Consider the following 47,796-nt stretch of genomic DNA (forward strand, 5'->3'; position numbering starts at 1 on the left):
GCTTTTCGAAACACATGTGGCTTCTCAGCTATTGGATTCTTCTCTGTGGTTGGTTAGTCTTCCGGTTTCTAACCAGCCCCCCCTATTCACACTTCACACCGATACGAGGAATGTATTTCCATGACTTCCGTTTTTCTTACCCGCCGCGCGATGTTGAGCGGCGGCGCACTTGTGGGCCTTGGCGCCCTGCTTGCGGCGTGTGGCCAGCAGGCAAATAACGAGGGGGCAGCCACCGCCTCTGCCGCGCCGAGCGAGACCGCTTCGGCGTCTGCAGTGGCATCTGAGTCTGCATCTGCTTCGGTCTCAACCACCCCGAAGCCTGTTGTGACTCGTGGATATTCTGGCGGCTCGAAAGCACCCGACGGCGAGTACCGCAAAGCTGATGCATACGGTATAGCTCAGAACGTCCCTCTCCCCAAGGCTAAGCCGCAACAGTACCCTGAAACCTTTGCTGGTCTTCGTGAGATGATGACCGATTGGGTCAGAGCCCGTAACTACGGTATTCAGACCGGTGACATGCAGTATGTATGGCCCTCTATGCTGGATACCTACGAGAAGGATATTAAGTTCCTCAAGGATATCGAAGGCCTTTATCAGCGCGGAGGCTGAGGTGGTGCGCTCCCCGGGCCGGGTCTGTATTCCTACTTTCTAGTTTACCAAATAAGACTATAATAAGGAGTGTTTATTCTCGGAGGTTTTTATGTCATTTCTATCAAAAAATTGGGCAGGACTGTCAGTCTGTCTGATCATTTCTATCATCTCTTGGGTTTTAGGAGGATTTCTGCCTGTTGTGGGAGCACCTGTTTTCGCCATTTTTATCGGAATGATTCTCCATCCCTTTCTCACTTCCTATACACAACTGGATGCCGGTTTGACTTATAGCTCCAAAAAATTGCTTCAGTATGCTGTTATTTTGCTTGGGTTTGGACTCAGTATCTCACAAGTTTTCGCAGTTGGAAAATCTTCCCTTCCTGTCATCATTTCGACCATTTCTATCGCTTTAATTATTGCTTTCTTTTTCCAACGCTTTTTTAATCTGGATACAAAGCTTGCTACCTTGGTCGGTGTAGGTTCTTCTATCTGTGGCGGTTCTGCCATTGCAGCGACTGCTCCTGTTATTCACGCCAAGGAAAAAGAAGTGGCCCAAGCCATTTCTGTTATCTTTTTCTTCAATGTCTTGGCAGCTCTTATCTTTCCAACTCTAGGTTCTTGGCTCCATCTTTCCAACGAAGGTTTTGCTCTCTTTGCGGGGACTGCGGTCAACGATACTTCCTCTGTGACAGCTACTGCTAGTGCCTGGGATAGTCTTTACAATGCAAACACTCTTGAGCCTGCAACTATTGTCAAGCTGACACGTACTCTAGCTATTATCCCTATCGTTCTCTTCCTCTCCTATTGGCAAAGCCGTCAACAAGGCAACAACCAAGGAGTGAAGCTTAAAAAAATCTTCCCCGTTTTCATTCTCTACTTTATCCTAGCTTCTCTGCTAACTACTCTTCTCACATCTTTCGGTGTCAGCAATAGCTTCTTTTCACCTCTCAAACAACTCTCCATATTCCTCATCATCATGGCTATGAGTGCTATTGGTCTCAAAACCAACCTCATTGCTATGATCAAATCCAGTGGAAAATCCATTTTTCTTGGAGCCCTTTGCTGGATTGCTATCATCTTGACTAGTCTTGGCATGCAATTACTCATCGGTATTTACTAAGAAAAAAGGGAGCCTAAAGGCCACCTCAGAACGTAGACAAATCAGATGGATTTTGGACTGTCGTTGGCTCGCTTTCTCAAGAGCAGCTGAAGGAAAAAGGGCTACTGAAATAACCCCATAACCATTGAGAAGCCACATGTGTTTCGAGAAGCCACCATTATTGTGGCTTCTCGAAACACATGTGGCTTCTCGGCGCATGGGTATCAGCGCATAGGTATCCGCGCATGGTGACTTCCGTAAAATGGTGTCTATGGCTAAGAAAACTAAAGGTAAGAAGAGCGGCGCAGCAACCGCCGCCGTAGCACTGCTGACCGAGACGAACACCCCCTTCCAGATGCGCGAATACGAGCACGTTGAGGGCGTCACCTCCTTCGGGGAAGAAGCCGCGAAGAACCTCGGTGCTTCCGAGGAGCAGGTGTTCAAGACCCTGCTGATTGTGCACGAGAAGGATTTCGCCGTCGCAATCGTGCCGGTCTCTGGCAAGCTGAACATTAAGGCTGCCGCCGCTGCCCTCGGCTGGAAGAACGCCTCCATGTGCGACCCGAAGGTCGCCGAACGCCGCACCGGCTACGTGGTGGGCGGTATTTCTCCGCTGGGTCAGAAGACCCCCTCCCCCACCCTCCTGGACGAAAGCGCCCAGCTCTTCGATACCATCATGGTGTCCGGAGGCAAGCGTGGACTGGACGTCGAGCTCGCCCCCGACGACCTGCTGAAGCTCACCAACGGAAAGTACGCTGACATCCGCGCTTAGTCCGCGCTCAGCGGGAATAATCCGCCCGGCCGCGGCGTTACATATGCCGTAGGAGCCTGGGCATGAGAGCAAACTGAAGGAGTCATGATGGGCAATTCGCTACCCGGCGTGGGTGCTATCGCCAAGAACTGGCGTGAAGTGCTCAAGCCTGAAGAGTACGCTGTTCTGCGTGAGGGCGGCACCGAGCGCGCGTTCACGGGCGAGTACTGGAACACCCACACGGAGGGTGTGTATTCTTGCCGTGCCTGCGGTACGGAGCTGTTCCGTTCCAATCAGAAGTTCGATTCGCATTGTGGTTGGCCGTCGTTTTTCGCGCCGCTGGCTGAGGACCGTGTGCGTTACCTGGAGGACACGACGTTCGGTATGCGCCGTGTGGAGGTGCGTTGCGCCGCCTGCGATTCGCACCTGGGTCACGTGTTTGAGGGTGAGGGCTACCCGACTCCCACGGATTTGCGGTATTGCATTAATTCGGTGTGTCTGACGCTGGCCCCGGCTGGTGAAGCCGCGCCTGATAAAGCACAGCCTGGTGATACTCCGGTTGACGAGGCGGAATCCGCCGAATAAACCCCGGCGATACCCCCCCCCCAGCAGGCACGCAGGTGAACCCCTTATTGTGAGTCTCTCTAAATTCGAGGCTTTAAGCTCGGGCGGGTAGAATGGCGTAGTGCCTTCGCGGGCACGTCACCCCGCCCGGGCTCATGTTTGCTCGGGCGTACGCCTACCCGGGCATCTGGCGCATCGTATGGGCGCGTCGAACCAGACAGAGGAAAAGGATTGAGTGCATGAGTACCGCAGCTGAACAGAATGCCGCAGGCACCCCTCAGCTGACCCTTAACGGTATCGAAGTTCCGGACGTTGTTCCTCTGGAGACCCCTTCCGCACCGATTCCGACTCTCATCACCACTGAGAGCGGTCTGCGTCGTGCCGCTGAGCAGTTGGCGGCGGCGTCCGGCCCGGTGGCTGTTGATACGGAGCGTGCCCAGGGCATCCGCTACGGTTCGCGTGCTTTTTTGGTGCAGCTTAAGCGTGAAGATCAGCTGTACCTGATTGACCCTGAGGCGTTTAAGGATTTGCGCATTATTAACGATGCTCTGGCGGATGCTGAGTGGGTTATTCACGCCGCAATTCAGGACTTCCCGAGCCTGGATATGCTCGGTATGCGCCCGAACCGTCTGTTTGATACGGAGCTTGGTGCGCGTCTTGCCGGTCTGGAGCGCGTGAACCTGGGTGCGACCGTTGAGGAGCTTCTCGGCTATAAGCTGGCGAAGAAGCACTCGAAGGAAGACTGGTCGCGCCGCCCCCTGCCGGAATCCTGGTTGAACTATGCTCTGCTGGACGTTGACGTGCTCATTGATTTGCGTGATGCGTTGGAGGATTTGCTCCGCCAGCAGGGTAAGCTGCAGTACGCTCTGGAGGAGTTTGAGTACCTGTGCAAGACCCCGGTGAAGGATCCGACGGATCAGCCGGAGCGTTGGCGTAAGACGAAGGGCCGCACGATGTTGCGTTCGGTCAAGCAGCTGACGGCGTTGCGTAACCTGTGGCTTGAGCGTGACTCGCTGGCGCGTAAGAAGGACGTAGACGCGAAGCGCCTGCTGCCCGATTCTGCGATTGTGGAGGCGGCACGCACCATGCCGCGTAACGTTCCCGCTATTATGGCGATCCCTGGTTTTCAGACGCGTGGTTTGCGTCGTGAGGGACCGCGTTGGGTGCGTGCTATTGCTGCGGCGGCACGCGGTGAGAACGCTGTACCGTTCACTTTGCCGTCGACTGCCCCGCCGCCGTTGAAGGCGTGGGAGTCTAAGCGCCCCGAGAACTTGGCGTTGTTCACCGAGGTTCGTCAGGCAATTGATGAGCTCTCTGAGGAGCTGACCATTCCGGCGCAGAACCTGATCACGACCGATTATGTTCGCCGCCTCTGCTGGGAGCCGCCGGCTCGTTTTGACGAGCAGACCCTGCGGGATGCACTCGCCGAGTACGGTGCGCGTTCGTGGCAGACGGGTCTGGTTGCCCCCGTGATTGCGCCGATTTTTGCCCGCCACTTGGGGTAGATTTCTCTAACGCTGAATAGATGTGTGTGCCGGTTGGGTGTGTTGCTGATGCGACCACCCGACCGGCATTTTTGTGCCTCGGGAGTGTGCCTCAGGATTTTGTCTCGGGAGCAAACGTGAACCAAGCTTAGCCTGCTCTCATTCGATTTTTATCCCAAACCGGCATAGGGTGGAGAGAGTACACGAAAGGAACCACCATGCCCGCGCCCAACGGATGCTGCCGCTCTCAGAAGGCATGCGCCTCCCCCGCTGCATCTGCCGCAGTTGAATCTAATGCCGTCGACACCGCAGTCGATACCGCAGCAACTGAATCTTCTGCGCGCGTCTTTTCCCGCCGCGCAACCCTCATCACCGGTGCCGTCGCATCCGGTGCGTTGCTCGCCTCCTGCGCTGAAGGTGACTCCAACGTTACCGCACCCGAAGGCACCGTTGAGGTGGGTTCCGCCTCGGCAGTGGGTGTGGGCAAGGCGGCACGCCTGACCCACGGCTCCACGACCGTTATCGTCTCCCAGCCGTCCGCGGGTGAGTACAAGGCGTTCAGCACCGTGTGCACCCACCAGGGCTGCCAGGTGCAGGTGCAGGATTCCAACCGCATCGTGTGTCCCTGCCACGGCTCCGAGTACGCCGTAGCTGACGGCTCGGTAGTGCACGGCCCTGCGGAGGCGCCTCTGACCAGCTACCCAGTGCAGGTGAAGGGCGGCAAGATTTTCGTCAGCGGCACTACTAACAATTCCTAAAACCACTACTTCTCATGCTCATAAGCTCAGGCGCTGGCCGATAGCGCCCCGTACAGTGGATACAGCATAGTGCATACGGCAAAGCCCCGCCCATCACAATCGATGGGCGGGGCGTTAATGTCTATACTGTGTCCGTCGCTAAGCGCCTGCTATTGCGGCGCGCTACTAAGAGAAGCTCAGGCGGCACTCAGGTACGACCGTTAGCGGGTGTGGCGCGGCTTCTGACCCTCTTCACGAGCGAACGGAACCTTATCGCCAGCCAGTTGCGCACGCAAATCCGCGATAATGGTTTCGGCGGTCAGGCCGACCTCCTCCAGAATCTGCTCGCGAGAAGCATGCGGAATGAACTCCGCCGGAAGACCCAGCTCGCTCAGCGCGGTATCCACGCCAGCCGCACGCATTTCCTGGCGGATGCGCGAACCCACACCACCGGAACGCACGCCGTCCTCAATGGTCACCACAATGCGGTGATCACGAGCCAGCTCAACGACCGAAGACGGCACCGGCATCACCCAGCGCGGGTCAACCACGGTGGACTGGATGCCCTCGGCGGCAAGCACCTTGGAGGCTTCCAGAGCCACGCGAGCCATAGCGCCCACGGCAACGAACAGCACGTCACGCTGACCGGTTTCCGGGTGGGGTTCACCGGTGCGTGCCAGCACGTCCACGCCGTCGCTGCGGCGCTCCAGGGCGGGAATGTCCTCGCCCACGGAGCCCTTCGGGTAGCGAATCACGGTCGGTGCATCGTTAATAGCTACAGCCTCACGCAGCTCTTCGCGTAGGGTCGCGCCATCACGCGGAGCCGCCAGGTGCAGGCCCGGAATGAACTGCAGCATCGCCAAATCCCACATGCCGTGGTGGCTTGCACCGTCCGGGCCGGTAATGCCGGAGCGGTCCAGCACAACGGTCACGCCCGCCTTGTGCAGGGCAACGTCCATGAGCAACTGGTCAAAGCCGCGGTTCAGGAAGGTTGCGTAGAGGGCAACCACCGGGTGCATGCCGCCGTACGCCAGGCCGGCGCTCATCGCCACGGCGTGCTGCTCAGCGATACCTACGTCAATAACGCGCTCGGGGTGGCGCTTCTGAAATTCGCGCAGACCCACGGGAATGAGCATCGCGCCGGTAATACCGACGACGTTCTCCTGCTCATCCGCAATATCTGCAATTTCGCTGCCAAAGACACCGGTCCACGACTCGGAGGTGCTGGTCGAAACATCCTCACCGGTCAGCGGGTCAATCTGGCCCACCGCGTGGAACTGGTCGTCCTCATTCGCGCGGGCGGGCGCGTAGCCGTGGCCCTTCTCGGTAATGGCGTGCACAATCACCGGGCCGGCATAGTTCTTCGCCGCGGTCAGTGCGTTCTCCACAGCCTGCTGGTCGTGGCCGTCAATCGGGCCCACGTACTTCATGCCCAGGTCTTCAAAAATGCCCTTGGGTACGACGACGTCCTTAATGCCCGCCTTCATGCCGTGCAGGCCGCGGTACACCATCTGACCGACGGGGCCGCCACGCTGCAGACCGATGCGCACCGCATCCAGTGTGTGGTCGTAGCGGTGATCGAGGCGCACGCGATCCACCTGCTGCTGCACACCGTGCTTCAGCTCAGACAGCTGGTTCGCAAAACCGCCAATGGTCGGCGCGTAGGAGCGGCCGTTATCGTTGACCACAATCACGACCTTGCGGGTGCGGTCGGCAGCAATATTGTTCACAGCCTCCCACGCCATGCCGCCGGTCAGCGCGCCGTCACCAATGAGAACCACGGTGTAGCGGTCATCTTCACCGTTGAGCTTGTGCGCGCGAGAAATACCGTCAGCCCACGAAATCGAGCTAGAGGCGTGCGAAGAAGCAATAATGTCGTGCTCAGACTCGCCACGATCCGGGTAGCCGGACAGGCCGCCCTTCTGACGCAGCGTCTTAAACGCGTGACGACCAGTCACCAGCTTATGCACATAGGACTGGTGGCCGGTGTCGAAAAGAATGTTGTCCTTGGGAGATTCGAAGACACGGTGAATGCCGAGGGTCAGCTCCACAACGCCCAGGTTCGGACCCAGGTGACCGCCGGTCGCCGACACATTCGTCACGATGAACTGGCGAATTTCCTTAGAGAGCTCCTCCAGCTGCTCGTAGCTGAGGTTCTGCAGGTCCGCCGGGGACTGAATACCCGGGAGCAACTTGGCAGTGGCACCATTACCAATGCTGTAGTCGGCGGTGGGTGCGCCACCGGCGGCGCTATTCGGGGTCTCCTCCTGCGGCAATGCGTTTTCAGCGGACATACACCCACACTCCTCAAGGTCGGGGCACGGCTCATTCCGTGCGTTGGTTCTTCAATGATTCTACCGTTTAAGGTGCCAAAAAGCAGATTTATGCGCCCGCAGAGCAAGACGCACCGGGTTGAGCGAAAACGGCCTGAAATAACCCCTAGTGGGCAGGCTGGTGAACAGCCCAACCCGCCCAACACTGCGATTATTTGCTTCTTTGTTACAGCTACTAGCTGCGCGCTACTTGGTGCGGCGGCGGCGCGGACGAGGCTTCGCCGGGGCACGCTCAAACAGCGCCACCGACTCCACGTGATGCGTATTCGGGTACATATCGAACGCCCGAAGCTGCACCATGTCCCAACCCAGCTCACGCAAAATACCGGTGTCACGACCCAGGGATGCCGGATCGCACGCCACGTACAGAATACGCTTGGGGTCCAGCGCATCCAGGCGTTCCAGGGTGGTTCGGTTCGCGCCCTCACGGGACGGGTCAAGGACCACCGCATCAATAGCGGGGATTTCACCAAACTCAAGGGCGGTCTTCAGATCCACCAGGTGGCGCGCCACGTCACCGCGAATCACCTCAATACGGGTGTCCGCCGAGTTCTCGGTGCGGGAGCAACCATCCGGCGCGAAGTTCGAACGGGCATCCTTATGGGTCACCGGGGAACCCTCAATGCTGACCACGGTACCCGTAGCACCCACTGCATCCGCGAGCGCGGCGGTGAATAGGCCCGCGCCAGCGTACAGGTCGAGGGCGCATTCGCCTTCCTGCGGGCGGAGCATGGTGAGCATGGTACCGACCATGGTGGAGGGGGCGGCGCGGTGAATCTGCCAGAAGCCGCCGGCGGACACCTGGTAGCTGAAGCGGCGGGAGCCGAAGGTGACTTCTTCGGTGACGGAACGCAGGCCCGCGCCGAGCAGCTGGTCGCCTTCGGGTACGCGGCGGTAGGGGCTGTGGGAGGAGCCGGGGCGGCGGCGCTTGGGCTTGCCGTTGGAGGTGGACTGCGGGGTGAAGAACAGTGAAATCTTGCGCTTGGCGAGCAGTCCCCAGGCGTCGGATGCCTGCTGTTCGATGTCTTTGGCGACCTCTTCGATGGAGAAGCGGGGGTCGACGATGAACTGCAGCAGGACCCTGCCGCGGGAGGAGACGGTCGCCTCGACTTCGCGCACGCCGCGCAGGTTCAGCTGTTCAAGCTGCAGGTTGCGCAGTTCGGGGGCAGCGAGGGGAAAGTCGATGACAGGTACGGGTTGGGAGGCGCGGTACGGGTGCATGCCGACGCGCCAGGTGACGGCGGGGTTCTTCTTGCCGCTGTTCTGCTCGCCGTTCTTCTCTTCGCTATCGTGCGCGCGGACCTTGGTCACGGTGTAGCGCACGCGGGTACGCCAGGACAGGCCCTCGTTGTTATCGCGCAGGGGCAGCTCTTCAACCATGAGGTTGGTCAGCAGGGGCGATTCGAGGGGCAGACCGCCCAGTCGGTTGATTTGGGTGCGGACGATATCAGTCTTGTAGCGTCGCTGCTCATCCAGGTTGATGTGGCCGTACTCCATGCCGCCGAGCAGTTCGGGTACGCCGGTGGCGGCGGCGCGTTCCTCTTCGGTGGCGAGCGCATCCGCCTGGATCCAGGGGTGGGGGCGGCGTGCCAGGGAGGGTACGGGTACGGAGATAACGTCCGCGAAGTAGAAGCGGCGCTTGGGGCCAATCGCGGTGATGCGCACTTCAGCCTGTTCGCCGACGATGCCGTGACGCACAAAGATGACGCCCTGTTCGGTGCGCGCTACGAAGGCGCCGCCGTGCGCGGGAGCCTCACAGGTGACGGTGAGGGTCTGCCCGACGCTGTATCCGTCTACGTTGTTGGAGGCGGCAGGCGTGGTAGCAGTGTGGGTCACAGCATTGTCTCCTAAAGAATCACTTAATGTGAACTATTTTACACCGGTTTGTACCTTCACTCCGATTCCGACGCCCCACAGGGGGCACCAAATAGGTTGCAAAAGGCAAAGTCCAGGCGCTATGTGGGGGTGCTCAAGCACATCACAGGCCAATGACCGGGCTGGGCAATTAATGTGGGCGCAGGGCAATTATGCTGAGCGCCGGGCAAACGTTACGGCTAGCGCTTCTTCTCGCGCGCTACAGCATCCGCCTCGTGCAGGCGACCGCGGTACACCGCGTGGCGGTTACTCTGGATTAGCTCGCGGCCACCACCGGCAGAACGGGTCACGTTCGGGGCGACTGCCGCCGTAGAACCGTCAGCCTCCGCGGTCGAATCGTTGGCAGTTTCTTTACCCTGCAGGCGCTGATCAAAAATCTCATCATACACCTCATCCTCGTGCATCGCCCAGGGCACGGTTGCCGTCATAACGCCTGGCTCATGCAGAAGCGCCTGCTTGAGGCGGCGCACCGTGCGGCGGTGCAGAAGACGCTGCCACCAGTGCTCCACCACGAATTCCGGCAGGTAGACCACCAAAATATCGCGCGGTGACTTCTTGCGGCGGCGGCGAATATACGAGACGACAGCATCCACCGTGTCACGGTACGGCGAGTCAATGACCGACAGCGGCACCGGAATACCCAGGGCGTACCAGCGCTTCTTCACGACCTCCAGGGCGGCCCGGTCGTTGTTGACCGTCAGCGCCTCAATCGTGGAGGGGCGACCGGCGCGCGCATAGGAGAGGGCACGAACCGCCGGGCGGAGCACACGCTCCACGTATACGATGGCGTGCACACGCGAAGGCAGGGCCGCCACATCCGCAACGGATTCGGCGTTCAGGGGGACGTCCAGGGCGGCATCCACCGCATCGTAGTGGCGGCGAGTCACAACCATACCTCCAACCATCAGGGCAATCATTCCAAGGGAGAGCCACGCACCGGCGGCGAACTTCGTCACCACGACGATGACCAGCACCGCGGCGGTTACGACCACGCCCACCGCAGAGACAGCGATATCACGTAGCAGGGCGCGACGCGGCATCTGTGCGAGAGTAATACGCAGCAGGCGCATGCGGTAGCGCACCACCGCCAGCTGCACCAGCACCATGGACAGGCACATGCCCACGATGTACAGCTGAATCAGCGAGTACACGTCCGAGCCGAAAACGGTGGTGAGGAAAATTGAGAATGCCGACAGCGCCAGCACACCGTTCGCATACAGGCCGCGTGATTCCATGCTGCGGAAGAACACCGGCAGGTACTGGTAATCAGCCAGCGACGAGGCAATCACCGGGAAGCCGGTAAACGCAGTCAGCGAGGCAATAATCAGCACGCCCACCGTGGCAAACACCAGCAGCTGCGCGAAGAACGGAACACCCTGATAAATCGCCAAAGCCACCTGGTACAGCGCCGGCTTCTGGTGGAAGTACTCCCCCGGCGCGTGCCCGTCAATGAACAAGAAACGGGTCGTATCGTGCACCATGTGCACGCGGGTTGCCGCCGCAAAACCGAGCAGGCTCACCAGCAGGACCGAGGTAATCAGGCCCATCATCATCATGGTGACCGCCGCGTTATATTTCTTCGGACGGCGGAAATACTTCACCGAATTAGAGATCGTAGAAACACCCGAGAACGCCACCACACCGGCGGAGAACGAACGCGCCAGAAGCAGCACCAGCGCCAAGCCTTCCAGGGCATGATCGTGGTATTCGGGGGCAATCACGTAGGTCGCCGACTCAGCCAGCGGCAGGGTACCCGTCGCGGCACGAATCCAACCCACAATGAGGGTCGCTCCCAACAGTGCCAAGAAAACATACAGCGGCCAGTACGCAATCTTGCCCAGCAACTGCACGCCACGTAGCGCAAACAGCGTCAGCGCGACAATGAGTAGCACAGCAATGTGCGTGCGCCAATCCTGAATCTGCGGATACAACGCCACCAAAAACGAGGACGCCGAAGACATCGACACCGCCACTGTGAGCATATAGTCCATCAGCGACGAAGCGCCCATCACAATCGACGGCAGCGCACCCAGTTTGCGGTGCACCAGCTGAATATCGCCCTCAGAAGCAATCTGATTAATGTTGTACCGGTACGTGCCAATCACCAGCAGACCCACCATCGCCACCCCCAAACCAATCCAGGGCGAAAAAGCGAGCGCAGAGGCACCCGCGGCGGCAAGGGTCAAAATCATCTGGTCGGCGGCGTAGGCGACCGAAGAGATGCCGTCGGCACCGAAAAGAGGCAGGGCGTAGCGCTTCGGCAGATTGACAGCCGAAAGATTTCGCGTGCTGACCGGCCTGCCGGTCAGGGCGATGCGCATCTTATCCCAACGATTCCTCACGCTGTTAAGGCTATAGGTCGCGGCTTCAAAGCTCAATTTTATTCAGCCGAATAGTGGGCATGGCGAGCGGAATATCACGGAGCATCGGCGCGGAGGCTCACCCGCCCATTACACTGGTAGAGGTAGGCGGTAACGCCTTATCGACACAAAACATCAACACATTCGGAGGGTTGTATGCCTCACTTCGTCATTATGGGTGCCGGGCGCGTGGGCGTCATGTTGGCGCGCACTCTGGAAGCTTCGGGGCATACGGTCGCCGTCATTGACCAGGACGAACGTGCTTTCCAGCCGCTGCGTAAGGGCTTTGAGGGCCGTCTGGTGACCGGTGTTGGCTTCGATGAGGACACCCTCAAGCGTGCCGGTATCACCGAGGCGTACGCTTTTGCCGCCGTCTCTTCGGGCGATAACTCGAATATTATTGCCGCCCGTGTGGCACGCGAAATGTTCAAGGTGAAGAACGTTGTGGCGCGTGTGTACGACCCGAACCGCGCCGAGTTCTTCCAGCGCATGGGCATTCCCACGGTCGCTTCGGTGCGCTGGTCCACCGACCAGGTGCTACGCCGTCTGCTGCCCGAGCAGGCGCTCAAGGGTGATTTCCGTGAACCCTCGGGCCGCCTCATGCTCACCGAAATTCCACTCGACGACGGTTGGGCAGGCCACGCGCTGACCAGTATCGAAAGTGCCGCCGGGGTGCGCATCGCCTACATCACCCGATTCGGTGAGGGCATGCTCCCCCGCCCCGATAGCGCCTATCAGCAGGGCGATAGCGTGCACGTCATGATGCGCACCGACGACGTTGCGGACGTAACCCGCATCCTCTCCCGCCCGCCGCGCATTGAAGACGAAGAAACAGAAGCTGAGGGGGACTACGCCCCCGCCTCGGGCCACAGAAAGCGCCCTAAGCGTCCCCACGCACCGAAGAAACCCGCCGAATCCGGCGTGACGATCACCCCCAAGCAGGAGCACAACGAAACCCCCGTTGTCGAGCACGAATTCCATCTCGGTGACACTCCCCCGGATCTGCCTGATCCTCTCGAACTCATCGGCCGCCATCGTGACTCCTCGAAAGGTGAGAAGTAAGTGAAGGTCCTCATTGTTGGTGCCGGTTCCGTGGGCGCCTCTATCGCTAAAGAGCTCATGATGAACGGCCACGACGTGACCATCATCGATTCCAAACCGGAAGTTAAGAAGCGCGCCGATCTGCCCGGTGTGCGCTGGCATATTGGTGACGCCTGCGAACTGTCCGTACTGCGCCAGGTGCACCCGAACAAGGCGGATGTGGTCGTTGCCGCAACCGGTGACGATAAGGCAAACCTGATGGTCTCCCTGCTGGTTCGCAGTGAGTTTGGTGTGCCGCGTACCGTGGCGCGCGTGAACAACCCGCGTAACGAATGGCTCTTCGACGACTCCTGGGGTGTGGATGTTGCGGTGTCCACCCCGCGCCTAATGACCGCCCTCGTCGAGGAAGCCGTGGAAGTCGGCGACGTGGTGCGCCTGCTGACCCTGCAGGCTGGCGGCGCGACCCTCGCCGAGTACACCGTGCCGGATGACCACCCCGTCATCGGTTACCGTGTGGATCACGTGCAGTGGCCCGTCGATACGGTGCTCACCGCAATCCTGCGTGACGGCGCGCCAATCCCGCCCAGTGCCGATGTGGCGATTGAGGGCGGCGACGAGCTGTTCTTCATCACGACCATTGCCGGTGAGGACCAGATCCGCGCGCTGTTCGCGTAAGCGTTTATACGTAAGTTTTTGGGTAGGCGAAAGCCCCGGTTACGGGTACCGGGGCTTTCGCGTACTTCTATGAAGTTCTTCTACGTATGAAGTTGTGGGGTTAGCGGCTTTCTGAACCGTCAGCTTCGGTAGCGACAGATACGTCAGATTCTTCAGCATCTTCAGATTCCTCGCTCACCAGCGCCTCCTCCGGTGCCGACACACGCCACGCCAGCCACACGCCCAAAGCGTACAGCGGCAGACCCATCACCAAACGGGTAGCGCCCAGCGCCTCCACATTATTCGCAAAATACAGGGGCACCTGCACGGCAAGGCGCAGCATCATCAGCACGGTAATAATCCAGGTGGCCAGCATGTACTGGCGCAGACGCACCGGGTTCTGACGCCAGCTCAACGCCTCGCCACGAATGACCGCGAAAATCAGACCCATCAGCGGCCATCGCACCAGCATCGACAGCAGATACGCCAGAATGTACACGCCGTTCGTCCAGAAACCGACCACAAAGTAGTCACTCGCGTTACCGGTACGGTACGCCGCAAACGCACAGATTGCCACGCCCACCAGACCGGTCAGCGCGCTCACCAGCTTAGAGCCCTGCACCAGACGAATCAGCGTGAACACGCCCGCCGCAGCCAGCGCCGCAATCAGGGACAGGTTCAGTTCCTTCGTCACGGTGAACAGCACCAGGAACGCCACCGCGGGCAGGGAGGATTCCACCAGGCCGCGCCAGCCGCCGATAGCGTGCAGAATATCCACATCGCCGTTGGCGGTGCGGCGCATATTCGCGCCCATGGAGGCGCTCAGGCTCTGCGCAAACTGGTTCCCCTCCCGCGCAGGGTCAGTTGCGGGGTTAGCGTTCGGGTCGGGCTGGGTCGAAGACTGCTCAGCGCTCATATTTTCCCTTCTCAGCAAAGAATTGCGGCACAATCTCATAGCGCGGGTTGTAAATCACCGGCTGATGCGCCCTCACCGACACCACGCCGGAACAGCGCAACAGCGCACCGGCAAGCACGCCGGGCACCATCCGCTGCCCCTGCCACTTCAGCAGAATCCGGTCCCCCGGGTTGAACGGCGCATACGGTGGGAAAGACACCTCGTGAGGCTCCTGCACCGCCACAGTCGCCAAAGATGCCGTGTTCAAATGGTGCTGCTTCTCGGGGTCCTCGGATTCCTCCTCGAAGTCCTCACCGGGCGGCTCCACAATCGGCATACCAATCAGCGCCAGCGGGCTCGACCACTGCAGGGGCTTCGACTTAGCCACCACCAGCTCGGCACGGTACATCGGCTTATCCTGCAGCGCAGGCAGCCATACCTGCTCCACGCGTCCGGCAAGGCGTACGCGAAAGCGCTCGGGGTACCCGGGAGCAAGAATCTGCTCCTCTGGAACCGCGAGCGCACTCGGGTAGTTCGAAAACTCAGGCATTAGCCAATCTCGGTAATCTCAGGGCCGCGGCGAGGCATCGGGCGCAGCTTGCTGTGCTCGTTCTCGGTTTCTTCCTCCACGGCGGGCTCTTCCTCAGCCACAACCAGGTCGGCAGGCAGAGTCATGGGCAGCAGCTCGCGCGGCGGGCGCGGGTCGTCGCCACGGTCCACCACGACGGTGCGGAAGACTTCCTCCACGGAGGCGGCAGCCTTATCGTCACCGAGCACAGCCGCGCCGGAGATGACGCCGCGCAGGAACCAGCGGGGGCCGTCCACACCCACGAAGCGGGCGATGCGCTCGCCGGGCTGACCGTCCGGGGTGAAGGCGGGCAGGCGGGTCAGCATTTCGGCACCGAATACGCCGGCGTAGATTTCGACGTTGCCGCCCTGGGAGGCGACGGACTCGGTCAGGTCGTGACGGATGTCGTCCCAGATGCCGGTGGTGCGCGGTGCGGCGAATGCCTGCACCTGCAGGGTTGCGCCGTCGCGGGTGATGGTTGCGGCGATGACGGCGCCGGTTGCGTCGTCGGTTTCGAGGCGCAGGTTCATGCCGTCGAGCAGCTTGATACGCAGTGCACCCAGGTCGACGTAGTCTTCGAGGTCTTCGGCGGTGACTTCTTCAATGTCGTGCGGGCCGTTGACGCGGTCGTACTTGATAACCTCGGGAGAGTTCTCCTCTTCCTTCAGCTCCTCAACCTCGACGTTGGTCTCCTCATTCTCTTCGGCGACAGCCTTGTCGATGGCGGCCTTTTCAGCCTCCTCGGCGTGCTTCTTCTTACCAAATCCGAACATGGTATTCCTACTTTCACCGCACGCAGGGTGCGGGGGTTTCTTCTCTTCTCTCGTGCGACAATCGCGGTGAGAGCAGACTAGTGGATTCCGCTGGAGCCGAAGCCGCTGGAGCCGCGTTCGGTCTGTTCCAGTTCATCCACCACGGTAAAGGTTGCGTGCTCGTACTTCTGAATGACCAGCTGAGCGATGCGGTCGCCGCGCTGCACGTGGAAGGACTTGGTCTTGTCAGTGTTGAGCAGGGTGACCATCAGCTCGCCGCGGTAGCCGGAATCAACGGTGCCGGGTGCGTTAACAATGGTGATACCGTTCTTGGTTGCCAGGCCGGAGCGCGGGTGCACCAGACCAACGTAACCTTCAGGCAGGGCAATTGCCACGCCGGTGGGGACGAGGGCGCGTTCGCCCGGTTCCAGCTCGAAGTCGATGCGGGAGCGCAGGTCAGCGCCGGCGTCGCCGGGCTTTGCGTAAGCGGGTGCGGGCAGCTCGGGGTCGAGCAGCTTAATGTGGACGTTTACGGGGTTCATCATGGTCATTACTCTAACCTTTCGCGGGGGTCTGTGCCATCACCTCGCGCTGTGTTGAGACTCTACTGCGGGGTGTTTTCGTTGCACGTTCGCGTTCAGCGCGTGCGGCGGTGTGCCGTGTTGGGTGCGACGCGGCGCTGTTCTTGCGTGCGAGGCTTTCACATACTCAACGGGGCGGGTGCACTCGGCACTCGCCCCGTCATGAGGTGTATGTCGGGTGGGTGTTAGCCCTTCCCTAAAGTTTTAGCCCTCGCACTCGATGCAGTAGGACAGGCCGCCCTCTTCGCGTGCAATCTGCGAGCGGTGGCGCACCAGGAAGCAGGATGCGCAGGTGAATTCGTCGTCCTGAGCGGGCAGAACAACAACGTTCAGCTCCTCGTTGGAGAGGTCAGCACCGGGCAGCTCGAAGCTTTCTGCTGCGCTGTTTTCGTCTTCGTCCACCGCACCGGACTGCATCTCGGAACGGCGGGCGTTCAGCTCCTCGTAGGACTCTTCGTTCTGCTCTTCGTCCTGCTTGCGAGGTGCATCGTAATCAGTTGCCAAACTTTCACGCTCCGTTAGTTCTGTGGCTGTGTGTTGGACTAGGCCACGCTGGTTTAATGAGTGCTCTAGGTGCCGCTGGTGTGTAATTAACCCCGACGGCATGCCAGGTATTGTTCACCATTGGCACCCTATTTGTCTAATCCTGGGTAGGCTTTGGACTGTTTAGGCGTCACATTCTAGCTTTTTCGGTGCGAAAAGTACATCTTTTTTTGGTGAAAATCCCGCCTCCGCTACTGATTTACCGCGCTTTCACGGTACCCTGGTAGGTAGTTTGCGTTCCGTGCAACACATTCACGAACGCGTCCGGTTCACCTATGGAGGTTCTCATGCTTGAACTGCGTCTGATTGGCGTTCACGATGACGGCGAAAATCTGGTGCTTGAGTCTGCTGACGGCACCCGCTTCTTGCTGCCGATTGACGCGAACCTGCGCACGAGCATCACCAAGGCTCGCCGTATTCAGCCCGCCCGCGGTCTGGGCGCTAAGGGCACCTACGGTCCGCGCGATATTCAGACCCGTTTCCGTCAGGGTGCCTCCGTTGAGGAAATCGCTGAAGAGTCCGGTTGGGAGCCGGAGCGTGTGCGCCGCTACGAATGGCCGATTGTTGCTGAGCGTGCCCACATTATTCGTGCCGCTCAGAGCGTGAAGATTGGTCGCCGCAGCTCCGCTTCGGGTACCGCACAGATTCCCGTGACCCTGAGCGCCCGCATTGAGGAAGTCTCCGAGCGTTACGGTTTTGAGGACGCAACCCAGGACTGGACCACCCGCCAGCAGGAGAACGGCCAGTGGCGCGTTGAGGTTGATATTGCGCTGAAGGATTCGGTGCGTCAGAACCTGCCCACGCAGGTCGTCTTCCCCGCACGTTGGGTGTACAACCCGGCAAACCAGGGCCTGTACGCTTCGAATGAGGCGGCGTACTTCCTGATGGGCAATAGTGAGGACGCTGTTGCCGCCGCCGCGAAGAAGGCTCCCGTGGAGGTTCCGCCCGCCCGCCCGCCGAAGGCGCCCGAGCCCGCACCGGCACCCCTTACTTCCTCTGAGAGCGCTGATGAGCGTAAGCTCAAGGAGCTTCTGGAGCGCGCCCGCTCGGTGCGCCCGGCGCAGGTTGAGGAGCCCGAGGTGTTCGTGCACCGCGAGTCCGCTGAGCCTGTAGCACCGGCTGAGCCCGCTGCACCCGCTGTCCAGGTAGCGCCTGCGGCACCTGCTGCACCGGCAGCGCCCGAGCCCACCGCAGAAACCACCGTAGAAACCACCGACCCGCTGGCTGTGGATTCGGAAGCACCCGTTGATTCCGTTCCGGTCGAGTCTTTCGCCCTGCCGGCCCCCATCGAGGACGCACCCGCAGATGTAGCTCAGGCACCCGCTGTTGAGGCACCGGCTGAGCCCGCCTCCGCGGCCGAGAAGCCCAAGTCTTCCTCGAAGAAGCAGCGCGTGAGCGTTCCCGCCTGGGACGACATCATCTTCGGCGGCCGCAAGTAAGCGACCGCCCTCGCGCCGCCCGATAAAGGCTTCTAGGCAAAGGCACCAAGACAGCAGAAAGCCGCCGGTTATTCGTGTGAATAACCGGCGGCTTTTTCTATCTTCTCAGCCTGTATCCGCTGAGCGGGGCTCTTCCGAGTCTTAGAAGGTCTTGAGCATGCGCAACGGCACCAGACGCTCAGCGTCCGTCAGCGAACCGTGCTGACCAACCATGTGCAGGGCACGTTCCTGATAGTGGCGCATATCGTACAGCGCCCAATCATCGCGAGCGCACACCATCAGGTCGCCAATGCGGCCGCGCGCCGCATCCGTGATGACCGGACCAAAGTAACCGGCACGCATCAGCTCACGAGAGTCAATCACCCAGGCGCGCTCGCCCCAGTACTGCGCCCAACGCTGAGCGGTGGCGGTGCGTGCCGCCTCCGAGGTGTCTTCGAGGTACAGGTGCACGGCGCGCGGTTCACCGGCGGTCATGGCGATGTTGCGGGTCAGCTCCTCCACGCCAGAGTAGTCGATGCGCTGGTGCTCGGGCACGTTCACCATACCGTGATCGGCGGTCACGAAGACTGCCGCCCACGCCGGGGCGCGCTCCGCCAGACGCTTCAGCGCCGAGTTCAGTTCCTCCAGCTGCTGTAGCCATTCATCGCTGCCCACGCCGTAGCGGTGGCCCGCCGCGTCAATCTCGCCCCAGTACAGGTACACGGTGGTCGGGGTGCGGCTGGAGAGCGCCTCCAGGGCGTAGGTGACGCGGGCGTTATAGCCGACGGCATCCACGAAGTCGCCGCCACGCAGCGCCGCCTCCGTCAGACCGGTACCGCGGTACTTACCCAGCGAAATGGTGAGCACGCGGCGGTTCGTATGGTGGCGTTCCAGCACGGTCGGAAGCGGCTGCCAGGCGTGCGGGTCCACCGACTGATCCCAGCCGGACAGGTGATTCATGACCGAGCCCGCTCCCCCATTACCTGCCGGGTTACGCACCTCGTAGCCGGCAATGCCGTGCGCGCCGGGTGCCGTACCGGTACCCAGCGAGGTCAGGGAGGCGGCGGTCGTGGTGGGGAACGCGGCGTCCAGCGGGCCCAGGTTCAGGGTCTTACGCAGGGCGGGCGCGTAGCCACCGTAGCTGTTGAGCAGCTGCTCGCCCAGGCCGTCCACCATGATCACGCAGGCGTGGCGGAACGATGCCGGATCAACGTCCTGCTCCTCGAGGCGGCTGGCAAGGTTCAGCGGGTCGGCAACAGCGTGGAACGCCGGGTCGGAATCCAGAGTGTGCGCGGGGCGCGCCAGGCTTCGCTGAGCCACCAGAGAGGAGGCGGACTCCAGCACATCGGCGATGCTATTGCTGCCGTAGGCGGGCGCGGGAGGCAACGGCGCGCCCAGAACATCGTGCAGGGTGGTCTGTACCGTCATAAGGTCCTCTCAGGGGTGTGGCGGGTGTGTGAAAGTACGGGGCACCGCGCGGTCTGTTACTGTGCGAGCGCTACCGCCGGTGCTTATCGGTGATGCTTATCGGCGGGTTGCGTACATGCGGGCACGGTGCAGAGCACGCGCAAAATGCTGCGCACGCTGAACCGACTCCGGGCCGTCAGCGGTCGCAGAAACACGCACCGCAATATCCTCACGGCGCGCATCGCCGGTGAAGCCGTGGTCAGCATTGCACTGCGGATCCTGGCAGCCGGCAGGAGCCAGCTCCATGTGCAGCGAACCGGTCCACGCAATTTGGAAGGAAATCTCAGTCGGGGCGGTGCTACCGGCGTTGTACGCCTGCGGCTGGCTGAAACCGTAGCTGATGGTGACCGCGTTCAGGGCGCTCAGGTGCACCGCCTCCACGCTCACATGCGCCACGGTGCCCTGCGCGTCACCTTCAAGGTGCTGGTCGTCCAGGTGCGCAAAGATGACGTGCTCACCGCAGAGCACCATCACGGTGATGTGACGGTGAAAATCATCGCGTGAGAAGTGGGTTTCATGCTGTACGAAATGCGCGTCCGGGTTCATGCCCGCTAGCGCGTCATCCACCACTTCCAGCACGAGGTCGGGGTAGAAACCGGCATGCTTAATGTCTGCGACCAGTTGCTCGCGTTCGGGGGTGGTGGCGTACATCGTACCTCTTTCGTGCGGTGCCCTCATGAGGCGACGTCGGTCGGCGCACACGATGAAGGCGGTTAGGTATTACTCCCCTCTACCTTAGAGGGTTCCAGCCGGGCTGTGCTACTTGACCACGCTAATACAGGCTCATATGACGGTGTGCGCTCCCCCGGTGCGCTTCGGTTACTGCCCCGCAACCGTCTTGGCGCACCCCACAGATGACGCCGACCAACCAGCCCGTCTCATCCGCTACCACCCGCTAAAATAGGAGGAGCAAAAACACACGGACACGAGGAGATATATGGCTCGCCGATCCAAATCCGCCGTCAGCGACTACCCGGTGGATGTGGTAGAGAATATCGTCGACATCGACGTATCCGCCGAGATGGAAACCAGCTTCCTGGAATACTCCTACTCGGTGATTTATTCGCGCGCCCTCCCCGACGCCCGCGACGGCCTCAAGCCCGTGCAGCGCCGCATCCTCTACATGATGCAGCAGATGGGTCTGCGTCCCGACAAGGGCCACGTCAAGAGCGCCCGCGTGACCGGTGAGGTCATGGGTAAGCTCCACCCGCACGGCGACGCCGCCATCTACGACGCGATGGTGCGCCTCGCCCAGTCCTTCGCGCTGCGCCTGCCCCTCGTTGACGGTCACGGTAACTTCGGCTCCCTCGACGACGGCCCGGCAGCCGCCCGATACACCGAAGCACGCATGGCACCCGCCGCGCAGGCACTCACCGCGGACCTCGAAGAAGACGTGGTTGACTTCGTGCCGAACTACGACAACCAGTTCATGCAGCCCTCCGTGCTGCCCGCAGCGTTCCCGAACCTGCTCGTCAACGGCACCACCGGCATCGCGGTCGGCATGGCAACCAACATGGCGCCGCACAACCTGCGCGAGGTCATCGCCGGTACCCGCCACCTTATCGCCCACCCCGAGGCGACCCTCAAAGACATCATGAAGTTCATCCCCGGCCCCGACCTGCCCACCGGCGGCACCATCGTGGGTCTGGGAGGCATCCGTGACGCCTACGAAACCGGCCGCGGCACCTTCAAAACCCGCGCGAAGGTCTCCATCGAGCAGGTCAGCCCCCGCAAGCAGGGCATTGTCGTCACCGAACTGCCGTACATGGTCGGCCCCGAAAAGGTCATCGAAAAGATCAAGGACGGCGTCAACTCCAAGAAGCTCACCGGCATCTCCGACGTGGTCGACCTGACCGACCGCACCAACGGTCTGCGCCTCGTCATCGAAATTAAGAACGGTTTCAACCCGGAGGCGGTGCTCGCCGCCCTCTACAAGCACACTCCGCTTGAGGATTCCTTCGGTATCAACAATGTGGCGCTCGTGGACGGTCAGCCGCAGACCCTCGGCCTGCTCGACCTGATGCGCGTGTACATTGACCACCGCCTGAACGTGGTCCGCCGCCGCACCGAATTCCGCCTGGGCAAGCGCACCGACCGCCTGCACCTGGTGGAGGGCCTGCTCGTGGCGATCCTCGACATTGACGAGGTCATCCAAATCATTCGTGAGTCTGATGAGACCGCTCAGGCACGCGAAAAGCTGAAGGTCGTCTTCGACCTGACCGACACCCAGGCGAACCATATTCTGGAGTTGCGCCTGCGCCAGCTCACCAAGTACTCCCGCCTGGAACTCGAAGCAGAACGCGACACCCTGCAGCAGGAAATCGCGGATCTGCAGCGTATCCTTGGCTCCGATGCGGCGCTGCGCGAACTGGTCTCCGAGGAGCTCGCCGAGGTCGCCGAACGCTACGGCACCGACCGCCGCACCCAGCTCAAAACCAAGGACGACATGCAGGTCGCCATTGAGGCAGTCACCGCGCAGTCCAAGGCGAAGAAGAGCCTGGGCCTCGCCCTCGAAATCGCTGACGATCCCTGCTGGGTGCTGCTTTCGGCATCCGGCATGATGGGACGCACCCCCGGCAAGCCCATCCGCGAGGCGCTCGTGGATCCCGGCAAACGTTTCAAGCACGACGTGTTCACCTCGATTGTGCCGACCACCGCGCGCGGCGAGATTGGTGCCGTGACCTCCGCAGGACGCATGGTGCGCCTGTCCGTCATGGACATTGCGGTGCTGGACGAGAACGGAGGTACCCCCTCCATGGCATCGGCGGTGAAGGCTGCCGAGCTGGTTCAGCTCGCCAAGGGTGAGAAGCTGGTCGCCCTCGTACCGCTAAACACGGTGCTGGCGCTGGCAACCGCGGGCGGCGTGATCAAGCGCCTCAACCCGGATTATCCGCTGAACCAGACCGAGTGGGACATCATGAAGCTCAAGGACGGCGACGAAATCGTAGCCGCCGCCCCCTGCCCCACCGACGATGCGGTGCTCACCTTCGTCACCCGCGACGCGAAGCTGCTGACCTTCGACGCGGCGAAGGTCCGCCCGCAGGGACGCACCGGAGGCGGTATCGCGGGCATCAAGCTTACCGACGGCGACCGCCTCATCGCCCTGGGTGTGACCGCGCCCGGCGACGCGGCGGAGGTCGTGACCGTCACCAACGGTAAGGACGGCCTGGCGAGCGCCAAGGTCACCGCCCTGAGCGAGTACCCGCAGAAGGGCCGCGCGACCGGCGGTGTGCGTGCGCACCGATTCCTCACCGGTGAGAGCCAGCTGGCTCTGGCGTGGGTGGGCGCGGGCCCGGCGAAGGCGGCGTCCTCCGGCGGTGTGGCTCGTTCCCTGCCGACTGAGCACGGTGCCCGTGATGGTTCCGGTGTGATGCTCACTCAGAGCATCGGCATTGTGGGCCCGAACTATGCGGCTGTTTCTGCTGCGATGGCGGTTAGCCCGGAGGGTGAAAAGCTCTTCTAAGCGCGCCGTTCACGGCCTTTTGACCTTAGGTTGTTAACGAAGCCGGGGGCGAAGACACGTTGTGTGTGTCTTCACCCCCGGCTTTTATGTGGGACAGTGTCATAGAGCAATTTGTGCGGTAGCAGTGCTGCTGGAGGGGCTGATTGTGAGCTGTCGTCGGATGCTAAGTGTTGAGGATCGCGCGGCGATTATGGTGGGGTTGGAGGCTGGCTTGTCTCAGGTGCGTATCGCCCACTCGATTGGGCGTAGCCCCTCGGTGGTGTGCCGTGAAATCGCCCGCCACCAGTAAAGAGAATTCTTTTTCTAAATTTAAAATATATTCTTTCATGTAACCCGACTCCGAAACAAAATTCCAAGTTTCAAGATAATTTTCGATAGGTATTAATAAAGAATTGAATTCAATATAATATAGGCAAACAATCTTGACATTTTTTCAAATTGATATTTTAACCTTTATATTATTCAGTCATCTTGTTCAAGTACCAACTAGGGATGATTTGCTTCAAATCATCATACCATTCTAAAACTTCCTTAGCTTGATTTTGCATTACTGCTATTTCTTCAATTCCATAAGGTAGAGCCCAGGGTAGAGCTCCAACTATGTTATTTAGAATGTAAATGGCAAGAAGTTTCCAAAATAAATCTGGAACCTTGCCATCAAAATACCCATCTACCATACCGGATGCAAAAGAGGGAGAGACTTGAGCGGACCACACAATACGATTGAACTCCTCCCAAGGGTCCCCAAGATCAAATCGATCAAAGTCAATGACATAAATTTTACAATCTTCACCAATCATGAAATTCCCGATATGATAATCTCCATGCTGGAAAACCTGAGGTCTATCTTTTAGCCATTCTCGATTTGCATTTAAAAAATCAAGAAAAATCTGACCATTTTCATATTGAATGGGACATTTTTTATATTTTGAGATTTTGTCATCAATTTTTCGATTATAAAAACTTTCCCAATCTTCACAAACTTCTATTACAGGGAGTGAATGAATTTTTCGAAGCATACTTCCTGCTTCTACTCCGTAAGTGTATTGTTGTTCTTTCGAATAAGTTAAAATGGTTTCTCTTGCATCTTTTCCGTCTATCCATTCATGCATAGAATGCACCTCGTCACCGCAGAGTTCAATGCTAATTGGTTTACACATCGGAACTCCAAGAGAAGCTACTTTCTCCATCATATAAAATTCAAATTTCTTAGAATCCAACTTTTCCTTCTCAGAAACACGCAGGAAAAATTTTTGTTGATTCTTGTCAATAACACAATATTTTTTATCATCTGACCAGCCTTTATTTATGGCTACTTTACTAATAATCTCCATCAAGCCCTCTCCTATTCATTTCACAACAATTCTTGCAGTTTTCACTAGTAACATATCCAGTTCGTCTACTCCACGGGTTGCACGTATTGTGCCTCGTAGCCTCGTTCCTCGAAGTATACAACCTCCGGCACGGCACCCAGCTGGCCCGACAGGTCGACGACCCCCTCACGATCAACGTTTCCGGCGAACGGCGTCCATCCAGTCGAAGGCTGCGAGGTTCTCACCGGCATCACGCACGGCACCCTCGTCGCCCTCGAGCGTCACGACGTGCCGACGGCGCGGGCAATCGGCACGGAGAATAGGCCAGCGCCCGAGTACAACTCCATGGCGCTCTTGGAGGCGGAGTACATGCTGTTAATCACAGCGATCCGCGCAGAGATATGAACGCACAGAAAGACCCCGGTACATCATGTACCGGGGCCTTTCTTCATGTGCAATCCGCACGTCGTGCATACCGTCAGGGGCGTTTAGAGGCGAACCACCTCATCGCAGCGGGCAATATCCTCAGGGCGGTGCGACACCAGAACCGTAGCCACAGAGCTGGAGCGAGTCGCCGCATCCAAGTCAGCCATCAGCGCACGGGCAGACTCAGCGTCCAGGTGCGCGGTCGGCTCGTCCAGCAGCAGCACCGGCGAGTTCACCAGCAGAGCACGAGCCACCGCCAGACGCTGACGCTGACCGCCCGACAGGAACGAACCGCCAGCACCCACCGGGGTGCGCAGGCCCTGAGGCAGAGCGTCAAACCACTCGCCCAGACCCACACGGCGCAGAACCTCAATCAGCTCTTCCTCGCTCGGGCGATCCGAACGGTCACGAGCCAGCATCAGGTTACCCTCAAGGGTCGACTCGAAAATGTGAGCCGCCTGCGGGCACCACGCCGCGTAACCGCGCAGCCGCTCACCCTCCAGGACCTCACCGGAAGCCAGCACACGGCCGGACTCCAGCGGCAAGAAGCCCAGAACGGTCGCAAGCACCGTAGACTTACCGGAACCGGAGGGGCCAGTCACCGCAGTCCAGGAGCCCGCACGGGCGTTCATGTTCAGGTCGGTGAAGACCGGGTGATCCATGCCGGGCCAGCGGGCGGCAGCGTCCTGCAGGCTCAGTGCGGGTTCGGTGACCTTCACGCCGAGTTCCTGCGGGGTACCGCAGCTGACCAGGGTGGGTTCGCCGGGCTTCGGCGGGCGCACAGCCTTAGAGTCCGCCTTAGCGTCAGATTCGGGGCGGTCAAAGCGGTGAGCACGCTGACGGTCAGCCTCCAGTAGCTCCTCCATCTCGGCCTCCGCGCGGGCACGCAGACGCTCAACACGACGCGGCAGAACGTGGGTGTCCACCTCAGCCTCGGTCGGCACGGAACGCTTCAGGGTCGAGGTGGCAACAATACCCTCCAGGGATACGTCACGCACGCTCGGGGCAATCGTCGCGAGCAGGCGGCTGAACGCGGGCCAGGAGCGGACCGCCTCAACATGGCCCAGGGAGCTTTCCAGCATGCCGGTGCACAGCAGCACCACAATCGCCGCTTCGGGGGCACGCACGGTGCCGTCAACAGCCAGCGGGTACGCAATGACTGCGCTCGCCAGAGCCGCACCGAACCAGCTCAGAGTCACGAGGGTGCGACCCACACCCTGAGCGGTCGAGCCCTTCTGCAGGGCGGACAGGTTCTCGGCGTCCAGGGCGCCGTTAGCCTTCTCAGCGGTGGTTGCCACGCCGTTAGCGCGCAGATCCTCAGCAGCCGAGAGCATGCCGGTACCCAGGCGCAGCATCTGCGCGGTGGAGCGGCGAGCCAGCGCCTCCGCACGAGCATCGGCGCGGAGCACAATCCACGGAGCCACAAAAGTGCTGATCAGCACGGCAAGCAGAACCGGAATCAGAGCCTGCGGCAGAATGCACGCGGTCGTAATCAGCGCCGCGATCATGACCAGCAGGTGCGCAGCCGGCGGAATAATAACGCGCGGCACGCCGTCACGCAGCTCATCAATACCGCCCACGAGGCGTTCGAGCAGCGCGTCACCACGTAGCAGGGCACGAACGCTGCTCACGCTCTGCCACGCGCCAACCCAGGCGCGCAGACGCAGAATATTTGCGGCGGCAAGAACCTTCGAGTGGGTCATCAGACGCTCAGCGTAGCGGGCGCAGGCACGACCCAGGCCGAAGAAACGCACGCCCACGATGGCGACCATCAGGTACATCATTGCCGGGCCCTCGGCGGCGCGAACAATCAGCCAGCCGGACAGCGCGGTCAGTGCCGCAGCCATCAGAGAAGTAATCGCAGCCATAATCACCGGGCCGGTTGCGGCGCGAACACCAATACCTGTCAGTTCCTTCAGGGTGCGCAGGCTTGCGAACAGGCCGGCAGGCTCGGCTTCCTTGACCTCGGCAGCTGCGGAGGCGCCCGCCGGGGCGGTGCTTTCAGCCTCGTACTCTGCCTTGTCCTTGAGCAGGTGCGCGGGGGCTTGCGCGGGAACCGCAACGCGGGCGGTGTTCGCCTCGGCGGTCCAGGTGTAGCCCTGGGCGGTCTGCGCGGCACGAACGAGGGTGTCGCAGCCAGCGGCGAGCTCCTGCTCGTGGGTCACAATCAGCACGGTTGCGCCAAGTTCCGCCAGGCGGTGCAGGGCGCGGGTCACCAGGTATGCCGAGTAGGCGTCCAGGTGCGCGGTCGGCTCATCCACCAGGACGGTCAGCACGGTCTGCTCACCGCCGGCACGATAGATAGCCTCGGCACGAGCCAGGGTACGTGCCACGGCAAGGCGGCGCGCCTGACCTGCGCTGAGGGCACCGGGTTCAAGGGCGGTCAGCTTCTCCATGCCCAGCTGAGCCAGCGGGCCAACCAGCAGCGCGGACTCGGCATCGGTGACGGACAGCTTCTTGGAGTCCATCGCTTCACCGAGCAGAGCGGCTGCACGCTCACGCTCAGCCTCAGTAGCGCTCAGCGCGTACAGCGCCATTTCGGTCTGCACGGTCGGCGCGGTGAAAACCGGCGACTGCGGAATAACCAGAGTGGTTCCCAGACCGGTCACACTACCGCTCAGGTGCACGGGTTCCTCCGAGCCGGTGGGCACCAGACCCTCACGCACGGCACCGGAGAACACGTTCAGCAGGGTGGACTTACCGCAGCCGGACTCACCCATCACGCCGATAACCGCGCCGCGCTCATCGTTGCCGGTGGCAACGCGACGGTCCAGGTTCAACGACAGGTTAGTCAGCACGGCAGGACGCGCCGGGTAGCTCACCGACAGGTCCTCAACAGCGATGGTGGAAGGCTGAGCCTCTTCACGCTCAGTTGCAGTCGAGTCCGTAGCGGCGGCGGGCAGGGGCGCGTCAATAATCTTCTGGGCGCTACGCAGGGCGGCAACGCCGTCCTCCGACTGGTGGTAGGCGGCACCCACATCACGCAGCGGCTGGTAGCATTCGGGGGCCAGCAGCAGCACGAGAATTGCGGTGTCCAGGCCCAGGGTGCCGTTGACCAGGCGCACACCAATCAGCACAGCAATCAGCGCAACCGAAATGGTGGTAATGAGCTCCAGAGCGAGCGAAGACATGAAAGCGCTACGCAGGGTCTGCATGGTGCGTTCACGGTAACGCTGGCCGAGGGCGTTCATAGAGCGGGTCTGTGCACGTTCACGGCCCAGACCGATAATGACGGGCAGGCCGCGCACCAGCTCCAGAATATGGTCGGAGAGGCGGTGCAGTTCAGCCTGCGCTTCTGCGGTTTCGTCGCGGGTGTTCTTACCAATCAGGATCATGAACACCGGAATAAGCGGCAGGGTGCATGCCAGCACCATGGCGCTCATCCAGTCTAGGGCCGCCACAACAACCCAGAGGATGAACGGCACAATCGCGGTGGACACGAACGCAGTCAGGGTCTTGGTGTAGTAGTCATCCAGAGCGTTCAGGCCGCGGGACAGCAGCACAGCGGTCGCGCCGGTACCTTCGGGGGTGTCTGCGCCACCGGTGGCGAGCACGCGCTTGAGCAGCGAGGAACGAATCTGAGATTTCGCCCCGGAGGCGGCACGCTGCGCGCTCACAGCCAGCAGGTAGTCGGTACCCGAGCGGACGAGCAGGGCAACCACGACGACCGCAATCAGGCCGGGGGTAATGGTGTCTGCGTCGCCGAAGAGCCCACCGAGGCCGAGCAGCCAGCCGCCGTGCGCCTCCAGCTGCGCCTGCGCGGAGCCCGAGAACTCAATGTAGGCGCGGTACACGTCCGGGGCGCTGGTCTCTTTGAGACGCGTGTGCTCGGCGGCAACAGCGGCGAAACCGGCGTGTGCCGCGCGGGCAATAATCACAGCCAGTGCGGCGCTGAAAAGCACCGTCGCGAGAGTGTGCACGGCAGTGATGACACCGAACGTGCTGAGGGTTTTACGGGCGTCAGGGCCCAGAGGCGGGCGGCGGTCAGCGCGGTCATTGCGCTTTCCGTCGGTCACCTCTGGTGCCTCGGTGTTCTGATGTTTGTCAGCATGACGCGGTGTGTGCGTTCGACTCACGTGTTGTCCTTAGTCTTCTGCTGTTTTTACCTCCCATCAGTTTAAGGGTTGGGCTATCCAATACCTATTTGACCAGTCAAGTTTCGGATAATTGGCTGTCCCTCACCCCGCGCTAGTTCTAGCCGCGCATCGCATCAGCGGGGCTCTTGCGGGATGCCACCCACGCCGGGTACGCCGAAGACACCAGACCGGTAAGGGCGCCAACGCCCACTCCGAGCACCACGAATCCGGGCGAGAGAACCGCCTGCCAGCCCTGCACGAGCGAAAGAATAATCGTCGCAATCATGCCGGAGCAGGCGCCGATGGAGCCGCCGAGCACGCCGAGCATGACGCCCTCCATGAGGAAGATGCGGGCAATCAGCCATTTACTCGATCCGATGGCGCGGCGCAGCGCAATCTCTGCGGTGCGCGATTGCACGGACAGATACATTGCGGTTGCCGCCGAGAGGGAGGCGAGCACCAGCAGAATACCGGAGAGCACACCCACGTACAGGCCCAGATCCGAGGCGATAGACGCGCGTAGGCTCTGCAGGTCGGAGGGGGTTTCCACGTTGATCTGGCTGGGTTCAGCGGGCTTGAGGGTCAGCGGAATTGCCTTGGCGACCGCTTTGCCGTAGCCCCGTTCGGTTTCGGTAATGTAGGTCACCTGGCCGCGTCCGGTGCGCTGAAGTGTGCCCGGCGAGACAATGACCGTATTCCTGAATTCGTAGCCGCTATTGCCGGGGTCGAAAAGGCCGACGACCGGCATCAGCTGACCATCCACCCATATGCTCACACCGGGTGCCACCTGCGGCAGTCCGCCGAGCTTAATGCCGTAGTCGACGACGGGCATCTCGCCGGGGCGGGGCTCGGTTGTGGCGTTATCTGCAGCCTTATCTTCGGGAATAATGCCGAGGGCACGGGCAGCGGAGACCGAGACGATAGCGCCGGAGAGCTGCTCGGAGCGTTCACGGTCAGCAACGTTCTGCTGGGTGAGGGTCGAGTTCATCTGTTCGAGCGCACGCAGGGTTTCGGGGTTCATGCGGGCACCGATTTGCTCAAGCCGGGTCTTCGAGGTGGAGCTGAGGCCAATCGCCGTTTTGGGTTCGTCCTCGTAGGGGCTGAACCGGGTGATTCGCACGTCGGCGGGCGCCACGCTGCTGACGAATCCGGTGTTCTTCACGTAGTCCAGCGCGCTAATGCGGTCGGCAACATTCTGCGCGGATTCACCCTGCCGGTAGGTTCCGAGCACGTTCTCATCATTATCCCTGTCGCTGATGTAGAGCGTGGACTGTTCGGATCCGAGCAGGCGCTGGTTCACCTGGTAGCTGGCGGATTCGCTCATGCCGGAGGCGCTGATGAGTCCACCCACGCCCAGCGCGAAGGACAGGCCCAGCAGCAGGGTGCGTAGCGGTCGTGAGGTGAGCGCGGAAATCGCCTCGATACTGTCGTCGGTGAGGAAGCTTCCGCGGCGGTGCGTAGCGGGCTTCTCCCCCGGTGCGAGGCCGGCGGGGGCACCCACCGTGGCTTTTGCAGGGGTGGCTGTTGCAACCGGCACAGCCTCGGCGACCGGCACCTCAGCGACCGGCACCGTAGCCAAGTCTGTGCGGCTCTGCTCGTGCAGCCGCCCATCCTCAATGCGGATCACGCGGCGTGCGGCGGCGGCAACCTCCGGGTCGTGGGTAATCACCAGCACGGTACAGCCGGTCGCGTTAATGCGCTGCAGAATCTCAATGACCTTGGCGCTATTGTGGCTATCCAGGTTGCCGGTCGGCTCGTCGGCAAGAATCAGCGGCGGGCGCGTGGCGAGGGCACGAGCAATGGCGCAACGCTGCTTCTCGCCACCGGAAAGGTAACGGGTACGGATGCTGGCGCGGTCGCTCAACCCCAGAAATTCTAGGGTTTCTTCGGTGCGTTGCAGGCGCTCGCTGTAGGGTACGCCCTGCACGCGCAGACCCATGGAGGCGTTGGTCGTGCTGGTTTCGTCCAGCAGCATGTTTGAGGACTGGAAGATGAAGCCGAGGTGGTCTCGGCGCATTTCGTCGCGTTCTCTGTCGCTGAGTCCTTCCGTGTTTTTGCCGAAGAGGCTGTAGGTTCCGCTGGTGGGAGTGTCTAGCAGGCCAATGGCGTTGAGCAGGGTGGATTTACCGGAGCCCGACGGACCAATAATGGCGAGGAATTCGCCGCGTTCGACCACCAGGTCGAGGTGGTCGAGGACTGCTCGTTCGCTCCCCTCGAAAACACGGGTAATGCCGTGCATTTCGATAGCGGGCGCGGTACCGAGCCCGGCGGCAGGTGTAGCGGCGGACGCTACGTTGGGCGCAATTGTAGGCGCACGTCCTGGGCTTGTGTCTGGGGTTATCTTACGGCGGCTCATGAGACAAGCACCTTCTGTCCCGTGCTGAGGTTCGCGTTGATAGCGGCGTATCCGCCGGCGGTGCGCAGAACCTCAACGTTGACTCGTTCGGTGGCGGGCGCATCCTTGCTGGTCGAGGTGGAGCTTCCGCCCTTTTCAACAAGCACGTAGGTGCCCTGGGAATCCTGACGTACCGCGGTAGTCGGCACGGCGAGGGTGGTTGAGGTGTTGCCCTTACTGGTGATGGATGCGCTCTGCCCCGGAGTGAGCTTGCTCGGGTCGTCGGCGCTGAATCGCACGCTCTTTGCCGCACCCTTGGAGGGGTCGTTCTGCAGCTCACCAATGCTGGTGATGGTGCCCTCCACGCTGCCGGTGGAGGTGCGCAGGCTAACGCGGTCGCCGGCCTTGAGCTTATTGGCAACGGAGAGCTCAACGCTGGATTCCACGTAGGGTTCGCTAGTTTCTACACTCGCGATGGGGTTGCCGTCGTTAATGAGCTGGCCGACTGCCGCAACTGCGGTGACGGTGTGGCTTCCGCCGGGCAGAATCGCGTAGTTGTTGCGGGCAATGCTGGTGACCCCTTCGCTGGGCACGCCGGTCAGGTGCGCGCGGTGCAGGCGCGTGACGGCGTCGAGGGTGTCTTCGGTGACGGTGCCGCTCTGAGCGGTGGCGTACCCGGCGGAGTTCAGCGCCTTCTGGAAGGCGAGCACGTCGTCGCCGTTATCGCCCAGGTTGAGGTCGCGGTACAGCGGCAGCGGCCCCTCCAGCACGAAGACGGGGTCGGCACCAATGATGCCGATGAAGTCACCGGCCTTGAGCACGTTGCCGGGCTTCTGGTTCTGGTAGACGAGCACCGGCTCACCGTTGGTGCGCGCGCTAATCGGGGCGGTCTCTCCCGCCTTGGTGGTTCCGGCAATGGCGAGGCCCTCACTGACGGTTCGTTCTTCAACCTTCGCCCAGACCGGAATCACGGTTTTCGCCTGCACGGCCGGGTCGGGGCCCGTGGCGGCGTAGCGGGTGCCCAGGTAGAAGGACAGCATGAGCGAACCGATGGCGAGAATAGCCAGCAGCAGGAGCACGCAGGGTCGGGCGATGCGCTCGCTAAAGCGGTGCCCGCTGTTTTGGTTTTTCGTGTGAGTGGTCATGGCGGTGTCTTTCTGAACTGTGTCAGCGCTGTCTATTTCTCTGCGCTATATTTCGTTGCGCTGTCTTTTAGCGCCCCGGTTTACTGGTGCTCCAGAACGTACTGCTTGAACTTCTCGTCGCGGTCGCGGTCGGCTTGGCGTTCCTGGTCAAGCTGCGACTGGTACTTGCGGATGAGCGGCATCTGGTACTGAGCTTCCAGGTCGTAGAGCTGCTTGCTCATGCCGACCTGCTGGTTACATTCGGCCTGGATGGTGGCGATGCGAATCTCTTCTTCGGAGGCGGGCTTGTTGAATCCGTCGTTCTTGCTCAGCTGCTCAGCCAGCGGGGTTTCCTCGGCGACAGAGCCTGCCGAGCGAGGGGTGAGACCGCGGTCGGAGACGCACTGCTTCCACTTCTCTTCGAGCTCGCGGTGCAGTTTGCTACCGTAAACGGCATTGCCCGCCTCGGTGGAGATACGACTGGATGTGGACTGCCCTTCATTCTCGGGCCTCTTACCTTCGGGCACCGCGGCCTCCAGGGTCTCGCGGGCCTTGGGGTAGCATTCGGTGCGAAGCTTGTCCTCGGGGCTCATGCTCTCCCCCGAGTGATAGGAGATGGGGGCGGCTGCGTTGTTGGGGTCTCGCTTCTGAAAACCGTACTTCTGGGCGTACTCGACATTCCAGGGACCGTACTTTCGCCCCATCTCGCCGCGGGGCGCACCCTCAGAGTAGGGAGCCTGGATGGTGTAGTTCTGCCCGTGTTCGGCAAAGCACTGCTTCATAGCAATCTGAAAGGCCGTGTATTCGTAGTGAGTGCGCTCGTAGTAGGTGTAATCGTCCAGGGGCATCTTCACGATGTCCTGTTCCGCGTCAAAGACGGCGTGGACGCTTTCGTCACGTTCCAGCGGCGGGTTGAAGAGCGAGCATGCGCTCAGCGGGAGCACGCCGATGGCCAGCAGGGCACCCGTGGTGAGCAGGCGGCGGCTCATGCCAGTGCGAGAAGTAGCTCCGGTGCGGCGGTTGGGGGACTTCATCGTCAAACTCCTTATCGTGAGAGTGAGTTGTACACCACATTACACCTTTTACTCCCTGTCACGCCCGAATTTCGGGGGGGGTGTGCACCAAAAAATTTTTGCGCGCCCACTCGCCTGCCGCAAGCTGCATCCTCTGCGGGAATATCCTCTGGGGACATAGAAAAATCCCCCGAACTTCTCAGAAGAGAAATCCGGGGGATCCTTCAATCAGCTACATGCTACTTGGTCGGCAGTTCAGCCAGTTCGGTAGCGTCGTGAGCGTCGGGGATGTGATCCACGTGCAGACGCTTACGGAAGACCCAGTAGGTCCATGCCTGGTAGACGAACACGACCGGCAGACCAAGGCAGGTCACAAAGGTCATAACGCCCAGGGTGTACTCGGAGCTGGATGCATTCGCAATGGTGAGCGAGTATGCCGGGTCCAGGGTGGAGGGCAGAACGTTCGGGTACATTGCGGTGAAGATTGCCAGCGCACCGAATGCGAGGAACACGGACAGACCAGCGAAAGCGCGACCCTCACGGCCACCCTTTGCGGAGATCCAAGCAATCAGAACAGCAACCACAGCCAGGATGGTGCACAGCCAGGAGATACCGTTACCGGTGGTGAAGTCCAGAGCCAGAACCCATGCAACGATCGGCAGCAGCAGGACGGGAGACCAGCGTACCAGGGTGTTGCGGGCACGGTCACGGATATCGCCGTCGGTCTTCAGAGCGACGAAGGCAAGACCCTGAACCAGGGAGAAGCCAACGAAGCCCAGACCGCCGAGCAGAACCGGCAGGGAGACCCAAGCGAAGGCGCCGCCGACGCGGTCACCATTGTCGTTGATGGGCAGACCCATGGAGGTCAGGCCCAGCAGAGCACCGACGAGCAGTGCAATACCGAAGGAGGAGACGGACAGAGCGATGTTCCAGTTACGGATCCACTTCTCGTCGTTCTTCTTACCGCGGTATTCAATTGCGACCACGCGCAGAATCAGGAAGACCAGCGCGAGGGTCAGAGGAATGTACAGAGCCGAGAAGAGGGCTGCGTACCAGATGGGGAATGCTGCGAAGATAGCAGCACCGCCGGACACAATCCACACCTCGTTACCGTCCCAGACGGGGCCGATGATGTTCAGCAGCAGACGACGTTCCTTCTCGTTCTTGGTGAACTTGGAACCCATCAGCATACCGACACCCAGATCGAAACCATCCAGAATCATGTACATGATGAGGAAGACGCCAATGGCGACAAACCAGAGGGTGGGCAGGCCAGGCTGACCGGCAAAGATATTGAAATCAAAGTTCATGGTGAATCAATCCTTACCCGCCTAGTAGGCGAACTCCAGCACATCGCGCTTGGACTTGTCGTTGGACTCGTCCTCGTGGGGCGACTGAACCAGCTCGGGCATTGCTGCCACAACACCGGCCTTGACGTACTTGATGAGCAGGTAAACCTCAACCACCATCAGCACGCCGTAGAGCAGGCCCAGGGTGAGCAGGGAGAAGAGGATTTCTTCACCGGAAACACCCGGGGAGATAGCTGCTGCGGTGAACAGGTGAATCGAGGGATCACCCTGAAGGTTCGGAGCCACAACGAAGGGCTGGCGGCCCATTTCGGTGAAGATCCAGCCCAGTGCGATTGCGAAGAAGGGAGCCATGATGGACCAGACAGCAACGTTCTTGAGCAGCTTGGACTCGGGAACGGTGCCAACGCCCTTCTTACGGGTTACCCACAGTGCGTAGAGGTAGAGGGGCAGTACGACTGCACCCAGACCAATCATGCCGCGGAAGCCCCAGTAGGAGACCTCGAGGGAGGGCAGGTAGTCAATCTTCTGACCTGCACGCTCGCCGTAGAGCGGGTTGTTGGGCAGGTTGGTGCCGAACTTAGCTTCGTACTCGGGCAGCAGGGTCTGAATACCCTTCACCGGGGTATCGAAGTTGTCGTGTGCCAGGAAGGACAGCACGCCGGGGACCTCGATGATGGGGGTGATCTTGTCGCAGCTCTGAGCGCCGAGCTCGCCGATGGTCAGAACAGAGAAGGCGGTACCGTCGTGGCACGCAGCTTCTGCGGCAGCCATCTTCATGGGCTGCTCGTGGATCATCATCTGTGCCTGCAGGTGGCCGGATGCACCAACACCTGCGAACGCGAGGAGACCAACGACTGCGCCCAGGCGCAGGGACTTGATCCAAACCTGGAAGTCCTTCTTGTCTCGTGCGCCCTTGTCGGACTCACCAACGACGACCTTGCCGTCAACGACCTTGTCGATGCCGTCCTTGCGGCGACGCCACAGCTTGTACCAGGCAATACCGACCAGGAAGCCACCGGCAACCTGAATGGATGCGGTGATGACGTGAGAGAAGGTCACCCATGCGAGGGGGTTCATCAGCACTGCGCCAATGTCGGTCATGCGGGGACGACCGTCAATCATTTCTGCACCGACGGGGTGCTGCATCCAGGAGTTTGCAACCAGAATGAAGAATGCAGAAATCCAGGAGCCGAGAACTGCCATGAACAGACAGAAGGCGTGGACTGCGGGCTTGAGGCGGTCCCAACCGAAGATCCACAGACCAAGGAAGGTCGACTCAACGAAGAAGGCGAAGAGGCCTTCCATTGCCAGCGGAGCGCCGAAGACGTCGCCGACGAAGCGGGAGTATTCACTCCACGCCATGCCGAACTGGAATTCCTGAACCAGACCGGTGGCCACACCCATAGCGAAGTTAATGAGGTACAGCTTGCCCCAGAACTTCGTCATGCGCTTGTATTCGTCCTTCTTGGTACGAACGTAGCAAATGTACAGGTAGGTCACCACAAGGCCCAGACCCAGAGTCAGCGGAACCATGAAGAAGTGGTAGACGGTGGTAATACCGAACTGCCACCTACCAAAATCAAGGGGATCCATTGATAGGTCCTTACTATGTGTGTACTTAATGTGCGTTTGTGCCAGATTTCGGGTAGTCCACCATCGATGGAGGGCATACGAGAGTTACTGACACAGTGTCTCTCATGCTTCTAAGGTACAGGGTTTTCCTAAGAAGCTGTGAGTAGGCTGTGCATAGTATGGACGTTTATTGTTTGACGTTTCGCTAAAGGTACCTTGGACGTTATCCCTCGATGCAAGGGTGGTGAGAGGAATGAGACACGATGGTGCCTTGCGGGGTTGAGAAGCAGTTTCGGAACCTTGGTGAAATATTGCAGTTTTTAATATTTTCTGCAAAATTTTGGTGACAGATTTCGTGATTGTGACAGGTGCTTCAAGTAGTGCTCAAAGCTTAAATTTGCCTGTTTCATGCGGAATTTACGCGGAATCTCCGAGAATTGCGTGACTATTCTCACACAAAATTCATGGATTGTGACACGCCAGCCACCACTGCCCCGCAAGGCACCGCAATGCCCCGCAAGGTACCGCACGCTACATATCGATGCTCTACATATCAATGCTCTCGGCATCCAGCTGATGAGCACCCGCAATAATGAATTCCTTACGCGGAGCCACCTCAGAACCCATCAACAAGGAGAACGCACGCTCGGCAGCCTCCGCATCCTCAATGCGAATACGGCGCAACATGCGATGACGCGGATCCATCGTCGTCTCAGCCAGCTGGTCAGCGTCCATCTCACCCAGACCCTTATAACGCTGAATGGGTTCCTTATAGGACACCCCCTGCTCCCGCAGAGAATCCAGAAGCTCGTGCAGCTGCTTCTCCGAGTAGGTGTACACCATCTCGTTCGGCTTGCCGCGGCGCACCACCTCCACACGATGCAGAGGCGGAACCGCAGCGTACACGCGACCCGCCTCAATCAGCGGACGCATGTAACGGTAGAACAGGGTCAGCAGCAGGGTACGGATGTGGGCGCCGTCCACGTCCGCATCGGTCATCATAATGACCTTGCCGTAGCGAGCAGAGTCCAGGTCAAAGGTACGACCCGAACCCGCACCGATCACCTGAATCAGCGCCGCGCACTCAGCATTCGCGAGCACATCAGTCACCGAAGCACGCTGAGTGTTCAGGATCTTACCGCGAATCGGCAGCAGAGCCTGATACGAGGAAGAACGCGCCAGACGCGCCGTGCCCAGCGCCGAGTCACCCTCCACAATGAACAGCTCAGAATGCTCAACATTGGTCGAACGGCAATCCACCAGCTTGGTGGGCATGGACGAAGACTCCAGCGCGGTCTTACGGCGCTGAGTTTCCTTATGGATGCGCGCCGAGACGCGGGTCTTCATCTCAGAGACGACCTTCTCACACAGAGCGGTCGCCTGAGCCTTCTCCGCACGGGCGGTCGACTCCAGGCGAGCCTTCAGCGCATCGCCCACGACCTTCGACACGATCTGGCGAACCGCCGGGGTACCCAGAATCTCCTTGGTCTGACCCTCAAACTGCGGCTCGGCAAGACGCACGGTCAGCACGGCGGTCAAGCCGGCGAGCACGTCGTCCTTCTCAATCTTGTCGTTACCCACCTTGTACTTGCGGGCATTATCGGCAAGGTGCTTGCGCATCACGCGCAGCAGGCCCTGCTCAAAACCGGTCGTGTGAGTACCGCCCTTGGGGGTGGCAATAATGTTCACGAAGCTGCGGACCGTCGTCTCGTAACCAATGCCCCAGCGCAGCGCAACGTCCACTTCGCAATCGCGCTCCACGTCGGTCAGCTGCGAGCGGCCGTCCTCACCCAGCACCGGCACGGTCTCGGTGAAAGATCCGCTGCCGCTAAAACGCCAGGTGTCGGTAATACGCTCATCGTGCGCCAGAAACTCGACGAACTCGCTAATGCCGCCGTCGTACTGGAAAACTTCCTCGTGGGGTTCCAGCTCGCCGGGGGTGCCGGGCAGTCGGCGCTCATCACGGATGCAAATACGCAGACCCGGAATGAGGAACGCGGTCTGGCGCGCACGAGCAGCCAAGTCCTCGTAGCTGAACTTAGCGTCGGGGGTGAAAATCTGCGGGTCAGCCCAATAGCGCACACGGGTGCCGGTCACGCCACGCTTAGCGCGACCCACAATCTGCAGGGCGTCAGTGCCCTCGGTTGCGGGAGTGAACGGATCTTCGGGCTTGGGGGTGCGGCCGGACTCGAAGAATCCGGGAATGCCGTGGCGGAAGGACATCTGGTAGGTCTTCGAGCCACGGTCCACCTGCACGTCCAGACGGGAAGACAGCGCGTTCACCACGGAAGCGCCCACACCGTGCAAACCACCGGACGCGTTATAGGAGCCGCCGCCAAACTTACCGCCGGCGTGTAGCTTGGTGAATACGACCTCGACACCGGACAGGCCGGTGCGCGGCTCAATGTCGGTGGGGATACCGCGGCCATCATCGCGCACCTCAACCGAACCGTCACGGTACAGAATGACCTGGATGGACTGGCCGAAACCGGCGAGCGCCTCATCCACCGAGTTGTCGATAATCTCCCAGAGGCAGTGCATCAGGCCGCGAGAGTCGGTGGAGCCAATGTACATGCCCGGGCGTTTGCGTACAGCTTCCAGACCTTCCAGCACGGAGAGGTGACGGGCGGTGTAGTTCGAAGACGCCACGGGAATCCTTTCGGCAAGTGATGACTGTGTGCAAGTGATGACTGTGTATTCAGCACGGCAAGCTTGCGGAAGGGAGAAAAAATGCCCCGGGCTTGCGCTCATAGTGCTCTAAGTTTCTATTCTATCGTGGCTTGTTGCCCGCTTCTGCCTGCGCCGTCATGAGGCTCTCTGTACCGTTATTAGACGCTGCCGAGAGAATGAAACAGCAGAAAAGCACCGGCTGCCACTCCCCTATGGAGTAGCAGCCGGCGTGTGAGTATCTGTGGATGTCTGAATTTTTAGGGGTCGCTTCTGAGGTGTCCGCCCTGGGCGCCTCATAGCAGTGGCACTGCCCTAGTGAGCTTCACCCGAGGCGCGCGAGGAGCTCTCGTGACGGTTCGTGACCATGATATTGGACTTGAAGTAAAACTCTTCGGGAAGCTCATTCGTGACCGGGCCGTGCGGGAATTCGCTGAGCTTTGGCACGAAGTACCAGTCCATCAGCTCGCCGCTGCTCTGCTTGAGCACACGGCGTTCCCTCATGGCGTGGCGTACCTTGCGGCGCAGGCGCGGGCTGTCTTTCAGAGTGCTGGTGAAGACCCACGGAGTCTCGTAACCCTCGGTGATCATGCCGAAGGTGATGCGCAGGTTGCCATTCTCGTCGGCGTCCATCGTGAAGTCGCCGTCTGCGATATCGGTGAAGGCGAGCATCCAGCTGTGTCGGCGTTCGTAGCTTTCGCGGGTGGTCTGCAGCGCCGCAATGATGCGGTGGTCGATCAGCAGCTCCACCTTGCGTTCGGTGATTTCGCCCAGACGAGCGTAGGAGCCGAAGGCGCGGTTGGCGCCGCTGCGGCGAGGCCACTTCGTCACCGCACCGTGCGGCACCTCCCCCGCAAAGGTAAAGGGGCCCGTCATGGTGCCGGGCAGACGCAGACGCTCAAACGGAGCAGTCGGCAGGAAGGTCGTCAGCAGCTGATCGGAGCTGACCGACTTACCCCAGCGCGCCATCTCAAAAATGGTCGGTTCAGGGCCTACAGGGTAGATATGCGGCATCTTGCGACCGAACTCGTCAAAGCCCTCAATAAACTCACCGTTGGAGCTGTACCCGGGCATGGTCGCACCGAGCGGGCGAGTCCACGACCCCGAATACGGCTTGGTCAGATGCGGGTTCTCCACCGGCAGGATGCTGGTGCGAGCACCCAGGTAGGCGGGCATGCGCGAGAGGTTACGCCAGGCGAACTTCGCGGCAACCGCCTCGCGCCACCACATCGGGCGTTTGCCCGGGGTCTGCCCGCCCAGGCAGTGCATGAGTAGCCAGAATCCAGCCCAGCCGAGGCACCCTGCGGCAACCACGCAGAAGATAATCGTCAGCACAGTGTGCAGGGTTCCGGTCGCCCAGATATTCGTGGCGATTAGAGCCATGAACGCCACCCACGCAGCCATGACGTACGGGCCGAGCGTAATCATCGGATCGACCACCTTCACGGCGGCAATGACGCGGCGGTTCAGGCCGCGCCACACGTAGGAGTACGCCCAGCATCCGGCGGCAAGGGCGAGTGCCATCAGCAGAAGAAGGATGAGCATCGGTGTGTCTCTTTCGCTGCAGGTTTTTCTACCGCGGTCGGTGACAGCAAGCGTCGAGCAGATGCCTCGCTGAAAGGCTCTTCAATAGCAAAACTCGCCTGCCGAAGATACCTTCAGCAGACGAGTTTCTTTGGTGTCACTAACCTTGAGGTAAAACTTCTTTACCTATTGTGCCTTTAATTGGTATCCCTGTGGGGGATTTTAGGGGGATGCACGAAAAAATCGCACCCAACCCCGCGTTTTCACCCATCAGACCGGCACAGCGAGTATGCTCTGGCGCCTCAGCGACGGTTCTAGGACGCCAGCGCAGCAGCAATCTGAGGAATCAGTGCCTCAAAAGCACGCGCACGGTGGCTAATCGAGTTCTTAATCTCGGCGGGAATCTCAGCGCAAGACTTGCCAGCGTACTGACCCTCGTACAGGGCGTTCTCACCGTTCAGCTCCACGGGGCGCAGAATCGGGTCGTAACCGAAGCCGCCCTCCCCCGCCGGTGCGGTCAGCAGCTCACCGGGCAGCTCGCCGTACTCGACCGCATCAAAACCGTTCGGGGAGGCAACCGAGGCCGCGCAGCAGAATTTCGCGCCGCGGTGCTCGGCAGAAATATCGCTCAGCTGAGCCAGCAGCAGGTTCAGGTTCGCGGAATCGTCACCGTGGCGACCCGCCCAGCGCGCCGAGAAAATACCGGGGGCGCCGTTGAGCACATCCACCGACAGGCCGGAATCATCAGCAATAGCGACCAGGCCGGTTGCCTCGGCAACAGCGCGCGCCTTCAGCAGGGAGTTCTCAGCGAAGGTCACGCCGGTCTCGGGAACATCGGGGGCGTTCACGCTGGAGGCGTCAACCACCTGGGTATCAACGTCCAGGCCGTCAATGCGTCCGCGCAGAATTTCGCGCAGTTCCTTGAGCTTGCCCTTATTGTGGCTTGCCAGAACAATCTTTGCGTCTGCCATAGTTTCTCCTTGTCGACGGAACTAGTTACTGGGACGGGTTAGTGTGCCAGTGCTTCACGCTGAATCTGAGCCAGCTCTGCGGTGCCTTCCAGCGCCAGGTCGAGCAGGCTGTTGAGCTCGTCGCGGTCGAAAGGCGCGCCCTCGGCGGTGCCCTGAACCTCAACGAACTTGCCGCTGCCGGTGACGACCACGTTCATGTCGGTCTCGGCGCGAACGTCTTCGGTGTAGGGCAGGTCCAGCATGGGGGTGCCGTCAATAATGCCCACCGAAATTGCGGACACCGAATCGATCAGCGGGTTCGCCTTAGCGGGCAGAATCTTCTGCTCCTTCGCCCAAGAAATAGCGTCTGCCAGCGCCACGTACGCGCCGGTAATAGAAGCGGTGCGGGTGCCGCCGTCAGCCTGCAGAACGTCACAGTCGAGCACGATGGTGTTCTCACCCAGTTCGTCCATGTTGATGACCGCACGCAGGGAGCGACCAATCAGGCGAGAAATCTCGTGGGTGCGGCCGCCCACGCGGCCCTTCAGCGACTCGCGAGAAGAACGGGTGTTGGTGGCGCGCGGCAGCATCGCGTACTCGGCGGTCACCCAGCCCTTACCTTCGCCCTTGAGCCAGCGCGGCACGCCCTCGGTGAAGGATGCGGTGCACAGCACGCGGGTGTTGCCGAACTCGATGAGGGCGGAACCCTCAGCGTTGCGGGACCAGCCGCGGGTAATGGTGATGGGGCGCAGTTCGTTGAGGGCGCGGCCGTCTTCGCGGGTTGCAGTCATGGGTTCTCCTTGAATCTGTCTGCGGGGTCTGTGTCTGTCTGTTGAATCTATGTCAAAAAGTGGGCGGGGCTGAGCGCAGTTTGCACTAGTCCAGTTTGTTTTAGCCCAGGTCGGGTTTAGCCTAGTCCAGCTCGGGCTTCGCCTAATCTAGCTCAGGCTTGGGCAGCGCAATCGCGGTGTTCAGCGGCGGATCAAGCACCTCCACCACGTTCAGGGTGGACGTGACCGGGTGAGCCTCCGTCGGGCGCGGGTAGATGCGGTAACTTGCCGCCATTTCGGCAATGCCGACCGGGCCAGAGAAAGCACTGCGCGCCTCCGCGCGAGCGATGTCCGGGTCGTTCCACACGGGCAGGTGGGTCAGCAACAGGTTACGCACACCCGCCTCCGTGGCAGCCTCGCCGGCGCGCTTGCCGGTCAGATGAATACCGCGCAGGGCTTCGTCTCGACCCTCCTGGTAGGCTGCCTCGCAGAGGAACAGGTCAGCACCGCGCGCAGCCTTGACCAGGCCCTCGCACAGGTCGGTATCGCCCGAGTACGAGAACACGGTGTGACCCTCGCGGTCATTGCAGATGATGCGCAGCGCGTACGGATCCTTCGAGGGGTGAACCACACGGAACGGCTCCACGCGGAAGGGACCAATCTGCACGGGCTCACCCTCAGTCCAGGTGTGGTACTCAAACTCGGTGCTCATGCCCGGATCCGGGTCCAGGCCGTGAGTCGCCGAAAGGTACTCGTTAATCGCGGCGGGACCGTACAGCGGAATGCGGCCCTTGGGCCAGCCGCGCGGATCCCACTTGACCGCCACGTGCAGACCGGACAGGTCGATGCAGTGGTCCGGGTGCAGGTGCGAAATCAGAATCGCGTCGATATCGCTCAAATCGATATGGCGCTGGAGCATGCCGAGGGAGCCGTTGCCCATGTCCATGATGATGCGCCAGGTTCGACCCGCGAAGTCCGTGGCGGTGAGCATGTAGCAACTAGCCGGTGAGACGGGGCCGGGAAAGGAGCCCGTGCAACCGATAACGGTTAGACGCATGAGGTGTCGTCCTTAGGGGTGGTGCCAGAAAATTCGGTGCCCGCGACAGTGTGTGCTGCCTCTGCAGGATCTGCCGATTCGTCGAGGGTGATGCTGCGGTGTGCCGCAAGCATTTCGGGGGTGAGTGCCGCCAGCGAGCCGGTCGGGTAGCGTTCCGCCACGGAGCTGGTGTGGCGCACGTTGGTGACCTCGGGGCCGAGGAAGCGGCGTGCCAGCTGCGAGAACGTCTCAGATTCGCCGGTGGCGAGGAATTCGTGGTGCGGGTTTTCCGCGGGGACCGGGCTTTCAATGGCGTGGTTGAGCAGTTCGCGGTACACGTCCTTCGCGGTCTCATCCGCGGAGGAAACCAGGGTGACGTCCTCACCCATAATGTAGGAAATCACGCCGGCCAGCAGCGGGTAGTGGGTACAGCCGAGCACGAGGGTGTCCACGCCGGCGTCCTTGAGCGGCTGCAGGTACTCGCGGGCGGTCTCCAGCAGCTCGGGGCCGGAGGTAATGCCCTTCTCCACGAACTCCACGAAGCGCGGGCACGCCACCGAGTGCACCTCAAGGTTCGGGGTAATCGCGAAAGTGTCCTCGTAGGCGCGGGAGGTGACGGTCGCCTCCGTCGCAATCACGCCAATCTTGCGGTTGCGGGTTGCGGCGAGCGCACGGCGGGCGGCGGGCTGAATCACCTCGATGACGGGGATGCCGTACTGGCGGGTGTAGCGTTCGCGGGCGTCGCGGAGCACCGCTGCGGAGGCGGTGTTGCAGGCGATGACGAGCATTTTCACGCCGGAGTCGACGAGTTCGTCCATGATGCGCAGGGCGTTGGCGCGTACTTCTGCGATTTTGAGGGGGCCGTAGGGGCCGTGGGCGGTGTCGCCGACGTAAATGATGCGTTCGTGAGGCAGCTGGTCCATGATGGCGCGTGCCACGGTGAGTCCGCCAACGCCGGAGTCGAAGACGCCGATGGGTGCCGCGGCGGTGGGGCCTACGGGCGCGGGGCTACCCCAGGGGGTGCGGGCACGGTAGGGATTTGTTGCGTCGATGCTGTCACTCATGTGTCACCTACACTTCGTTATCGGTCGGGTACCACGTTCTATACTAACTCGCTAAGGTTACCCTTTTAGTCCGTTGAGCGGTTAGATGAGTCGAGAACCACCATTATGTGGTTGTATATGACGATAGTTTGAGGGGGAATTTGAAAAATTCGTTCTATTCTTGCTCGTTTGCCCCGCCATTTGTCCCGCCAAATACTCCGCCGGTCGTTTCTTCGTCGTCCAGCCCGTCGAGCATGGCGAGCATGAGAGAGTCCTGAACCCAGGAGACAAAGTTGTACACCACAGCCATGTACTCTTCTTGGGTCTCGATCTCGGAAGGGTCGGTGAACGCCGCAATATCTTCTGCGGTGTCTTCGTCCACGATGTAGAGGCGGTCGGCGAGCACCAAGCGGATATCGCCGAGCGCAGCAGCCCAAGCGCGGGCGTGTTCTTCGTTCAGGCGCAGGTCGCTGGACTCAATGTCGAAGGCGAGCATTGCGAGGTTCGCGCGTTTAGTTTCGCGCAGGTCGCGTTCGGTATAGCGGCGGTATTCGGTGGCGGCCTCGTCGTCACTGCTTGCGGCGGGTAGCAGGCGTGCTACGGCACTGTCGGCGGGGGTAGTGGGGTTTTCGGTGATGCCGACCAGCGCCTCCAACGGGTCGACGGTGCCGCCGTCGGCGGTGGTATCTGCCGGGCGCAGTAGCGCGCGCACGTCTTCGGCGAGTTCGCGAATCAGGTCACGTTCGGCGGGTTCGAAGGAGGCGGTGTAGCCTCCGGGGGTGCGGCGGAAGGGCCGTGCCATTAGTTTTCTACTTTCTCGAAGGTTGCCAGCAGACCCCAGGCGTGCATTGCCTGGGTGTGTTTTTCGGCGTCTTCGCGCGAGCCGGTGAAGACGATTGCCTTGCCGTTGTTGTGTACCTGCAGCATGAGCTCTTCTGCGCGGGCGCGGGAGTAGCCAAAGTGGCTGCGGAAGACGTAGGACACGTAGGTCATGAGATTGACGGGGTCGTTCCAGACGATGACGTTCCAGGGGGTGTCTGTGGCGAGGATGTTCTCCAGGGCGGTGTCGAGGTCGGTGTCCTCGAGGGTTCCGGTGGAGAGGATCACGGCGGTAGTGTTCATTGGTTTCCTTTGCGGCCGGTTCCCTTTGATTATACGGGCGGGTATGTGTTGCCCCTGTGTTGCCTCTGTATTGCTCTGGTGTTCGTCCTGTACTGCTCCCGCACAGAGTGCTGGTAATTTGTCATACTACAGTACTTAGAGTCAAGAATACTTTATGTAGTGATTGACACGCCGATTCAAGAGGAAAAATACCCTAATACCCCACTACAATAAACACATGGCTACTACCTCTCTTCTCACCGACCACTACGAACTGACCATGCTCCAGGCGGCACTCGCCTCCGGCGCAGCCAACCGTAAGTGCACCTTCGAAGTCTTCACCCGCCGCCTGCCCGCAGGCCGCCGCTACGGCATCCTCGCAGGCACCGGCCGATTCCTCGAAGGCCTCGCTAACTTCCGCTTCAACGACGAAGAACTCTCCTTCCTCTCCTCCCGCAATATCGTCAACAAAGAGACCCTCTCCTACCTCGAATCCTTCACCTTCAGCGGCAATATCCGCGGCTACGCAGAAGGCGAAGCGTTCTTCCCCCACTCCCCCGTCCTGCAGGTCGAAGGCACCTTCGCCGAAGCGTGCGTCCTCGAAACCTACCTGCTGTCCATCCTGAACTTTGACTCCGCCGTGGCAAGCGCCGCCTCCCGCATGAGCGCAGCCGCAGGCAACCGCCCCTGCCTCGAAATGGGTTCGCGCCGCGCCCACGAACGCGCCGCCGTCTCCGCCGCACGCGCCGCCGTGATTGCCGGCTTCGCGGGCACCTCCAACCTGGAGGCTGGCCTGCGCTACGGCCTGCACACCATCGGCACCAGCGCCCACGCCTTCACCCTGCTGCACGACAGCGAACGTGAAGCGTTCGAGGCGCAGCTGCGTTCCCTCGGCGCCCGCACCACCCTGCTCGTCGACACCTACAACGTGGACGAGGCGGTCCGCCTCGGCGTGGAACTCGCTGGCGAAGAGCTCGGCGGTGTGCGCCTGGACTCCGGCGATCTGGTCGCCACCGCGGCACGTGTGCGTGAACTGCTCGACTCGCTCGGCAACACCCACACCAAGATCACCGTCACCAGCGACCTGGACGAGTACGCCATCGCATCCCTGGCGGCAGCACCCGTGGACTCCTACGGCGTGGGCACCAAGCTGGTCACCGGTTCCGGCGCGCCGACCTCCTCCATGGTGTACAAGGTTGTTGAGCGTGAGAACTCCGCCGGTGAAATGCAACCGGTCGCTAAGGCGTCGGCTGGCAAGGCGTCCATCGGCGGGGCCAAGCGTGCGGCCCGCCGCCTCAACGGCATGGGCATTGCGACCGCCGAGGTTCTGGGCACCCACGAGGACCCGAGCCTGCTCGAAGACACCCGCCCGCTCATGGTGGACTTCGTCCGCAACGGCGAGCTACTCCCCGGCTTCACCGGCGAGGAAGGCGTGCGCCGCGCAACCGCCCGCCACGTAGCATCCCTGGCTGAGCTTCCCGAAGCTGCCCACCGCCTCTCGGAGGGTGAGCCGATCATTCCGACCGAATTCATCTAAACCACCCTTCTGAGATACTGTTTTCACCTGGCGAATCTTCACCTGGCGAATCAGAGTGAAAACTCATTCCTACTTGTAAAGGACAGACATGTCTAAGGCACTGATTATTGTTGACGTGCAGAACGATTTCTGCGCCGGCGGCGCCCTCGCCACCGAGCGCGGTGCGGACGTTGCCGCGCTGATTAGCGAATACGTGGAGAACAACCACCACCGCTACGACGCGATTGTCGCCACCCAGGACTGGCATATTGATCCGGGTTCACACTTCTCTGACACCCCCGACTACGTTGACTCCTGGCCGGTGCACTGCGTCGCCAAGAGCGAAGGCGCGCAGATTCACGAGAACCTGGACACCGACTACATTGAGGCGTACTTCCGCAAGGGCCGCTTCGAGGCAGCCTACTCGGGTTTTGAGGGGCTTCTCGCCCCCGAGGATGAAGTCGCAACCGGCGAGCACGAGCCTGGTGCGGATGCGTCCGAGGACGGTCCGCAGACTCCCCTGTCGGAGTGGCTGGATGAGCGCGGTATCGAGTTCGTCGATGTTGTCGGTATCGCCACCGATTATTGCGTGTCGGCAACCGCTCGCGATGCGGTCGATGCAGGCTACGAGACTCGCGTGCTGCTTGACCTGACCGCGCCCGTGCACGAGGACAAGCTCGACGACGTGGTTGCCGAGCTTGAAGATGAGGGCGTCGAGGTGGTTGAGGTTCTCTAACCTCCACTATCACTGTAGATAACTCGCCATTTCAAGCGGGCGTTGAATATACAGAGACGTTGAATACACAGAGGCGGGGAGCCTGGGATAGTACATCCCAGGCTCTTC

The 47,796-nt window shown here is 60.8% G+C and carries 38 protein-coding genes and 1 pseudogene; 13 read left to right on the plus strand and 26 right to left on the minus strand.

Annotation, left to right across the window (positions count from 1 at the left end; all coding sequences use genetic code 11):
* Positions 1–120 precede the first annotated feature (120 nt).
* The 6 genes from HMPREF2894_RS05075 (at position 121) to HMPREF2894_RS05100 (ending at position 5,247) form a co-directional block, all read left to right on the plus strand.
* Positions 121–609, plus strand: a complete 489-nt coding sequence (locus tag HMPREF2894_RS05075) for a DUF6318 family protein (protein WP_070678092.1) — start codon at positions 121–123, stop codon at positions 607–609.
* Positions 610–700: 91 nt separating this feature from the next.
* Entirely contained in the window at positions 701–1,711 is a 1,011-nt protein-coding gene (locus HMPREF2894_RS05080; protein WP_049340581.1) for a YeiH family protein, read from the plus strand.
* Between the two features lie 250 nt (positions 1,712–1,961).
* Positions 1,962–2,462, plus strand: coding sequence for a Cys-tRNA(Pro) deacylase (gene ybaK, locus HMPREF2894_RS05085; RefSeq protein WP_070616652.1), 501 nt, complete (start codon positions 1,962–1,964; stop codon positions 2,460–2,462).
* An 87-nt stretch (positions 2,463–2,549) separates the two neighbouring features.
* The gene (gene msrB / locus HMPREF2894_RS05090) at positions 2,550–3,026 is read left to right on the plus strand and encodes a peptide-methionine (R)-S-oxide reductase MsrB (protein ID WP_070616480.1); all 477 of its coding nucleotides are present in this window, start codon (positions 2,550–2,552) and stop codon (positions 3,024–3,026) included.
* A 218-nt stretch (positions 3,027–3,244) separates the two neighbouring features.
* Positions 3,245–4,510, plus strand: a complete 1,266-nt coding sequence (locus HMPREF2894_RS05095) for an HRDC domain-containing protein (RefSeq protein ID WP_049352948.1) — start codon at positions 3,245–3,247, stop codon at positions 4,508–4,510.
* Between the two features lie 197 nt (positions 4,511–4,707).
* Positions 4,708–5,247, plus strand: a complete 540-nt coding sequence (locus tag HMPREF2894_RS05100) for a Rieske (2Fe-2S) protein (protein ID WP_049358781.1) — start codon at positions 4,708–4,710, stop codon at positions 5,245–5,247.
* Between the two features lie 200 nt (positions 5,248–5,447).
* On the opposite strand, the gene dxs is transcribed toward HMPREF2894_RS05100, so the two are convergent.
* The 3 genes from dxs to HMPREF2894_RS05115 all read right to left on the minus strand — a co-directional run bounded on the left by dxs (position 5,448) and on the right by HMPREF2894_RS05115 (position 11,755).
* Complete coding sequence (dxs, locus tag HMPREF2894_RS05105; protein WP_083309908.1) at positions 5,448–7,520, minus strand: 1-deoxy-D-xylulose-5-phosphate synthase; 2,073 nt, start codon at positions 7,518–7,520, stop codon at positions 5,448–5,450.
* 225 nt (positions 7,521–7,745) lie between these two features.
* Positions 7,746–9,395, minus strand: a complete 1,650-nt coding sequence (locus HMPREF2894_RS05110) for a class I SAM-dependent RNA methyltransferase (RefSeq protein ID WP_070678094.1) — start codon at positions 9,393–9,395, stop codon at positions 7,746–7,748.
* 218 nt (positions 9,396–9,613) lie between these two features.
* Positions 9,614–11,755 carry an APC family permease gene (locus HMPREF2894_RS05115; protein ID WP_070678096.1) on the minus strand — a complete coding sequence of 714 codons (2,142 nt, stop codon included), beginning with the start codon at positions 11,753–11,755 and terminating at the stop codon, positions 9,614–9,616.
* Between the two features lie 195 nt (positions 11,756–11,950).
* Between HMPREF2894_RS05115 and HMPREF2894_RS05120 the strand changes: the two are divergent.
* Together HMPREF2894_RS05120 and HMPREF2894_RS05125 are read left to right on the plus strand one after the other, a co-directional pair.
* Positions 11,951–12,634 (plus strand): annotated as a pseudogene (locus HMPREF2894_RS05120) (TrkA family potassium uptake protein); the annotation flags it as partial.
* Between the two features lie 222 nt (positions 12,635–12,856).
* Positions 12,857–13,510 (plus strand): potassium channel family protein, encoded by a 654-nt coding sequence (locus HMPREF2894_RS05125; RefSeq protein WP_005506372.1) that lies wholly within the window; start codon positions 12,857–12,859, stop codon positions 13,508–13,510.
* A 100-nt stretch (positions 13,511–13,610) separates the two neighbouring features.
* On the opposite strand, the gene HMPREF2894_RS05130 is transcribed toward HMPREF2894_RS05125, so the two are convergent.
* From HMPREF2894_RS05130 to HMPREF2894_RS05150, 5 genes are all read right to left on the minus strand, one after another.
* The gene (locus tag HMPREF2894_RS05130; protein ID WP_070593495.1) at positions 13,611–14,405 is read right to left on the minus strand and encodes a DUF3159 domain-containing protein; all 795 of its coding nucleotides are present in this window, start codon (positions 14,403–14,405) and stop codon (positions 13,611–13,613) included.
* Complete coding sequence (locus HMPREF2894_RS05135) at positions 14,395–14,934, minus strand: asparaginase (protein ID WP_070678100.1); 540 nt, start codon at positions 14,932–14,934, stop codon at positions 14,395–14,397. Before HMPREF2894_RS05135 ends, HMPREF2894_RS05130 begins: the two co-directional genes overlap by 11 nt.
* Complete coding sequence (locus HMPREF2894_RS05140; RefSeq protein WP_070678102.1) at positions 14,934–15,725, minus strand: DUF3710 domain-containing protein; 792 nt, start codon at positions 15,723–15,725, stop codon at positions 14,934–14,936. The genes HMPREF2894_RS05135 and HMPREF2894_RS05140 overlap by 1 nt, the downstream gene beginning before the upstream one ends.
* A 77-nt stretch (positions 15,726–15,802) precedes the next feature.
* Complete coding sequence (gene dut, locus HMPREF2894_RS05145) at positions 15,803–16,255, minus strand: dUTP diphosphatase (protein ID WP_070678104.1); 453 nt, start codon at positions 16,253–16,255, stop codon at positions 15,803–15,805.
* Positions 16,256–16,489: 234 nt separating this feature from the next.
* The gene (locus HMPREF2894_RS05150) at positions 16,490–16,789 is read right to left on the minus strand and encodes a DUF4193 domain-containing protein (protein WP_005506382.1); all 300 of its coding nucleotides are present in this window, start codon (positions 16,787–16,789) and stop codon (positions 16,490–16,492) included.
* 326 nt (positions 16,790–17,115) lie between these two features.
* Here HMPREF2894_RS05150 and sepH point away from each other — a divergent pair, with 326 nt between their 5' ends.
* Entirely contained in the window at positions 17,116–18,267 is a 1,152-nt protein-coding gene (sepH, locus tag HMPREF2894_RS05155) for a septation protein SepH (protein WP_210399400.1), read from the plus strand.
* 141 nt (positions 18,268–18,408) lie between these two features.
* Here the strand turns inward: sepH and HMPREF2894_RS05160 are convergent, their stop codons facing one another.
* Together HMPREF2894_RS05160 and HMPREF2894_RS05165 are read right to left on the minus strand one after the other, a co-directional pair.
* Positions 18,409–19,674, minus strand: coding sequence for an alkaline phosphatase family protein (locus tag HMPREF2894_RS05160; RefSeq protein WP_070678108.1), 1,266 nt, complete (start codon positions 19,672–19,674; stop codon positions 18,409–18,411).
* 96 nt (positions 19,675–19,770) lie between these two features.
* On the minus strand, positions 19,771–20,364 hold the full coding sequence (locus tag HMPREF2894_RS05165) for a DUF5998 family protein (RefSeq protein ID WP_005506389.1): 594 nt from the start codon (positions 20,362–20,364) through the stop codon (positions 19,771–19,773).
* Positions 20,365–20,650: 286 nt separating this feature from the next.
* Between HMPREF2894_RS05165 and HMPREF2894_RS05170 the strand changes: the two genes are divergently transcribed.
* Both HMPREF2894_RS05170 and HMPREF2894_RS08920 read left to right on the plus strand, forming a co-directional pair.
* Positions 20,651–23,176 carry a DNA gyrase/topoisomerase IV subunit A gene (locus HMPREF2894_RS05170; RefSeq protein ID WP_070678110.1) on the plus strand — a complete coding sequence of 842 codons (2,526 nt, stop codon included), beginning with the start codon at positions 20,651–20,653 and terminating at the stop codon, positions 23,174–23,176.
* Between the two features lie 160 nt (positions 23,177–23,336).
* Positions 23,337–23,465 carry a helix-turn-helix domain-containing protein gene (locus HMPREF2894_RS08920; RefSeq protein ID WP_210399401.1) on the plus strand — a complete coding sequence of 43 codons (129 nt, stop codon included), beginning with the start codon at positions 23,337–23,339 and terminating at the stop codon, positions 23,463–23,465.
* Between the two features lie 169 nt (positions 23,466–23,634).
* On the opposite strand, the gene HMPREF2894_RS05175 is transcribed toward HMPREF2894_RS08920, so the two are convergent.
* The 16 genes from HMPREF2894_RS05175 to clpS all read right to left on the minus strand — a co-directional run bounded on the left by HMPREF2894_RS05175 (position 23,635) and on the right by clpS (position 45,457).
* Positions 23,635–24,510 (minus strand): aminoglycoside phosphotransferase family protein, encoded by an 876-nt coding sequence (locus HMPREF2894_RS05175; protein WP_070484213.1) that lies wholly within the window; start codon positions 24,508–24,510, stop codon positions 23,635–23,637.
* Positions 24,511–24,575: 65 nt separating this feature from the next.
* The gene (locus HMPREF2894_RS09245; protein ID WP_246827021.1) at positions 24,576–24,740 is read right to left on the minus strand and encodes a hypothetical protein; all 165 of its coding nucleotides are present in this window, start codon (positions 24,738–24,740) and stop codon (positions 24,576–24,578) included.
* Positions 24,741–24,977: 237 nt separating this feature from the next.
* Complete coding sequence (locus HMPREF2894_RS05180; RefSeq protein ID WP_246827022.1) at positions 24,978–28,931, minus strand: thiol reductant ABC exporter subunit CydD/CydC; 3,954 nt, start codon at positions 28,929–28,931, stop codon at positions 24,978–24,980.
* Positions 28,932–29,109: 178 nt separating this feature from the next.
* Positions 29,110–31,347, minus strand: a complete 2,238-nt coding sequence (locus HMPREF2894_RS05185) for an ABC transporter ATP-binding protein/permease (RefSeq protein WP_070678114.1) — start codon at positions 31,345–31,347, stop codon at positions 29,110–29,112.
* Positions 31,344–32,471, minus strand: a complete 1,128-nt coding sequence (locus tag HMPREF2894_RS05190) for an efflux RND transporter periplasmic adaptor subunit (RefSeq protein ID WP_070678116.1) — start codon at positions 32,469–32,471, stop codon at positions 31,344–31,346. The genes HMPREF2894_RS05185 and HMPREF2894_RS05190 overlap by 4 nt, the downstream gene beginning before the upstream one ends.
* An 80-nt stretch (positions 32,472–32,551) precedes the next feature.
* On the minus strand, positions 32,552–33,484 hold the full coding sequence (locus HMPREF2894_RS05195; RefSeq protein ID WP_083309909.1) for a multidrug transporter: 933 nt from the start codon (positions 33,482–33,484) through the stop codon (positions 32,552–32,554).
* 218 nt (positions 33,485–33,702) lie between these two features.
* Positions 33,703–34,773, minus strand: coding sequence for a cytochrome d ubiquinol oxidase subunit II (cydB, locus tag HMPREF2894_RS05200; RefSeq protein ID WP_070678118.1), 1,071 nt, complete (start codon positions 34,771–34,773; stop codon positions 33,703–33,705).
* 21 nt (positions 34,774–34,794) lie between these two features.
* On the minus strand, positions 34,795–36,366 hold the full coding sequence (locus HMPREF2894_RS05205; protein ID WP_070678120.1) for a cytochrome ubiquinol oxidase subunit I: 1,572 nt from the start codon (positions 36,364–36,366) through the stop codon (positions 34,795–34,797).
* Between the two features lie 525 nt (positions 36,367–36,891).
* Positions 36,892–38,994, minus strand: a complete 2,103-nt coding sequence (locus HMPREF2894_RS05210; protein WP_070543255.1) for a DNA gyrase/topoisomerase IV subunit B — start codon at positions 38,992–38,994, stop codon at positions 36,892–36,894.
* Positions 38,995–39,327: 333 nt separating this feature from the next.
* Entirely contained in the window at positions 39,328–40,557 is a 1,230-nt protein-coding gene (locus tag HMPREF2894_RS05215; RefSeq protein WP_070604658.1) for an RDD family protein, read from the minus strand.
* A gap of 293 nt (positions 40,558–40,850) precedes the next feature.
* Positions 40,851–41,507, minus strand: coding sequence for a non-canonical purine NTP pyrophosphatase (locus HMPREF2894_RS05220; protein WP_070506615.1), 657 nt, complete (start codon positions 41,505–41,507; stop codon positions 40,851–40,853).
* A 38-nt stretch (positions 41,508–41,545) separates the two neighbouring features.
* Positions 41,546–42,277: a ribonuclease PH gene (gene rph, locus HMPREF2894_RS05225; RefSeq protein WP_005506419.1), complete on the minus strand. Its 732-nt coding sequence runs from the start codon at positions 42,275–42,277 to the stop codon at positions 41,546–41,548.
* A gap of 142 nt (positions 42,278–42,419) precedes the next feature.
* On the minus strand, positions 42,420–43,313 hold the full coding sequence (locus HMPREF2894_RS05230) for an MBL fold metallo-hydrolase (RefSeq protein ID WP_070604656.1): 894 nt from the start codon (positions 43,311–43,313) through the stop codon (positions 42,420–42,422).
* Entirely contained in the window at positions 43,304–44,356 is a 1,053-nt protein-coding gene (murI, locus tag HMPREF2894_RS05235; RefSeq protein ID WP_005507827.1) for a glutamate racemase, read from the minus strand. Before murI ends, HMPREF2894_RS05230 begins: the two co-directional genes overlap by 10 nt.
* A 154-nt stretch (positions 44,357–44,510) precedes the next feature.
* Positions 44,511–45,137 (minus strand): DUF2017 domain-containing protein, encoded by a 627-nt coding sequence (locus HMPREF2894_RS05240; protein ID WP_070678122.1) that lies wholly within the window; start codon positions 45,135–45,137, stop codon positions 44,511–44,513.
* Positions 45,137–45,457, minus strand: coding sequence for an ATP-dependent Clp protease adapter ClpS (clpS, locus tag HMPREF2894_RS05245; protein WP_070666980.1), 321 nt, complete (start codon positions 45,455–45,457; stop codon positions 45,137–45,139). Before clpS ends, HMPREF2894_RS05240 begins: the two co-directional genes overlap by 1 nt.
* Before the next feature lie 217 nt (positions 45,458–45,674).
* Between clpS and HMPREF2894_RS05250 the strand changes: the two genes are divergently transcribed.
* Positions 45,675–46,973, plus strand: coding sequence for a nicotinate phosphoribosyltransferase (locus HMPREF2894_RS05250; protein ID WP_070666979.1), 1,299 nt, complete (start codon positions 45,675–45,677; stop codon positions 46,971–46,973).
* Between the two features lie 88 nt (positions 46,974–47,061).
* On the plus strand, positions 47,062–47,688 hold the full coding sequence (locus HMPREF2894_RS05255; protein ID WP_070600355.1) for an isochorismatase family protein: 627 nt from the start codon (positions 47,062–47,064) through the stop codon (positions 47,686–47,688).
* The last annotated feature ends 108 nt before the right edge of the window (positions 47,689–47,796 follow it).

The organism is Rothia sp. HMSC066G02 (genome assembly GCF_001813145.1).
In the GTDB taxonomy this organism is placed as follows: domain Bacteria; phylum Actinomycetota; class Actinomycetes; order Actinomycetales; family Micrococcaceae; genus Rothia.

What these genes read in the sequence shown, in the direction of transcription:
- HMPREF2894_RS05100 (WP_049358781.1), top strand. Translation starts at nt 4,708, where the DNA reads ATGCCCGCGCCCAACGGATGCTGCCGCTCTCAGAAGGCATGCGCCTCC.
- HMPREF2894_RS05240 (WP_070678122.1), bottom strand. Translation starts at nt 45,137, where the DNA reads ATGGCACGGCCCTTCCGCCGCACCCCCGGAGGCTACACCGCCTCCTTC.
- HMPREF2894_RS05095 (WP_049352948.1), top strand. Translation starts at nt 3,245, where the DNA reads ATGAGTACCGCAGCTGAACAGAATGCCGCAGGCACCCCTCAGCTGACC.
- HMPREF2894_RS05170 (WP_070678110.1), top strand. Translation starts at nt 20,651, where the DNA reads ATGGCTCGCCGATCCAAATCCGCCGTCAGCGACTACCCGGTGGATGTG.
- HMPREF2894_RS05205 (WP_070678120.1), bottom strand. Translation starts at nt 36,366, where the DNA reads ATGGATCCCCTTGATTTTGGTAGGTGGCAGTTCGGTATTACCACCGTC.
- HMPREF2894_RS09245 (WP_246827021.1), bottom strand. Translation starts at nt 24,740, where the DNA reads ATGCCGGTGAGAACCTCGCAGCCTTCGACTGGATGGACGCCGTTCGCC.
- HMPREF2894_RS05075 (WP_070678092.1), top strand. Translation starts at nt 121, where the DNA reads ATGACTTCCGTTTTTCTTACCCGCCGCGCGATGTTGAGCGGCGGCGCA.
- HMPREF2894_RS05165 (WP_005506389.1), bottom strand. Translation starts at nt 20,364, where the DNA reads ATGTACGCCACCACCCCCGAACGCGAGCAACTGGTCGCAGACATTAAG.
- clpS (WP_070666980.1), bottom strand. Translation starts at nt 45,457, where the DNA reads ATGAACACTACCGCCGTGATCCTCTCCACCGGAACCCTCGAGGACACC.
- HMPREF2894_RS08920 (WP_210399401.1), top strand. Translation starts at nt 23,337, where the DNA reads ATGCTAAGTGTTGAGGATCGCGCGGCGATTATGGTGGGGTTGGAGGCT.
- HMPREF2894_RS05220 (WP_070506615.1), bottom strand. Translation starts at nt 41,507, where the DNA reads ATGGCAGACGCAAAGATTGTTCTGGCAAGCCACAATAAGGGCAAGCTC.
- HMPREF2894_RS05130 (WP_070593495.1), bottom strand. Translation starts at nt 14,405, where the DNA reads ATGAGCGCTGAGCAGTCTTCGACCCAGCCCGACCCGAACGCTAACCCC.
- HMPREF2894_RS05080 (WP_049340581.1), top strand. Translation starts at nt 701, where the DNA reads ATGTCATTTCTATCAAAAAATTGGGCAGGACTGTCAGTCTGTCTGATC.
- HMPREF2894_RS05255 (WP_070600355.1), top strand. Translation starts at nt 47,062, where the DNA reads ATGTCTAAGGCACTGATTATTGTTGACGTGCAGAACGATTTCTGCGCC.
- HMPREF2894_RS05230 (WP_070604656.1), bottom strand. Translation starts at nt 43,313, where the DNA reads ATGCGTCTAACCGTTATCGGTTGCACGGGCTCCTTTCCCGGCCCCGTC.
- HMPREF2894_RS05140 (WP_070678102.1), bottom strand. Translation starts at nt 15,725, where the DNA reads ATGTTCGGATTTGGTAAGAAGAAGCACGCCGAGGAGGCTGAAAAGGCC.
- HMPREF2894_RS05185 (WP_070678114.1), bottom strand. Translation starts at nt 31,347, where the DNA reads ATGAGCCGCCGTAAGATAACCCCAGACACAAGCCCAGGACGTGCGCCT.
- HMPREF2894_RS05115 (WP_070678096.1), bottom strand. Translation starts at nt 11,755, where the DNA reads ATGCGCATCGCCCTGACCGGCAGGCCGGTCAGCACGCGAAATCTTTCG.
- HMPREF2894_RS05215 (WP_070604658.1), bottom strand. Translation starts at nt 40,557, where the DNA reads ATGCTCATCCTTCTTCTGCTGATGGCACTCGCCCTTGCCGCCGGATGC.
- msrB (WP_070616480.1), top strand. Translation starts at nt 2,550, where the DNA reads ATGGGCAATTCGCTACCCGGCGTGGGTGCTATCGCCAAGAACTGGCGT.
- murI (WP_005507827.1), bottom strand. Translation starts at nt 44,356, where the DNA reads ATGAGTGACAGCATCGACGCAACAAATCCCTACCGTGCCCGCACCCCC.
- cydB (WP_070678118.1), bottom strand. Translation starts at nt 34,773, where the DNA reads ATGAACTTTGATTTCAATATCTTTGCCGGTCAGCCTGGCCTGCCCACC.
- HMPREF2894_RS05160 (WP_070678108.1), bottom strand. Translation starts at nt 19,674, where the DNA reads ATGACGGTACAGACCACCCTGCACGATGTTCTGGGCGCGCCGTTGCCT.
- sepH (WP_210399400.1), top strand. Translation starts at nt 17,116, where the DNA reads ATGCTTGAACTGCGTCTGATTGGCGTTCACGATGACGGCGAAAATCTG.
- HMPREF2894_RS05195 (WP_083309909.1), bottom strand. Translation starts at nt 33,484, where the DNA reads ATGAAGTCCCCCAACCGCCGCACCGGAGCTACTTCTCGCACTGGCATG.
- ybaK (WP_070616652.1), top strand. Translation starts at nt 1,962, where the DNA reads ATGGCTAAGAAAACTAAAGGTAAGAAGAGCGGCGCAGCAACCGCCGCC.
- rph (WP_005506419.1), bottom strand. Translation starts at nt 42,277, where the DNA reads ATGACTGCAACCCGCGAAGACGGCCGCGCCCTCAACGAACTGCGCCCC.
- HMPREF2894_RS05135 (WP_070678100.1), bottom strand. Translation starts at nt 14,934, where the DNA reads ATGCCTGAGTTTTCGAACTACCCGAGTGCGCTCGCGGTTCCAGAGGAG.
- dxs (WP_083309908.1), bottom strand. Translation starts at nt 7,520, where the DNA reads ATGTCCGCTGAAAACGCATTGCCGCAGGAGGAGACCCCGAATAGCGCC.
- dut (WP_070678104.1), bottom strand. Translation starts at nt 16,255, where the DNA reads ATGACCATGATGAACCCCGTAAACGTCCACATTAAGCTGCTCGACCCC.
- HMPREF2894_RS05175 (WP_070484213.1), bottom strand. Translation starts at nt 24,510, where the DNA reads ATGGAGATTATTAGTAAAGTAGCCATAAATAAAGGCTGGTCAGATGAT.
- HMPREF2894_RS05190 (WP_070678116.1), bottom strand. Translation starts at nt 32,471, where the DNA reads ATGACCACTCACACGAAAAACCAAAACAGCGGGCACCGCTTTAGCGAG.
- HMPREF2894_RS05250 (WP_070666979.1), top strand. Translation starts at nt 45,675, where the DNA reads ATGGCTACTACCTCTCTTCTCACCGACCACTACGAACTGACCATGCTC.